We start from the raw sequence: 56429 nt of genomic DNA on the forward strand, positions 1-56429 counted from the left end.
TGCCCGCTACGCCGTCGGCGACCACCCCGGCGCCCGCACCGCCGCCGCCGGTGGTAAAGCCCGCGCCGCCGCCGCCGGTCGTCAAGCCCGCGCCGCCGGTCGTCAAGCCCGCGCCACCTGTGGTGGCTCCGCCGCCTCCGCCGCCGGCGCCCACCGCGGAACCTGCACCGCCCGCGCCCACCGTGACCGCTGAACCGTCGGCGACCACGGACCCGTCACCGAGCCCTGGCCTGTAGACGGCACCAATCCAGACCTCCACGCGTTGGTATCGAATGACAGTCGTGACCACTTCCGGAACACCGCTCCGGACACGAACTGCCTGACCCACGTCGCGAGGAACCTTCCAATGACCGCTCCCCACAGCATTCCGCTCACCCTCATCGACGGCACTGACACCGATTTTGGCCGCTTCAAGGGGGAGGTGGTGCTGGTCGTGAACGTTGCTTCACAGTGCGGATTCACGCCGCAATACGCCGGCTTGGAGGCGCTGCATAACAAGTTCCGCGGGCAGGGCTTCCAGGTGCTCGGTGTGCCCTGCAACCAGTTCGCAGGCCAGGAACCCGCCGCCGACGACGAGATCGCTGAATTCTGCGAACGGAATTTTGGCGTGACCTTCCCGCTCACCACCAAAGCCGACGTCCGCGGCAAGAACCAGCACCCGCTCTACGCCGAGCTCACCCAATTCAAGAACAGCTTTCTGCCGGGACTGGTGAAATGGAATTTTGAGAAGTTCCTGGTGAACCGCGACGGCGACGTGGTGGCGCGCTTCGCCCCCACCGTGGAGCCGGACTCGCCAGAGATTATTGAAGCGGTACAGTCCGCCCTTAGCTGAGAGCCGGCTCCCAGAGCACAAGGGGACAACGGCCCCTATCCCTAAGTATGCTTACCGCCTAGACTGGCCGGACCTTCCAAAAACCGGGCACACGCACGGCGCAGACGCGCGTGTGTGAGCTGGCGGTACTGCCGTCACATGCCCGGGGACGGTGCATCAGCACGCTTCGTGAATCACAACTGGACGCTCATATTGGGGGTCCGTGAAACCAGGAGGAAAGTGATGACAGGGAACAAAGCCGTTGCCTACAAGGGGCCGGGCAAGGTCGAACTGATCGACATTGACTACCCCACCTTCGAACTCAAAGACGGCCCCGGGGTCAACCCCGCCAACGTGGGCCGTCCGGTGCGCCACGGCGTAATCCTGAAAACCGTTGCCACGAACATTTGCGGCTCCGACCAGCACATGGTCCGGGGCCGCACCACAGCCCCCTCGGACCTGGTGCTGGGCCACGAAATCACCGGCGAAGTCGTGGAAGTTGGACCGGACGTCGAATTCATCAAGGTGGGAGACATCTGCTCGGTCCCCTTCAACATCGCCTGCGGCCGCTGCCGCAACTGCAAGGAGCGGAAGACGGGCATCTGCCTCAACGTCAACCCCGCCCGCCCGGGTGCCGCCTACGGGTACGTGGACATGGGAGGCTGGGTCGGCGGCCAGGCCAACTATGTCCTGGTGCCGTACGCGGACTGGAACCTGCTGAAGTTCCCGGACAAGGATCAGGCCCTCGAGAAGATGATGGACCTGACGATGCTGTCAGATATTTTCCCGACCGGCTTCCACGGCGCCGTCACCGCCGGCGTGGGCGTTGGCTCGACGGTCTACATCGCGGGGGCCGGTCCTGTCGGGCTGGCCGCGGCCACCAGCGCGCAGCTGCTGGGCGCCGCCGTCGTGATTGTCGGCGACCTGAACGCCGGGCGGCTGGCGCAGGCGCGCAGCTTCGGCTGCGAGACCGTTGACTTGTCCGAGGGCGGGCCCGCCGAGCAGATCGAGCAGATCCTCGGCGTACCCGAAGTCGACTGCGGTGTCGACGCCGTCGGGTTCGAAGCCCGGGGGCACGGCCACGACGCCAAGGAAGCTCCGGCAACGGTACTCAACTCACTGATGGAGATCACGGCCGCCGGCGGTGCGCTGGGTATTCCGGGACTCTACGTCACCGGGGACCCGGGCGGCATCGACGAGGCTGCCAAGAAGGGCGCTCTCTCGCTCAGCCTCGGTACCGGCTGGGCCAAGTCGCTGAGCTTCACCACCGGCCAGTGTCCGGTGATGAAGTACAACCGCCAGCTGATGATGGCGATCCTGCATGACAAGGTCCACATCGCCAAGAACGTCAACGCGAAGGCGATCTCGCTGGAGGAGGCACCAAAGGGCTACGCGGAGTTCGACGCCGGCGCCGCCACGAAGTACGTGCTGAATCCGAACGGATACCTGAGCTAACCGTACGGAAGCCGAGTAGTGATAATCCGGCGGGCACAGCCGGCCCTGACCAGGGCAGGTATGTGTCCGCCGGATTACTCGGTTATTGCCTCTTTTCGAACATGCCTACTGGAGTTTGCACATTGTTGGCCGAATGTCTGGTTGGATAGATATTACTGAGAGGGACGCTGGAGGCAACCGCTTCCACCCAACCAGGAAGGTAGCAATGGAGCTCATCGAGGCCGAGCACCCCCGGCCACGTCATTTTTTACTCCATCTGAGTGACCCCCACCTGCTGGGAGGTTCGGCACCATTGCATGGTGTGGTCGACAGCGACGCCCTTCTTCAACAACTCTTCGACGAAGTCCGGGCTTCCGGTGCCCGCCCCGAAGCCGTGATTTTCACCGGCGACCTCGCCGACCGGGGAGAACCCGAGGCCTATGCCAAGTTGCGGGCCATCGTGGAGCCGGCCTGCAGGGCCATGGGCGCAAAAGTCATCTGGGCGATGGGCAACCACGACAACCGTGCCCACTTCCGCACCGGCCTGCTGGACCTGCCGGCCGACGACGCCCCCGTGGACCACACGTACTACATCAACGGGCTGCGGATCATCACCCTCGACACCTCAGTCCCCGGCTTCCACCACGGTGAGCTGAGCCCCGACCAGCTGGAGTGGCTCGCGGCCGAGCTCGCCACTCCCGCCCCGGACGGAACCATCCTTGCCCTGCACCATCCGCCGGTGCCCTCGGTCCTGGATCTCGCCGTCCTCGTGGAGCTTCGGAACCAGACGGCACTGGCCGGGGTTCTGCGGAACTCCGACGTCCGGTCGATTTTGGGCGGCCACCTGCACTATTCGACGACGGCGACCTTCGCGGGGATCCCGGTCTCCGTGGCGTCGGCAACCTGCTACACGCAGGACCTCAACGTTCCGGTCGGCGGAACCCGCGGACGCGATGGCGGACAGGCCTTCAACCTGGTCCACGTCTACGAGCACACGATCGTGCACTCCGTGGTCCTCCTCGGCGACACCCCGGCAGTCGGCGAACTCGTCTCGGCCGCGGAAGCCCAGCGGCGGATCGCCGCGGCTGGGATCCGCATCCCGGTCAAGGCGAAGCTCGAAGACCCGGCCAGGACGCCCGGCAACCGCCGGCTGACCGCCAGCAACTAACCCCTACTTCTCCCAGGGAGCCTTGATGGGGTAGTACTTCTCCAGGAAGTCCGTCACGAGTTCGGCCCGTTCCTCGGCCGGGACCTCCGGGAAGCTGCCGTCGTTGAGGCAGAAGAAGTCCATGTTCCGCTTGGCGAGCAGCTTGGGCAGGTAGTTGAGCCCTGCCCGTGCGGTGGTGTCCACGTAGCGCACCTTGGCCGCCGTCTGGGTGACGGCTCGGCCGGTGAGCAGCGCGTAGTAGTGGTAGAACGAGTTGGTCACCGAGATGTTGTCCGCGGCGCGGAACGTACTGGCCGCCGTCTTGGCGAATTCCGCCGGAAACTCCTGCTCCATCCGGGCGACAACGCTGCGCCGGAGCGGCGCGGCCGTGTGCTCCAGGTGCCGGGTGGTGATCCGGCCGAAGCGGTCCCAGAGCAGCTTCCGGTTCACCCGGGCTGCGTTCTCGAACCCGCTGCGCTCCGTGTCGTTGTCCCCGAGCCCGATCCGGGTTTCCGCCTCGATGAACTTGGTGATGCCGCCGGGTGTGAAGAACAGGTCCGGTCCGACGGCGCGGCCGAAGAACATATCGTCATTTGAGTACAGGAAGTGCTCGGACAGGCCGTCGATGTGGTGGAGCTGGCACTCCACTGCCTGCGAGTTGTGCGTGGGCAGCACGGCGGGGTCCGCGAAGAACTCCTCGCTGCGGACGATCGTGACACTCGGGTGGTCCGCCAGCCAGGCGGGCGCAGAGGAGTCCGTGGCGATGAAGATGCGGCGGATCCAGGGTGCGAACATGTAAACCGAGCGCAGTGCATACTTGAGTTCGTCAATCTGGCGGAAGCGGGCCTCGTGGTCGTCGCCTTCGCCCACGACAACGCCGGCCATCCGTGCGCGCCGTGCCGCAATGTACTCCGGGGAGCTGCCGTCGACCCAGGAAAACACGAGATCGATGTCGAAGCTGATGTCACTGGCGTGGTCCGCGAACATGTTCTCGATGGTGGGCCAGGTGTGGCCGTACCGCTCCACCGTGCCGCGGACGGCGTCCTGGGCCAGCATCGTCCTGCGGGTCAGCGAGTTCTCGATCGGGAGGATCAGCTCGTCCTCTTCGAAGCTCCACAGTTCCAGCTGCACCCCGGCCGAGGCGCCGAACTCGAAGCCGCCTTCCGGTTCGACCCGGGGACGGTACAGCCGGAAGATCCGCGACTGCCGGTTCGGGGAAAGCTCGCCGTCGGCGACCAGCACCGAGGACTTCTTCTTGGCGTCGACGCTCATCGAGTAGAAGGGCTCATCGTGGCAGGCCTCCACAAGCGCGTCCCGGAGTTCCTTGCGGTCCTTCCAGTCCACGGCGATGACGGGCCGGTGGTTGTTGCCGCGGACCAGAAGGTAGTCAAGGCCGGCGCCGTCCAGCACCGAGCGGATAAACATCAGGTCCTCGACCATGGCCTGGTACGGCGTGCGGTTCTCGTTGATCAGTCCGTACCGGCCCCGGCGGCGCACCACGTCCTGGCGCGCCCGGAATCTCGCGACGGCAGCCGCGGAGGTGACCTCATCATGGGCGTCTACCGATGCCTGGCTGCCGTAATAGATCTCGTCCTGGACCAATGCGTCTGTAATTTCGGTTCTCCGTGATTGTTTGCGTGAATGTGTCCCTACTTGCATGATAACGTCCGCCCCAAAATCGACCCGAATTTCCGCGGCTGAAACGCCGCCAGTGTGGGCCACAACAGCCCCGTCCGCCCCCGGAACCCTGGGTCCGGGGGTGCCGCAGTCCGCCGGTTCAGCCCAGCAGGGCCCGGCGCCAGCTGCGCAGGAAAGCCGCCCCGGCGGCGTCGTGGATTACGTCCTCGCCAAGCCCCAGATCCGCCGCGGTGAGCACGTCGTACGGTTTCACCGGGACGCCGTCGGCGGGCCGGACGTCGACGTGTTTCACCGGGTGGTCGTTGTGGTGCAGCCAGTCGGCCATGGCGTAGTCGGTGCGCGAATCGCCCACCGTGCGCCAGGCCTGCGGGGTGACGCCCTGCGCCGCCAGCAGTTCCACGGCCCGGCTTGCGCCGAGGTCCTTGCCGAGCCGGACCGACTCGATGTCGGTGGAGATGATGGTCGGATCCACCCGGTAATCGATCCGGTCATCGGAATCCGGGGCATGGTGGTCCAGCCGCACCACGCCGAGACCGTGCCGGCCCATCAGCTCCATGGCATCGGCGTCGAACAGTTGCTGCTCGGCGCGGTAGTCGGAGTTCTCGACGGCGATGTGCTGCTCCACGGAGACCATGGCCAGTTTGGTCTCGTCGAAGAACATGTGACTGGCATAATCCTCGACCACCAGACGCCGGACGTCGTCGCCAAAGGTCCGCGGGATGGCCAGATCGTGATCGACGTGGACCGGCCCGGGCCCTGCGGAGGTATAGCTGAACCAGACGGCGCCCTTCTCGCACACGGCATGAATGAGGGTGTCGGCCGGCATTCCGGCGGCGATCATCGGTTCCATCACCTGTTCGCGGATAAACGCAGCCGATCGGCCGGTGTTGAAGACTATCGGGATCCCCGCCGCGGCCAGCGCCAGCAGGTCCGCGATGATCACGGGCTGTACCGCACGGGTTACGGGGCTCGCCACGGGACCGTCGACGTCGAGCAACAGCGCCAGCGGAGGAGCCGACGGCGAGAGGGAAGCTGAGGTCTCGAGGATTGTCATGGCCCCATTCTCCCAGCAGCCGGGCGTCTTTGCATGTGTTGTGGACCGTAACGCCGCAAAGGTGTTGACTGTGACAGCCAGGGGCGGACGGTGTGACAAATGGTTACTGTTTGGCCACAACCTCCCGGCACCGGGCGTCGTGGATTCCTTTGGCCGTCCAAGTTCCTTAGTCTTGCAAGGTGATATTCAAAGCCGTGGGCGAGGGACGCCCGTACCCCGACCATGGTTACAGCACGCCCAAAGAGTGGGCGGCGCTGCCGCCGCGGCCCGTCCGGCTCGATGAGCTGGTGACCACCAAGCGCACGCTCGACCTCGAGGCGCTGCTGGCAGAGGACTCGACGTTCTTCGGCGATCTGTTCCCGCACGTGGTGGAGTACCGCGGCGTCCTGTACCTTGAGGACGGCCTGCACCGCGCCGTCCGGACCGCGCTGCACCAGCGCACAGCGATCCACGCCCGTGTGCTGGTGATAAGTGGCTAGAAAGCCGAAGGACGTCAGAGCCCTGAACGGACATCAGGTCGTTACCGGCTCGGATCTGCGGGCCACCTTCGTGAAGGATGAGGAACTGCACAAGAATCCCGTCAGGATGCGACGACGCGTCCTGCACGGGGTCGTGCTCGTGCTGCTCGTCGGGCTGGTGGCCGCCGCGATTGTGGTTGCGCTGGCGATCATGAACGGCCAGATCAAGATTCCGACGGCGGAGCGCAGCCAGGCCGCCGCGTCCGTCTGCCCGGAAGCGCGCTTCGACTACATGCCGCCGGAGACGATCAACCTCAACGTCTTCAACTCGACCTCCCGCCCGGGCCTGGCCCGCTCCGTGGCCGACGAGTTCGCGGCGCGCAAGTTCATTGTCGGGACCGTTGCCAATACGACGTCGAGCTACCGCGGCGTGGCGTTGGTCGTTTCGGGCGCCGCGGGCCAGTCCGCGGCGTTCAGTGTGCAGCGGAACCTGCCGGGTTCGGACTACTTCCAGGACGGCCGGACGGACCCGAGCGTGGACGTCATCCTCACCGGAGACTATAAGGAACTGGCGAAGCCGGAACTGGTCGACCAGACGCCGGGGCAACTCAGCTGCCCGCGCGAGGACCGGCGGATCGTGGACGAATCCGGGTCGCCCGTGACGCCGACGCCGCCGGCCGGGTAGCGCGGGGAACCGGGCCGGACCTCAGGAGGAAACGCGGAGGGGCCGGCCGTCGTCGTCGAACCGGGCCCCGGCGCCGAGCTGGACGAACCGCACGGTCCGGGCAACCCGGGCTTCCCCCTCGGCGTCCTGGCCGGCGCCGTCACCGCGGGCGGCGCTGGAGGACAGGGTGCCGTGGATGAGCTGCGCGAGCTGGGTGATGTCCGAGTCCGGCAGGTAGCCCTGGGCGACGCCGTCCCGGAGGATGCCCTGCAGGAGCACGCTGAGCTCCCCGACGTGGTCAGCCAGCTTCGCGAACGACGCCGGCGAGAGCACAGCTCCCATCGCGGGGCCCGGCGGCAGGTGCCGACGGCTGAGGTCCTCGACCTGGGTGCGGACGTACAGGGCGAGGCGGTCCACCGGGTTCTCCAGCGCAGCCAGGGATCCGCGCAGGTCGATCAGGAAACGCTCGGTTTCGTCCAGCGCATAAGCGATCAGAAGCTCTTCGATGTCCGCGTAGTAGTTGTACACGGCGGTCCGGCCGATCCGGGCGTGGCGTGCGACGTCGGTCATGGTCAGTCCCGGGAGGCCATGCGTGAAGAGGAGCTCGCCGAAGGCAGTCAGGATGCGGTGCTGGGTTTCGGCTCGTTGGGCGGCGTTGCTCGCGGCCGAAATCCTAGGCATACGGACACTTTAGCGCGATCTGTCAGTAAACCGGCGCTCATTGCCTGAAGGGCTGGGGCGACGGACTCAGGAGGCGTCCAAGTGGGTTGCCTCCGCCTATGCGATGCGGTGCTCCGTGAATACACCGGGGCGAAGGCGGGAGGGATCACCAGCGCGCCCAGCCCTCCCGGCGCAGCACAGCGGCAGGGATGGCCCGCGCATGCGAAGGCCCTGCGGAGCGCTGGCGTGCGGGGTCCCTGGGTCAGGGTTTGGCGTAGTCGGCGAATCCCTGCCAGTCGATCACGACACAGGGTTCGTCTCCCAATACCCAGGCATCGTGTCCGGGGGCCATCGTGGCGAAGTCACCCGGCCCGTACTCCATTTCTTCGCCGTCGTTCATGACCACCTTCATTCGACCGGAGATGAAATACGCCATGTGCGAGGCCTGACAGCTCTCCGTTTTGGCGATCGGTTTGACGTGCTCGGACCAGCGCCATCCAGGCAGGAACGTGGCGCGGCCCACGCCGCCCTGTTCCAGGTTGACGAGTTGAAGTTGGCCCTTACCACCTTCGAAGGGGCGCGTCTCCTCGGGCGAATCGAGGCTTTTACGGACTAAACCTGGCATCTTGACCTCCTAGGGTCGGTACCGCTTGTTGTTGTGGTTACGCTCCGGCAACTACACGCTGGCAGTGTCGGCCCGCTCGGATTGCGGGCGGATTACAGCTGCCGGCGCCCGTCCAGAAGGGCTGGCAAACACACTGACCTGCCGTGATGATATATAGACCCCCAGAGCCCCTTTTGCCTAGAGCACACTGGTTGCCGATTCGGCTGCGCTTGCGGTTGGCCGCGACACATTCCCGAAAGCTCACCAGCCACTGGCGCAGATGCCTACTCGCCGTTGCCGGGCCTGGCCTCATGGGGCGAAAAATCCATGGCTAGATGCGGAAAGAATAGGCCCGCGATCAGTCAACTCCGGTCCTAGGTGGCGCAGCCCTCCGGGCCGCAGGCGTCCGCGGTTCCCCGGGCGTCCGGGCCGCCGTCGGCGCCGACCATTTCCAGCGGGCGGCTGTCCCGCCACGCCTGCTCGAGGGCGGCGGTGAAGGTCTCGGCGGGCTGGGCGCCGGAGAGCCCGAATTTCCGGTCGATCACGAAGAACGGGACGCCGGTGACGCCCAGGGCGCGGCCTTCCTCGAAATCCAGCCGGACGTCGTCGGCGTATTTGTCGGTGGTGAACAGTTCCTCCAGCTCGGCAGCCGCGATCCCCAGGTCCAGCCCCAACGAGGTCAGGTAGCCCCGGCTGCCGATGTCCAGACCCCGCTCGAAGTGGTCGCTGAGCAGGCGTTCCTTGGCGGCGTCCTGCTGCCCGTGCGCGGCGGCGAGGTGGATCAGCCGGTGGGCCGTGAAGCTGTTGGCGACCACGACATCGTCGAATCGGTAGTTGAGGCCCTCGCCTCTGGCCTGCTCCGCCACGTGCGCGAACATCCCGGCGACCTGGGCCGGGGCCAGGCCCTTGCGGGTGCTCAGGTAGTCCAGTTCGGTGCCGTCGTAGTGGTCTGGCAGCGACGGGTCCAGCTGGTAGCTGCGCCACGTCACCTTCACAGCCTCGCGGTGCGGGAAGGCCGCCAGTGCGGTTTCAAAGCGGCGTTTGCCGATGTAGCACCAGGGGCAGGCGACGTCGGACCAGATCTCAATCTTCATGCTCGCCACAACCCCGGCGCGGGCGGCTCCATTCCCCGGCGGACTGTCGGCTTGGTCACGGGCGCGTCAGGCCTGGGGGCGGCCCCGAACTGCGAGCACAGGCCCGCTCTCCCTAGGTGACCCGGCGTTCCATGACGAAGTCGTGCTCTACGGTGTTCCCGAGCGTGAAGGACTTGGTGCCGACTTGGCGGAAGCCGGACTTCTCGTAGAACCGGACGGCCCGGGCGTTCTGGCTGTTCACGCCGAGCCAGAGCCCGCGGGCGCCGGCACCCGCGGCGGCGGCGATGCTGGCGTGCATCAGTTCGGCCGCGGCGCCCAGCCCGTGATGGTCGGGGTGGACGTAGCACTTGCTGAGTTCGGTGCACGGCAGTTCGCTCAGGACCGCGGCCACGTCCGGGTCGCTGGCGGGGCGCGCCACCAGGAGGCTGTAGCCGCGAAGATCGCCGTCGGCGTCGATTACCAGGACGGTGACGTCCGGGTCGGCCAGATAGGCGAGGAAGTGGGTCTCGCTGAGCGTGTTGGCCAGGTGTGCCGCGATGTCCTCCGGCCGGGACTCTGGCGGACACGCGAGCGGGAAGGTCACGGCCGCCAGCGCGGCCAGCCTGCCGGCGTCGTCCGCGGTTGCTTGTCGGATCACGTGAGTCACAGTGGAATCTCCCGGGACAGGCTGCGCAGGAAAGCCAGACCGCTTTCAGCCAGGTCGTCTTGGCTCGGGGCCAGTGGCCGCCAGATCGACGCAGCGACGGCAATGGCGGCATTTTCGCCGGTGAAACTCTCAATGTCGAGCGGTCCCGCGTAGCCGACTTCATCCAGGACCTGCAGGAAGCCCGTCCAGTCGGTTTGGTCCCCGCCGGGAGCTCCCCGGTCGTTGCCGCAGACCTGCACATGCACCAAATGCTCTCCGGCGGCCCGGACCGCGGCAGCCACCGAACGCTCCTCGATGTGGAGGTGGTAACTGTCCAGCGCGAGGCCGACGCCATTCCCGAGCAGCGGACCAAGCGCCTCAAGTGCCTGTTCCACCGTGTTAATCAGCGATGTTTCATACCTGTTCAGGGGTTCGATGCCCAGCACCACTCCCGCCTCCTCGGCCCGGGCGGCGACCGGCCGGAGGTTTCGGCGCAGCTCCGCGTAGGCGTCCCGTCGTTCTTCCCGCGACATCCGCCACACCCGTCCGGTCCGGGCGTAGAAGGGTCCACAGACAGTCGGCGAACCGATGCTGCCGGCCATGGTGATGCAGGCGGTCAGGTAGGCCTGGGTCCTTTCTACGGAAGCCGGATCCGCAGCCACCAGGTCCCGCCCCGGCGCCATGGCCCCCACGACGAAAGGCTTCAGCCCGGTTCCCGCGAGGGCTTCCAGCACCGTTCCGGAAGAGAAGTCGCCCGCGTTTTCCAGCGGGAGTTCGACGGCGTCAAACCCCAGGGCGGCGATTTTCGCCAACAATCCGGGGAGGCTGGAATCGGTCAGGGGGGATTCCCAGACCCAGGTGCTGATTCCGATCAGACGCGCCAAGCTGCCTTCTTCCTTCTGTTAGTCCTGCCACCGGATCCGGACGAGGCGGTCCCGCGGGGTGAGGGAACTCCGGGGGACCGCCGCGCCGCGTCAGGGAATCTGCCGCTGCTGCCACACCTCCGGGTAGCCGTCCAGATTCTCGCCGCCGAACTTGGCGTAGTGCCCGCCCGGCATGCCCTCGTTACGCTGCAGCCACTCGTCCAGTTCGTCTACCAGGATGGGCTCCTGCGGCAGAACCCATTCGGCCGGAATCTGTTCGCCCTTGAAGATCTTTTCCAGGGCCAGCAGCGGGGTCCGCCACTGGAAGTTGGAATAGACCGGCGCCATCGCGTCGATCCCGGTCTGCTTCCACTTGGACAGGAAGCTCATTTCATCCTCGCCCGTCATCACGGGCAGGGGCTTGCCGGCATCCTCGAAGGCCTCGAGGGCAGCCACCGCACCGTCGCCGGCGTCCATCCAGACGCCCTTGACGTCACCTGTGGCCAGTTCATCGGAGATGATCTTCTTGATCTCGGTGGGATCAGCGCCGGTGAAATAGTCCTTGGCCTGGATTCCCTTTTCCTCGAAGATCTTCTTGGCCGCCGCCCAGCGGTGCTCCAGCACATCGACACCCGGGAGGATGCGAAGGGCCACCACCTTGTCCCCGGACTGAAGCTTCTCACTCAGGAACGTTGCAGTGTCGATACCCCAGGCGAACCCGCCGATCGGGTGGATGAACGTGGTGGCGCATTTAGTCTCCACCCCGCGGTCAAACACCACCACGGGCTTGCCTGTCTGGCAGGCACGTTCGACGGCCTGGGTGAGGGCTGCGGTGGAGTTGGGCGAAATGACGAACGCACCGCAGTTGCCCTCGGCGATGAAGTAGTCAATGTCCGCAATTTGGGTGTTGTCGTTGTCCTTGGCATCCCGGGTTTCCATTTCGGAAATGACCCCGGCGCCCTGCAGTGCCTTGAGCTGCTGGTTCATGGTGATCCAGCCGGTCTGCCGCCAGGGGTTGGAGATGGAGGCGTTGGCGAAGCAGACCTTTTGCGGTCCCTGGGCCGCGAACTTGGACGTGTCCGTCATCGCGCCGGCGATGTACTGGAGGTAGGGCTGCTCCGGGTCGCCTTCGAACGTTGCGGAGCGCTGCTGGTTTTGGGTGTCGTAGAGCGCCTGGTCGAACCATTCCTGGCTTGCCGGGCTGCTGGCCGCCGCCGAACCGGTGCCGGCTGCCGTCGTTTGGGTGACGGACGGATCGGTGGTGGTGCATGCGGTCAGGGCCACCAGCGGCAATGCTGCGGCAAGGGCGATCGCGCGGACAGAGTTATTGCGCATCAGACTCTTTCTCCTCCTTGTTCGGTGCCCTCGGCGGGCGGTGGTGCTGCGGCCAACTGGTGCTGTTCGTCATGGGCAGCGGAACTCGCTCCTTTGCGCTTGCGCTGCCAGGACTGGGATGCTGCGGCCACAGCGATGATGATGATGGCCCCTTGGACCGTGTCCCGCCACGTCGCCGGGACACCCATGAAGTTCAGGAGGGTGAATAACGACTCGAGGGCGAACGCGCCGGCCGCGGCGGACAGGACCCAGCCGCGTCCGCCGCCCAGCACAACACCACCGAGAACAACGGCGGTGATTGCCGTGAACTCGTACCCGCGTCCCACCGACGGATGCACGCCCGCATAGCCCACGAGCAGGATGCCAGCCACAGTGGCCGACAGCGATGAAATCATAAAGGCGCGCGTGCGGACCCACCAGACCCGCGAGCCGGCCAGTGCGGCCGCCGCAGGATTGTCCCCGACCGCGATGAGCATGCGGCCGAAGGGGCGGCGCATCAGTATGAACGCCGCGACCGCCATAGCGGTCAGGATCATGACCGGGTAGGGAATGATGTCCAGGACCGGAACGTCCTGGATGCCCCCGCGTCCGATCTGCCGGAAGCTGTCCGCAGGGTTGCCCTGGGCCGCGCCGCCGGTCCAGTAGAGGACCAGTCCGAGCAGCGCCAGCATCATGCCCAGCGTGACAATGAAACTCGGGACCTGCAGCAGGGTGGTGATCAGGCCGTTTACCAGCCCGATGAACGCGCCCAGCACAAGCATCAGGACGAGCACGGGGATCACCTTGGAATCGTCCTTCCCGATCAGGTTGCCGGCAACGATGACCTGCATCGTCACGACGGAGCCCATCGACAGGTCGAATTCCCCGCCGACAATGACGAAGTACTGGCCGATGGCGGCGATGGCAATGGGGGCAGTCCTGCCTACGAACCGGATGAAGGAGCTCGGTTCCCCGAAGGACGGGTTCAATACAATGATGGCCGCCAGGAGCCCGATCAGCAGGATGAAGACGGCGCCACCGGGGGTGCGCAGCGCGCGCAGGAGCCGCTCGGAACGGCTGGCGCGGTTTTGCCTGAGAATCGCGCTGCGCTCGGAGTTCAGTGCTGTACTCATGGCCCCTCCACCGGCACGGGCTGGGCAGCGGGCGTTTCCGCGGAACCTTTCGCCGGGAACCGTTCCGGTCTGCTGACGATCCGGCGCCGGGCATAGACGGCGACGGCGGCGACGATGACCACGCCCCTGACCACGTCCTTCAGGAACGGGTTGACCTGCATGACGGACATGATGTTGTCCAGCATGGCAAAGATCAGCACACCGCCAAGGGTGCCGGTGATGGTCCCCTTGCCGCCGGAGAGCAACGTCCCGCCGAGCACAACAGCTGCGATGGAAAGCAGATCGTAGCCGCCCTGGGAACCCACGGTGGGGCTGCCCACGCCCAGCCGGCTGGCCAGGAGCAGCCCTGCCATCCCTGCCAGTACTGAACAGATGACGTGCGCCGTGATGACCGGCACGTCAACGCGGATTCCGGAGGTACGGGCCACGGCGATGTCGCCGCCGACCGCGTACAGATGGTGCCCGACGCGTGTGCGGTGCAGGAGCAGCATCGCCAGGCCCGCGCAAGCCAGCATGATGATCGTGGAGATCGGAACGGGGCCGAGCCCAGTGGCTCCGACGAGGCGGAACTCCAGCGGTGTCTGCCCGAAGCTGCCCTTGAAGCTGGTGGCGAGGTAGCCGCTGATAATCAGGCCGACGCCCAGTGTGGCGATGAATCCGTGCACGTTCAGGCGGGAAACGATAAGCCCGTTCGCGAGCCCAATGACGGCAGCCGCCCCCAGCGTCAGCAGGACTGCGGACAGGACGTTGTTTGGGTTGTTGGCCATCACCCCGGCGGCGATGAGGCTGGCCAGGCTGGTGACGTAGGGAACTGACAGATCCAGGCTGCCTGCCAGGATGACCAGTGTCTGGCCGATCGCGATGAAGCCCAGGACGCTGGTTCCGGTCAGGATGCTGGAGATGTTGCCCGGGCTGAAAAAACTCCGCCCGACGGAGTTCACCAGCAGCGCACCCAGAATGAGTGTCACTAGCGCCACGAGGTACACGATCTGGGTGGAGGACAGTCTCTGGAAAAATCCTTCTCGCTGTTTCATGCCTCTCCTTCGGGTGCCGTCCTGGCGCCGGTTCCCAGCTGGAGGATGGCCTCTTCTGACGTTCCGGCGGGCAGTTCACCGACGAGCCGGCCATCGCGCATCACCAGAATCCGGTCGGACATGCCGATCACTTCCGGGAGCTCGCTGGACACCATCAGGATGGCCTTCCCCTCCGCTGCTAGCTGGCGCATCAGCCGGTACACGGCCACCTTGGCTCCCACGTCGATGCCACGGGTGGGTTCGTCCAGCAGGACCAGCCGGGGGCGGATAGCCAGCCACTTGGCGAGGACCACTTTTTGTTGGTTGCCGCCCGACAGGTATTGCACCTCCTGGTCGAGGTCACGGGCTATGACTTCCAGGGAGGAGAACACGCCCGGGATTTCGGTCCTGACGGCTCCTGTCCGGCGCGGGAAAACGGACCGGATCACGCTGAGAGCGTTGTCCAGGATGGACTGGTTAAGACTCAGTCCCTCGGCCTTGCGGTCCTCTGTGATCAGCGCCATCCGCGCCCGGACGCCCTGCCGCGGTGATTTGGGCAGCAACTCGGCGCCGGCCATTTTCATCGTCCCGCGGGTGAAAGGTGCTGCGCCAAAGATGCCATGAAGCAGTTCCGTGCGGCCGGACCCTTGAAGCCCGGCCAGGCCGACAATCTCGCCGGGCCGAATGCTGAGGCTAATCCCGTCCAGCTGGCCGTTTCCGGCGCCCTGCAGCTCCAGGATCGGCTCCTCTTCGACGCCGTCAGCCTCCTCGTTCTCCCGGGGTAGCTTGTCCGGGAAGAACGCCGAGATGGGCCGGCCCACCATCAACCGGACCAGCCGGGCGTCGTCGAGTTCCGAGGCCGGTTGCGTGCTGACCACCTTGCCGTCCTTCAGGACGGTGATGACGTCGCAGAGGTCGAACACTTCGCGGAGGCGGTGGGAGACATAGAGTATGGCCGTTCCCCGTTCACGCAGGCGCGCCACGATCGCGTAGAGAAGCTCAACTTCGGCGCCGGCCAGAGCTGCGGTGGGCTCGTCCATGGAGATGATCCGGGCGTCGTAGCTGACCGCTTTTGCGATCTCCACGACCTGCTGCTCGGCCACCGTCAGGCTCCGGACCTGTGCGGTGGGTCGGATTTCGGTGATCCCCAGGGACTCAAGAAGCTCCCCTGTTTTGGAGTTCATCAGGGCTTTGTTCACCAGCAGTCCGCGGCGCGGCTCCCGGCCAAGGTAGATGTTCTCGGCCACCGTCCGGTCCGGCAGGAGGTTGAATTCCTGGAACACGGAGGACAGCCCGGCTTCGTGGGCCTTGGTGGGGTGGCTGAAGTGGACTTCCTGGCCCTCCAGGAGGACCGTTCCGGCGTCGGGCTGGTACACCCCGGCCAGGACTTTCATCAGCGTGGACTTGCCGGCGCCGTTTTCCCCCATGAGTCCGTGCACCTGCCCGCGGTGCAGGCTGAGATGGGCGTTTTCCAGCACGGGGATCCCAAAAAAACTCTTGGTCAGTCCGCGGACTTCCAGGATTGGCGCGGGTGCCGGGGCGCCGGAATCGAGCGTCTCGGAAGCAGACACGGCATCAGTTTCGTTGTGGTTCTCCATCGATGCGTCCTCCACGAGCTAACTGTTACAGGGCTGGTTCTGATCCGTCAAGGAATAGACGAGCGCTCACTATTGCGGGTTTTCCGCCCGGTCCTTGGCGCTGAAGGCGGCGTCGAAGGCGGTGTTCGACGCCGGGAAGTCGTACGTCTTGAGCGCGGCGAGGGCTTCCGGAGCGCCGTGAAGCCGGTCCATGCCTGCGTCCTCCCATTCGACGGAGATCGGGCCGGTGTAACCGATCGCGGCCAGGGCCCGGAAGGACGATTCCCAGGGCACGTCGCCGCGGCCGGCGGAGACGAAGTCCCAGCCCCGGCGCGGGTCGCCCCACGGCAGGTGCGAGCCCAGCACGGTGTTCCGGCCGGTGGGGCGCAGCTTCGTATCCTTGCAGTCCACGTGGTAGATCCGGTCCTTGAAATCCCAGATGAAGGAGACCGGGTCGATGCCCTGCCACATGAAGTGGGACGGGTCCCAGTTCAGGCCGAACGCCTCGCGGTGGCCGATCGCCTCGAGCGTGCGGACGGTGGTCCAGTAGTCGTAGGCGATCTCGGAGGGGTGGACCTCGTGGGCGAAGTGGACGCCGCATTCGTCGAAGACGTCCAGGATCGGGTTCCATCGGTCGGCGAAGTCCTGGTAGCCGGCCTCGATCACCGAGGCGGGGACGGGCGGGAACATCGCGACATACTGCCAGATGGACGAGCCGGTGAACCCGACCACGGTGTCGACGCCCAACGCGCGGGCGAGCCGGGCGGTGTGCTGCATTTCCTCGGCGGCGCGCTGGCGGACGCCTTCGGGGTCGCCGTCGCCCCAGACCCTGGTCCCGACGATGGCCTCGTGGCGGAAGTCGATCGGGTCATCGCAGACGGCCTGGCCCTTGAGGTGGTTGGAGATGGCCCAGACCTTGAGGTTGTATGTCTCCAACACGGCGAGTTTGGCCTCGACGTAGCCGGGTTCGTCCCAGCGCCAGGCGTCCAGGTGGTCCCCGGAGACGGCGATTTCCAGGCCGTCGTAGCCCCAGCCGGAGGCCAGCCGCGCGACTTCCTCGAACGGCAGGTCGGCCCACTGGCCGGTAAACAGGGTGTACGGGCGGGCCATGTCAGGCTCCTTCGATGGGGACGGGGACGGGGACAGCGGTTGCCGGGGAGGTGTCCAGCTGGACCGTAGAGCTGCCGGCCGCGGCGCTCTCCGCGACTGCGGCCAGAATGCGCTGGACAGCCAGTCCGTCCTGGAACGACGGCGAAGGCTGGGTTCCGGTGTCGATCGCCACGAGGAAGTCGCGGATCTCGTGCGTGAAGGTGTGTTCCCAGCCGATGATGTGGCCCTGCGGCCACCAGGCGGCCATGTAGGGGTGGTCCGGTTCGTTGACCGGGATGCGCCGGAAACCCTGCTCCCGGGCAGGAACCGTGGCGTCCAGGAAGTCGAGTTCATTCAAGTTCTCAAGGTCGAAGAGGAGGGCGCCTTTGTCGCCGTATATTTCGAGTTTGAGCGAGTTCTTTTGTCCGGTGGCCACCCGCGAGACTTCAATCGAGGCGATGGCCCCGGACGCAAGCGTCAGCGACGCCCAGGCGGCGTCGTCGACCGTCACCTGTTCCAGCCCGCGGGCGCCCGGCCGGTGCGAGGTGAACGTGTGCAGCCGGCCGGAAACGTCGGTGACACGGTCGGCGAGCAGGAACTGCACCTGGTCGATGGCGTGCGAGGCGATGTCGCCCAGCGCCCCGGAACCGGCCGTGTCCTTCCGCAGCCGCCACGTCATGGGAGTATCCGGGTTTGCCAGCCAGTCCTGCAGATAGGCCGCCCGGACCTGCCGGATCGCGCCCAGCCTGCCCTCCAAGATGAGCTCGCGGGCAAGGGCCAGGGCGGGGACCCGCCGGTAGTTGAAACCAACCATTGATTTGACGCCGCGGGACTGCGCATCGCGGGCTGCCGCGGCCATTGCTTCCGCCTCGGCCAGGGTGTTGGCCAACGGCTTTTCCACGAGCACGTGCTTGCCCGCGGCGAGGGCGGCGATGGCGATCTCGGCATGCATAAAGCCCGGGGCGCAGATGTCCACGACGTGGATGTCGTCGCGGGCCATGACCGCCCGCCAGTCCGTGGCGGATTCCGCCCAGCCGTACTTTGTCGCGGCTGCGGCGACTCCCTCCGGATCCCGCCCGACGATGACCCGCTGTTCGAAGGCCGGAACGTCGAAGTAGCTGGCCACATTGCGCCAGGCGTTCGAGTGGGCCTTGCCCATAAAGGCGTAGCCGATCATGGCCACGCCGAGCGGGGGCCGGCCGTGCGTGGATGCCTGCGGATGCATAGTCAGTTCCTAAAGGGTGGAATCCGTGGGATCCCAGTCCTCGGGAAGGGCCGGAATCTGGGTGACAGAGCTTTCGACCTCCACGAATGCGCGGGTATCGATCGACTCGGAAATGGAGGCCATGGTGTCCAGGATGTGGAACGCCAGCCCACCCGGTGCCCGGTGCGGCCGGCCGGCGCGGATGGCTCGAGCCATCTCCAGCACGCCGGCGCCGCGGCTGGCCGTGGAACCGACTGACGGCACAGTGGTCCAGTCATCCGCGCCGAGCGCGCAGATCCGGATATCGCCGTCGAAATTGTTCGGATCCGGCAGCGCGATGGTGGCATCGGAACCGGTGATCTCCACGAAGCCGGCGCGCTTCAACGGGGAATCGAAGCTGAAGATGCTCTGTCCGGACTCGCCGCCTTCGAACTCCAGGATGGAGCTGACGTGCGTCGGGACGGTGACGGCGAATTCCTCGCCGGCTTTGGGCCCGGAGCCAATGACGCGCGTTTCGCGGGATTTGGAGCCGAACGCCGCGACCCGGCGGACGCTGCCGAAGGTCTGGACAAGGGTGGTGAGGTAGTACGGTCCAATGTCGAACAGGGGTCCGGCGCCGTCCTGGAACAGGAAGGCGGGGTTCGGGTGCCAGGATTCCGGACCCGGAGACTGCATCAGGGTCAGGGCGGTCAGCGGTGTGCCGATGTCGCCGCGTTCGATCATCCGGCGTGCAGTTTGCAGCCCCGCACCGAGGAACGTGTCGGGGGCGCAGCCGAGGCGGACGCCGGCGGAATCGGCTGCCTTGAGCAGTCCGCGGCCGCTTTCCCGGTCCAGCGAGAAGGGCTTCTCGCTCCAGACGTGTTTGCCGGCGTTGACGGCTTGCGTGGCCACCTCGACATGCGCCGCCGGGATGGTCAGGTTGATGACGATCTCCACTTCGGGGTTGTCCAGGACAGCGTCGACTCCGCCGTGGGTGTCAATTCCGTACTCGGCGGCGCGGGCGGCCGCGGCGCCCTCGAAGAGATCTCCGATCGCGACGACCCTGACGTCCGGGAAGCTCGTGAGGTTGTCCAGGTACTCCTTGCTGATGACTCCTGCGCCGATGATGCCGACACCGACGGGCCCGGATCCGGAGGGGCCGAAGGCGGCTCCCGCTGCGTGGTTCATGCGGAAGCCCTTCCGGCGCTGAGGTAGTTGTAGCTGTCCCGGACGGCGTCGAACATGTCGCCCTGAAAATCGTCCAGCTCGATTACGCCTGCCTCGAGGGAACCTGCTGCCTCAAGGACATCCCAGATCGGCATCTTGCCGTCGCCCACGGCGAGCTGCCTGGCGGGGTCCGCTGTGACGGGACCATCTTTGATGTGGATGAACTTCACCCGGTCACCCAGTCGGGTGAGGAGTTCAGCAGGATTCTGGCCGCCGACGGCAGCCCAGTAGGTGTCCAGCTCAAGGACAACGGCCGGGTCCAAATAGCCAGCGAGGTGTTCCAGGGCGGTCTTGCCGTCGATCACGGACTCAACTTCCCACCAGTGGTTGTGATAGCCGACCCGGACGCCGTAGGAGGCTCCCTTCAAAGCGGCGGCGTTGAGCTGGGCGGCTGTTTCCTTGATGTCGTCGATGGTGTTCCAGCGCTCGACCGGAACGTGCGGATCGATCACGGTGCCGATGCCCAGCTGCTGGGCGGCGGCGAAAATGGCGTCCTGGTCTTCGCTGAGCAGCGGAGCGTGGCCGGAGGGTGCGGTGAGGTTGTTCTCGGCCATGGCCTGCTTCAGTTCAGCGGCTTTGGCGACGAAACGGTAGGGCTCAACCATGGTGAAGCCGATGCCGGCCAGACGCCGGATGGTTCCAGCGAGGTCCTCTTCCAGGGCCTTCCGGACCGTGTAGAGCTGGATCGAGTACGACACTGTCTCTCCTCGTCATTGGGGTAAGCCGTCAGGCCCGCGGGGCGGTCCGTCATGCTCTACACCCAAGCTAGGACGACTTCTGCCGAGCGTCAAGCAAAAGTTGCAACCCACCTTCCGGATCCTAGGAAAGTGACACGCAGAAGTGCCTCGTGCTATCACTGATTCATGAGCACGCCCGCCGGCACTGATCCCGCCGCCCCCGAGGCCGTCGGCAGCTTGTCCCGTGCCGGGGACCTGTTCCAGCTCCTGCGCGACGGCAAGGCCCGTACCCGCGCCGAACTGGCCCTCACCACCGGCCTGGCCCGTTCCACCGTCGCGTCCCGCATCGACGCGCTGATGCAGGCGGGACTGGTTGGACCGGCGGGGGAGGCCAGCTCCAGCGGTGGCCGGCCGCCGTCGCGCTTTGCCTTCAACCCCGCCGCCCGCGTCGTGCTGGCGGTCGATGTGGGGGCCACCCACGTGATCATCGCCGTCACGGACCTGGGCGGAACGGTGCTGGCCGAGCGCCGGCTGGCCCAGGACGTCGCCGACGGCCCGGAGGCCGTGCTGGACCGGGTGGTGGCGGAGGGCACCAGACTGCTGGGCCAGGCCGGCCGCGGCAAGGACGGCCTCGCCGGCATCGGCATTGGCCTGCCCGGCCCGGTGGAACATGCCACCGGGATGCCGGTGAAACCGCCGATCATGCCCGGCTGGGACGGGTTCGACGTCGTCCGGCACGTCCAGCGCTCGCAGCCGGTCCCGGTGCTGGTGGACAACGACGTGAACATCATGGCCCTGGGGGAGCGGACCGCCTACTGGCCGGAACACGACAATTTCCTCTTCATCAAGGTCGCCACGGGAATCGGCGCCGGAATCATCAGCAGCGGCCAGCTCCAGCGCGGAGCCAACGGCACAGCCGGCGACCTCGGCCACGTCCGGGTGCCGCGCGGCGACGACGTGCTCTGCCGCTGCGGCAACTACGGCTGCCTTGAGGCGCTCGCCTCCGGCCCCGCCGTCGCGCAAGCCCTCACGCTGCAGGGTCTGCAGGCCGACAACGGCGGCGACGTGCTGCGGCTCGTGTCCGAGGGAAACCTGCAGGCGATTCAGGCCCTGCGCCAGGCGGGCCGGGACCTGGGCGACGTGCTGGCCACCGTGGTGAACCTGCTCAATCCGTCCGTCATCGTGATCGGCGGCAGCCTCGGCCAGGCCGGCGAACACCTGATGGCGGGGGTCCGCGAGGTGGTCTACCGGCGCTCGCTGCCCCTGGCCACGACGCATCTGCGGATCGGGCTGTCCATGGCGGGGGACCAGTCCGCGATCCTGGGTGCCAGCCAGATGGTCACCCAGTATGTGCTCTCACCGGCCGTGATCGAGGCGACCCTGCAGGCGACGGGCTGACGCCGGGACTCCGCGCAGGTGTCATAATCGCCGGGTCCGGCGGGGTCCCGTGATAGCAATGGGACTGATGAAAGCATATTTCTGCCCGCCGGCCGAGCCGGGGCACCCATGAGCGCCAACGTCCTGGCGAACGTGCCGCGCAGCTGGATCCTGCTGGCCGCCATCGGGCTCATCGCCCTCAACATGCGCGGCCCGTTCGTGGCCGTGGCGCCGGTGGTCGGCCCGATGCAGGCGGAACTGGGCTTCTCCCCGGTGGAACTTGGACTCCTGACCGGCATCCCGGTGCTGTGCTTCGCCCTTGCCGCGCCGCTCGCCGCACTCACCGGACGCAAGCTCGGCGCGGAAGTCGCCATCACGCTTACCCTGCTGGGTGTCCTGCTGGGCGTGATGGTGCGATCGGCGGGCAATGGCGCCGTCGTTATGCTCGGCACGGTGATCCTCGGCATTGCCATCACTATCGGCAACATCGTTGTGCCGCTGATCATCCGGCGCGACTTCGCCCCCGCCCGGCAGGGTACGGCGATGGGCATCTACACCGCCGCCCTGAATATCGGCTCCTTTGTCACCGCCATGGTGATGGCGCCGCTGGCCGACCTGTTTGGCTGGCGGCTGGCCCTCGCTTCCTGCGGTCTCTTCGCCGTCGCGGCCCTCGTCGTCTGGGTGCTCGCCTTCGGCAGCCGGGCGTTCCGGCCCGAACCGGTTCCCGCCCCGGAGCCGGCCCGTGCCGGGATCAAGCGGGCGTCGCGCTGGATCACGGTCGGGCTGACCGCGGGGTTCGCCGGGCAGGCGTTCTCCTACTACGGTGTGACGGCCTGGCTGCCCAGCATCCTCGCGGACGAACTCGGCATGACGGCCGCGGAGGCAGGCGCCGGTTCATCGCTGTTCCAGATCCTCGCCATCGTGGGCGGCCTGGGCGTCCCGCTCGTGGCCCGTTTCGCCAGCACGACGACGGTGGGACTCACCCTGGGGCTGTTGTGGGTGACTGTTCCGGTGGGCCTGCTGCTGGCGCCGGAGCTGTGGTGGCTGTGGTCCTCGTTGGGCGGCATCGCCCAGGGCGGCGGCATCACGCTCATCTTCATCGCCATCATCAGGCTTGCCCGGGACCAGGCCTCCGCCGGCCGGATGTCCGCCGTCGTGCAGGGTGTGGGCTACTCCTTCGGTGCCCTGGCACCTACCCTACTGGGCTACGTCAACGGGGTCTCGGGATCGTGGACCGGGCCGCTGCTGATGGTGCTCGGCTCGGTCGCGATGTTCATCCTCGGGACCGCGCTTTCCCTCCGCCACGTCCCCAAGGCGCACTGACCCGCGCTGCCTCGCTGCACTGCCGCACTGCCGCGCCGGAGTGACAGTTGAGGCCCATGTTCATGGCGAACATGGGCCTCAACTGTCACCTCGACGCCGTTGTCGAGTCCCCGAGGGGGTCTTCCGTCGCTGGGCCACCGCCCCGGATCTCGGGGGTGCCTGTTGCGAAGGGCATGGCAGCCCAGCAGACGGAAATCTGTACCAACAGGCGCGCTCCTGTAGCGGCCTTAGGCGGGGACGAGGGCGGGATCCTCCGTGGGGAGGTCTTCGCCGTCGCGCGCTTCATGCAGGAACCGGTCGTAGGCCGGAAGGGTCAGGAAGGCCGGGAACGCCGGGGTGAGCGTGACCTCCTCGAAGATGTCCCGCGAATCGGCGAAGCGGTCGCCTTCGAAGCGTTCGAGCTTGGCGAACTCCTCGTCCAGCATGTCCTCGACCCATTCGCGGGTGATGACGTCGCCCTGGTCCGTGATGGCCCGGGAGAAGATCCACTGCCACAGCTGCGAGCGGGAGATCTCCGCGGTGGCGGCGTCCTCCATCAGGTTGTGGATGGCCACGGCGCCGTTGCCGCGGAGCCAGGACTCGATGTAGCGGATGCCGACCTCGATGTTGTTCCGGATGCCCTGTTCGGTGATGGTGCCGGTGGTGGAGGCGATGTCGAGCAGCGCGCGGTCGTCCGGGGTGACGTCCTCGCGGAGCCGGTCCAGCTGGTTCGGGCGGCCGCCGAGGACGCCGTCGAACACTTCGCGGCAGACCGGAACGAGGTCCGGGTGGGCCACCCAGGAGCCGTCGAAGCCGTCGGCGGCCTCGCGGGTCTTGTCAGCGCGGACCTTCTCGATGGCGATCGCGTTGGCGTCGGCGTCCTTGCGGTTGGGGACGGCTGCGGCCATTCCGCCGATCGCCATGGCGCCGCGCTTGTGGCAGGCCCGGACCAGCTGTTCGGTGTAGGCGCGCATGAACGGCTGGGTCATGGTCACCTGGCTGCGGTCCGGCAGGACGAAGCGCGGGCCGCGGGTGCGGAAGTTCTTGATCAGCGAGAAGATGTAGTCCCAGCGGCCGGCGTTCAGGCCCGCGGCGTGGTCGCGCAGTTCGTAGAGGATCTCCTCCATTTCGAACGCGGCCGTGATGGTTTCGATCAGCACGGTGGCGCGGATGGTGCCCTGCGGGATGCCGAGCAGGTCCTGGGCGAGGACGAAGATGTCGTTCCACAGGCGGGCCTCGAGGTGGTTCTCGATCTTCGGCAGGTAGAAATACGGGCCCTTGCCCTGGGCGATGAGCCGGCGGGCGTTGTGGAAGAAGTACAGGCCGAAGTCGACGATGCCGCCGGCGATCGGGGCGCCGTCAATGAGCATGTGCTTTTCCGGCAGGTGCCAGCCGCGGGGGCGGACCACGATTGTGGGCAGCTCCTCGGCGGAGCGGAGCTTGTATTCCTTGCCCTCGGGGGAGGTGAAGTCGATGCGGCGTTCCAGGGCATCGGTGAGGTTGAGCTGGCCCTGGATGACATTGCGCCACGACGGGGTGGAGGAGTCCTCCATGTCCGCGAGCCACACCTTGGCGCCGGAGTTCAGCGCGTTGATGGTCATCTTCTTGTCCACCGGGCCGGTGATCTCGACGCGGCGGTCCGTCAGGCCGGGCGCCGGGGGAGCGACGCGCCAGTTCGGATCGTTCCGGACGGACTCGGTCTCGCGGAGGAACCGCGGGTCCTGGCCCTTGCCGATCTGCTGGCGGCGGTCCCGGCGGGCCTGCAACAGCTCCAGCCGCCGTCCCTTGGTCGCCTTGTGCAGCTTGGCAACAAATGCCAAGGCATCAGGAGTCAGGACCTCGCTCTGCCGGCAAATCGGCTGTGCGGTCAACGTAACCCCGTTGATGGTGAAGTTGTCAGTGAAGCTGTTCATGGGAGTTGCTCCTTGAATGTCCGCCGTTGCCCTATCACTTTTGGTCTCCAAAGGAGGTCGATGAGGACCAAAAGTGATAGGGCAACTGGCGGGAAAAGCCGGGGATTAGTGGAACTGGCCTTCTTCGGTGGATCCCACCAGAGCCAGAGTGGATGCGTTCGGGTTGAGCGCGGTAGCGATGTCGTCGAAGTAGCCGGTGCCGACTTCGCGCTGGTGCTTGGTCGCGGTGTAGCCGCGGGATTCGGAGGCGAATTCCTTCTCCTGCAGCTCGACGTAGGCGCTCATGCCTTCACGGGCGTAACCGTGGGCGAGGTCGAACATCGAGTAGTTCAGGGCGTGGAAGCCGGCCAGGGTGATGAACTGGAAGGTGAAGCCCATGGCGCCGAGTTCGCGCTGGAACTTGGCGATCGTGGCGTCGTCGAGGTGCTTCTTCCAGTTGAACGAGGGGGAGCAGTTGTAGGAGAGCATCTGGTCCGGGAAATCGGCCTTGACGGCTTCGGCGAACTTGCGGGCCAGCTCCAGGTCGGGGGTGCCCGTCTCCATCCAGATGAGGTCGGAGTACGGGGCGTAGGCCTTGGCGCGGGCGATGCAAGGTTCGATGCCGTTGCGGACCTTGTAGAAGCCCTCCGCGGTACGCTCGCCGGTGACGAATTCCTGGTCGCGCTCGTCGACGTCGGAGGTGATCAGGGTGGCTGCCTCGGCGTCGGTGCGGGCGATGATGACGGACGGGGTGCCCGCGACGTCGGCCGCCAGGCGGGCGGCGTTCAGGGTGCGGACGTGCTGCTGGCTGGGGATCAGGACCTTGCCGCCGAGGTGGCCGCACTTCTTTTCCGAGGCGAGCTGGTCTTCCCAGTGCACGCCCGAGGCTCCGGCCTGGATCATCGACTTCATCAGCTCGTAGGCGTTGAGCGGGCCGCCGAAACCGGCCTCGGCGTCGGCGATGATCGGGACCATCCAGTCCTCGACGGTCTGAACGCCCTCGGAGAACTCAATCTGGTCGGCGCGGAGCAGGGCGTTGTTGATGCGGCGGACCACGGTCGGAACCGAGTTGGCCGGGTACAGGGACTGGTCCGGGTAGGTGTGGCCGGAGTTGTTGGCATCGGCGGCGACCTGCCAGCCCGAGAGGTAGATGGCGCGGAGGCCGGCCTTGACCTGCTGCACGGCCTGGTTGCCGGTCAGGGCACCCAGGGCGTTGGTGTACTTGCCTTCCTTCTTCTCTTCGGTCAGCTGCTTCCACAGCTTCTCGGAACCGCGGCGGGCCAGGGTGTGTTCCTCGGAGACGCGGCCGCGGAGGCGGACGACGTCGGAAGCCTTGTAGTCCCGAGTGACACCTTCCCAACGCGGGTCGGCAGCCCACTCGAGCTCCAGTGCGGTGGCCTGCTGTTCGGGCGTCTGGGTGGGCTCAAATGCTGCAGTCATCTTTGTCTCCTTAGTGGGGCCCCGGGCCGGTCTTACTGCTTCCTCGCAGTGCGACTGGATGATCCGGTGCGGTGTAACTTTTCCGTAAGACCTACTTTTCTGTACTTTCAACCGGCTTTCTAGATGAAAAGAGTGGAAAGAAATGCACTTCTTCACGTATTCTCAATAAATGCACCCCACCAGTTGGAATCGTCCCGCCTCCGCCGCCTCGCCCGCCGTCCCGGAGGTGGACGTCATCAGCATGGGCCGCCGCGTCCGCCACCTCCGCAAGGCCGCCGGACTCACGCTCGATGACCTAAGCGCCACGGTGGGAACGGCCCCCAGCCAGCTGAGCCTGATCGAGAACGGCAAACGCGAGCCCAAGCTCGGACTGCTTCAGCAACTTGCGGCGGCGCTGGGCGTCAGCATCGACGAGCTGCTGGGCGCGGAGCCGCCCAACCGGCGCGCCGCGCTGGAGATCGAGCTGGAGCGCTACCAGCGCAGCCCCATCTACGAGTCCCTCAAGCTGCCCAAGATCCGCATCAGTTCGCGGCTCCCGATGGATGTGCTGGAGTCCATGGTCGGGCTGCAGCACGAGCTGGAACGCAGGCTCAACGAGCAGGTCGCGACGCCGGAAGAGGCCCGCCGCGCGAACGGGGAACTGCGCGCCATGATGCGCGAGCGGAACAACTACTTCCCGGAGTACGAAGCTGAAGCGCAGAAGGTCCTGGCCTCCGTCGGGCACACGAGCGGCCCGTTGTCCCATCACGTCATCGCCGACATCGCCGGGCACCTCGGGTTCACCCTCCACCACGTGGGCGATCTGCCGCACTCCACCCGTTCGGTGACCGACCTTAAGAACCGCAGGATTTATCTCACGCAGAACGGGCGCAGCGACCACGACCCGCGTTCGGTGCTGCTGCAGGCGCTGGGCCACTACGTGCTGGGGCACCAGACCCCCACCAACTATGGTGACTTCCTGATGCAGCGGGTGGCCACGAACTACTTCGCAGCCGCGCTCCTGCTGCCGGAGCAGGCCACGGTGGCGTTCCTGCAGAAAGCCAAGCAGGCCAAGGAGATCGCGGTGGAGGACATCCGTGACGCCTTCGCTGTGTCCTATGAGACCGCCGCGCACCGCTTCACCAACCTCGCCACCCAGCACCTGGACCTGCGGACGCACTTCCAGAAGACCCACAAGAGCGGCATCATCTACAAGGCCTACGAGAACGACGGCGTGACGTTTCCGCAGGACCACACCGGCGCCATCGAGGGCCAGCCGTCCTGCAAGAACTGGACTTCCCGGGTGGTCTTCGACGTGCCGGACAAGTTCTCCGCGTACAACCAGTACACCGACACCCCGGCCGGGACCTTCTGGTGCACGGCGCGGACCGAGCGCTCCGCCAACGGCGAGTTTTCGCTTTCGGTCGGTGTCCCGTACGCCCAGGTGAAGTGGTTCCGCGGCCGGGACACCACGGAGCGGTCCAAGTCGACCTGCCCGGACGAAAGCTGCTGCCGGCGCCCGCCGGCGGCCCTGACCTCGGAGTGGGCAGGCAACGCCTGGCCGTCGGCGCGGGCGCATTCGCACTTGCTCGCCGCGATGCCGCCGGGCGCGTTCCCCGGCGTGGACGAGACCGAGGTCTACAGCTTCCTGCAGGCGCACTCGGGCAGCTAAGGCGGCCGTTCCCGCGGCCCAGGACCGAAGTCGCCGGAAACTCTCCAGTTAGCCGGAAATACGAATATCCCGCGAAGTGGAGAGTTCCGGCGAACTCGCTGGTAGGGCTTGCGGCGAGCCTGGCGGGTGCGCAGGGGACAACTACCTATCGCGGCGACTTCATTTCCCGCTTACGATGACGGCGGGCCGGTCGGCCCGTTTCTGGGGGAAAAGGACCTGTCACATGCGGTGAGCAGCGGGTCTGGAAAGCGTTCCAAGGTCGGCGGACTATATTGGCCCTGTCAGCCCATCAACCTGATTGCGGGAGTGCCCACCCATGCCTGAGGAACTTGCAACCCAGCTCATCGAACAACTTCAAGGCGCCGGTGTGCAGCGCATCTACGGGATCGTCGGCGACAGCCTCAACCCGATCGTCGACGCGGTCCGGAAAACGGGCGGTACCGCAAAAGGCGGGATCGACTGGATCCACGTCCGGCACGAGGAGGCCGCCGCGTTCGCGGCTGCGGCAGAGGCGCAGCTGACCGGCCGTCTGGCGGTCTGCGCCGGCTCCTGCGGGCCGGGAAACCTGCATCTGATCAACGGTCTTTATGACGCCAACCGCTCCGGAGCGCCGGTGCTGGCCATCGCCTCGCACATCCCCAGCAAACAAATTGGCAGCAGCTTCTTCCAGGAGACGCATCCCGACCGGTTGTTCAACGAGTGCTCGGTGTATTCCGAGCTCGTCAGCACCGCCGAACAGGCCCCCCGGGTCATGCACAGCGCCATCCAGCACGCCGTCGCCCTCCGCGGCGTCGCCGTCGTCACCCTTCCTGGTGACATTGCGGGACTGGAAGCAGCCGCTGACGCTCCCTTGCCGGCGACGTTTGTGCCTGCCATCCTGACGCCGGCAGCTCAGAGTGTCCGGGAGCTGGCCGAAGCGATCAACGCTGCGGACAAAGTGGCGATCTTCGCCGGCGCCGGCGTCCAGGGCGCCCACGACGAAGTCATTGCGCTGGCGGAAGCCATCAACGCGCCGATCGGGCATTCGCTCCGCGGCAAAGATTTCATGCAGTATGACAACCCCTACGACATCGGCATGACCGGGCTGTTGGGCTACGGCGCCGCGGCCGAGGGGATCGAGGACGCCGATCTGCTGATTCTGCTCGGCACCGACTTCCCGTACGACCAGTTCCTCCCCGCGACCCGCACCGCGCAGGTGGACCGGGCCGCGCAGAATCTGGGCCGCCGGACCGGCGTCGACGTCGCGGTCCACGGCGACGTGCTGCCCACCCTGGCAGCCCTGATGCCGCTGGTGACGCCGAAGAAGAGCCGCCGCTTCCTCGATGCGATGCTCAAGAAGCATGACCGGCTGATGAACAAAGCCGTCGGCGCGTACACCCGGAAGGTGGAAAGCAAAGAGCCGATCCACCCCGAATATGCGGCATCGGTGCTGGACCAAGTTGCGGCGAAGGACGCGATTTTCACCGCCGATACGGGCATGTGCAACGTCTGGACCGCCCGGTACATCAACCCGCTCGGCACCCGCCGCCTGATCGGCTCGTACCTGCACGGCTCCATGGCGAACGCGCTTCCGCACGCGATCGGCGCCCAGTTGGCCTTCCCCGGGCGCCAGGTGGTGTCGGTCTCGGGCGACGGTGGGCTGTCGATGCTGCTCGGTGAGCTGATCACCGTTGCCGCGCACCGGCTCCCGGTCAACGTGGTGGTGTTCAACAACTCGACCCTGGGCATGGTCAAGCTGGAGATGCTGGTGGACGGGCTCCAGGACTTCGGCGTCGACGTGCCCGACGCCAACTATGCCGCGGTGGCCCGGGCCCTGGGATTCCATGCCGTCCGCGTAACTGACCCGTCCCGCATCGAGGCCGCGTACCGGGAAGCCTTCGCCCATTCGGGGCCCTCCCTGGTGGAGCTGATCACCGATCCCCAGGCACTCTCCCTCCCGCCGAAGATCAAGGGCGCCCAGATTCTCGGGTTCGCCACGGCGATGTCCAAGGTGGTCCTTAACCGGGGAGCCGGTGAGGCCGTCAGCATGGCCCGGAGCAACCTGCGCAACATCCCGCGGCGCTGACCACCCTCCACCTCGCCGGAAGCCGTCGGGTTCGCCGGAAGTTTCCGGCGAACCCGGTGTCTTCCGGCGAACTCGGCGTCGCGCCGCGCGAAAAGCCCTAGCGAGGGCCGCCCTGCCAGAGAGCGTCGAACGGCGCTCCCGAGGCCACCCGGTTTCGGATCCCGGCGGTCACAAAAGCCTTGGCTGTCCGGGCTGCCTCCAGCGGCGTCGCACCCTTGGCCAGTTCCGCCGTCACGGCGGCGGCCAGCGAGCAGCCGGCACCGGAGACTGCCACTTCGCCCACCTTCGGAGCGGACAGGACTTCCAGCGTCTCGCCGTCGTAGTAGACGTCGACGGCGTCGGGTCCGGCCAGGCGCACACCGCCCTTGGCGAGCACGGCGGCGCCGCTGAGCTCGTGGATCCGGACGGCGGCGGCCTTGAGCGATTCGAGGTCGGTAATTTTCAGGCCGGAGAGGGACTCGGCCTCGAAGTGGTTCGGCGTGACAAACGTGGCCAGCGGCAGGATCTGCGCCTTGAGGGCCTGGTCCGTATCCAGCGCGTGGCCCGGCTCTTGGCCCTTGCAGATCAGCACCGGATCCAGCACCACGTTCTTGAACGAAGCGCCGGCCAGTGCCGTGGCGACCGTCGAAATCGTCGCCGGACTGCCCAGCATGCCGATCTTTACGGTATCCAGCACGGACGGCGCCCCGGACGCGGCACCGTAGGCCGCCGTCGTCGCCTCAAGCTGGTCGGCGATGACCTGCTGGTCGATCGGAACGAAGCGGTGGTTCCAGTTGTCCTGCGGATCGAAGGACACGATGCACGTCAGGTTGGCGATGCCGAAGACGCCGAGTTCCTGGAAGGTCTTCAGGTCAGCCTGCGCGCCGGCGCCGCCGGTCGCCTCGGAGCCTGCGATGGTCAGGGCAACGGCGGGGGTGGCCGCGGCGGCGTCGGAGGCGGTGTCGGAAACAGCCGCGGTGGCGGAGTCAAAGGCGGTGGAAGTCATGGACCTATCCTGCCATTCCAGGAAAACCCGCCGCATTGTGCGAATGACCAATATGAACACAACCCACGTGGTCCGGATCACTAGGAATAGGCTGTCGGACGGTGTTGCCTCTTGCGGCGCCGGATCCAGGAAGGTTCATTGATGAGCACCCAGCTGTCCGAATCGGCACAGACGAGAAGAGCCGTCAGCAATATTCTCAAAGGCTCTGCCGGCAACCTCGTCGAGTGGTTCGATGTCTATATCTACACGGCATTCTCCGCCTATTTTGCCGTCCACTTTTTCAGCTCCAAGGACCCGCTGCAGAGCAACCTCGAAGCAATGGCGGTGTTCGCCGTCACGTTCCTGATGCGCCCGATCGGCGCTTGGTTCTTTGGCCGCTACGCGGACCGCAACGGCCGCAAAGCCGCGCTGACCCTGAGTGTGACCATGATGTCCGCCGGTTCCTTCGCCATCGCGTTGCTGCCCACCAAAGAGGTCATCGGTATCTGGGCGCTGGTTCTCCTGGTCCTCATCCGGCTGCTGCAGGGCTTCTCCGTAGGCGGCGAGTACGGAACCAGCGCCACGTACATGTCCGAGGCCGCCACCGCCAAGCGGCGCGGCTTCTTCTCCAGCTTCCAGTACGTCACACTCATCGGCGGGCAGATGCTGGCGCTTTTGGTGCTCGTCATCCTGGAACGCACCCTCGGCAAGGACGTCCTGGGGGAGTGGGGCTGGCGGATTCCGTTCGCAATCGGCGGCGTTGCCGCGCTCGTGGTTTTCTGGATACGCCGTTCCATGGAGGAAACCATCTCAGCGGAGCAGACTGCCGCCGCCAAGGCCGGGGCGACCGGCGGTGAAGCCCAGCCCGGAACGATGAAGCTGCTGTTCACCCAGCACTGGAAGTCCTTGCTGATCTGCATCGGTGTCACCTTGGGCGGCACGATGGCGTTCTACACCTACACCAACTTCACGCTGTCCTTCATGCAGAACACCAGCGGCATCGCCAAGGAAACCACGTCCGTCATCAGCTTCTGGGCACTGTTCATCTTCATGCTCCTGCAGCCGGTCTACGGAATGATTTCGGACCGCGTCGGCCGGAGGCCGCTGCTGCTCTGGTTCGGCATCTCCGGCGTGTTGCTGACTTGGCCGCTGCTCTCCGCGCTGGCCGGCACGAAGGATCCGTTCACCGCGTTCCTGCTGATGATGGGTGGGCTGCTGATTGTCGGCGGCTACACCTCGATCAACGCCCTCGTGAAGGCCGAGCTGTTCCCGGCCTCCATCCGGGCCCTCGGCGTCGGTCTTGGCTACGCGATTGCCAACTCGCTCTTCGGCGGCACCACCCCGCTGGTGGGTGCGGCGTTCCAGAAGGCCGGTCAGGTCGAAATCTTCTTCACCTACATCACCGTGGGCATCGGCATCTCGCTGTTGGTCTACATCTTCGCGCTGAAGAACAAGAACTCCACACACCTGGACCATGAACAGGGCCACGCGTGGGAGCCCGCTGCGGCCCCGGCTGTTCCGGTCGACGGCCGTGAGGACGACGACAAGGACCTCGTCGACGCCTCGCGCCGCTAGCTTTTGGGCCCCCGAACGGGCGGCCAGTACGACGACGGCGGGTTGATTGCTCCGGGACTTTGGTCCTGTAGCCGGCAGCCCGCCGTCGTCGTTCTGGCCCGCCGTCGTCGTTCAGGGGCCGGTGGCCGGTTCGATCTCCAGAAGGGGACGGTCGGCGACGCGGAACGTCGTCGACCGGTCAGCCATATGACGGTAGGCGATGAGGTGGGCCAGCGCGGCGACACCCAGCGCGATCCCGGTCATTTCCAGGGTTTCTTCAACGAGCGTGAGCAGGAAGAACTGCCAGGGCAGGGTGTCGCCCTGGATGAAAAGTCCGGACAGGGTTTCGACCCCGACTCCACCTGCCACAAAAATGATTCCGGCGGCCAGAAGGCCTGCCTGGGAGGTCCTCGGCAGGCCGAGGACCATCCGCAACAGAGCGAGGCAGATCAGGCCGGCAATGAGAACGCCAGGGATGACCCAGGTGAAGCCCAGCTGCAGGGGAAAGTACCTGGCCAGCTCGTTTCCAATCGCATCGAGGCGCTCGTGCAGTTCCAGGGTCTCGTCGATGGAGAAGACCATGCAGACAGCGCAGAACAGCGCCCAGGAGCCACGGTGCCGGGAGGCGCGGCGTGCGAAGTATCCGGCTAGGATTCCTGCGGCTATCCAGAGCCCGGCGCTGAACCAGGTCGGCAGATTGATTTCGCGCCCGACGTCGAAAAAGTAGAACCAGAACCGGACGGTTTCGACGGACTCCGGGGGTGACCATTGCGTGGCCAACGCCAGCGAGCCGCTGATTAGGGCCAAAATGACCACCGGAATCATGAGATAGGTGAAAGACCGCCACAGGCTGATTCTCCGCCAGGCCTTGGCTTCCCACGGACCTGCCGCTCCGTCGGCGCTGCCCTCGGAGGTGACGGTCGTGACCAGGCCGTCGCCGTGCCGGGCCAAGCCGCTGTCGTTTGGCGAATCGGAAGCCATGCCGAAATTCTAGCGGGGCGGCGTGCCTGCAGCCGGGAGGCGGCCCCCGCGGTCCGCAACTCCAGCAACAACCCCGGGCAGCGGGTGAGAGAATGATAGACGGTTCCGGCGGCTAGTTCTCCGGACCCGTCCAGTGCTAATACAGCCGGCTGCCCAGTGTGGTCCTCCCCGAGGATCCGGCGCCGAGCGAACCACTATGAATGGAATACCCATGACTACCGCCCAGACGTTCCCGGCCCCAGCGCCGCCAAAGTTCGCCTCAATCGGTTCCTCCTACTTCGGCATCCTGCTGGCCGTCATGGCCGTGGTGCTGATCTTGTCCAACATCGGGGCGTCGAAAGGTGTGGCGATCGGCCCGGTCATCACCGACGGCGGCTTCTTCCTCTTCCCGCTGGCCTACATCCTCGGGGACGTCATCAGCGAGGTCTACGGCTTCAAGGTGGCTCGCAAGGCCATCATCACCGCCTTCGCGCTGTCGGTCTTTGCATCGCTCTGCTACTGGATCATCATCGCCTTGCCGGGCTTCGACGACGACTTCGGTGTTGCCAAGCAGGCTGCGCTGGAAGGCGCGCTGGGCCCGGTTCCGCAAATTGTGCTGGCCTCCCTGCTGGCGTTCCTGGCCGGACAGACCATCAACGCGTGGATCCTCGTGAAGATGAAGGCGCGTACGGGGGAGAAGTCCCTCTGGGCGCGCATCATGGGGTCCTCGGTCGCCGGGGAGTTCGTGGACACCCTGATCTTCTGCAGCATCGCCGCCTCCGTGATCGGGATTACCGACGTCGGTACGTTCGTGAATTACGTCGTCGTGGGTTTCCTTTACAAGACCCTGGTGGAGTTCCTCTTCGTCCCGGTCACCGCGGCCGCGATCGGCTGGATCAAGAAGCGCGAACCGAGCTACGGGGCGTAGGGCTCCCGCCAGCGGTTCGGCCGGCGCGGCGCTCCCTTGGCGACATGGCCGGTCCCAGCTGGCGGGTTAGGCCGCGGGGTCCTGAACTCCAGGTCGCCGGTTAGCTGCGGGGCCCTGAGGCCCAGGTCGCCGGTTAGCTGCGGCGTCGCCGTTGCCGTCCGGCGACACCGCAGCGTATCGGCGAGTTCGCGGCTCAGGGCCTTGGACGGCCAGCCAGCGCGCGAAGAATGCGGTTCTTGAATTCCTGCTCCCGGAAGAGGTCCTTCCACTCAACGCGAAGAAACCGCCAGCCTTCCTCCTCCAGGGCCTTCTCCCGGCGCCGTTCCTCAAAGAGCACCTCGGGTGTCGGTCTGTAGTCGAAGTACTTGGTCCTGCCTCGAACTCGAGAGCGACCTTCTCCTCCTTCCACGCTAAGTCCAGGCGATGCCGCCCGGCGCGGCTTGACACCTCAAACTGCGGCACCGGGGGCCTGATCCGTAGCCGGAGAATCAGCTCTCGACTCAGGCTTTCGCCGGGGATTCGGACCGCGGATCGGCCGTGGCCAGGACGCGGCGGAACGTCCGGATCCCCCGACGGCCGTCCAGCGCGTCTGCCATGGTCTGCAGGGCGGATGGGTCCGCGCCCAGCCGGAGCGCATGGTCCGTGAGGATCAATGCCTGTCTGTAGCGCAGCATCATGGCGCAGTCAGCAACGGTGCGCTCCAGGGACGTGGTTCGCAGTCCGTTGACAACAGCGACGTCGTGATCGGCGAAGGGACGGGTGTGGCAGCGGACGTCCCTGCCGTGGCGCTCGTTCGACGGGCGCACCTTCTGGAGGATATGGATGGCGTCATCCACGTCCCACAGGTGAAGCCGGCGGAGGCGCGCTGCCGACGTGTGGCTATAGAGGAATTGGCCAGTCGACGTCGTCCGCGTACCGTGGGCATGCGCATAAATGAGCTGCCTGCTCCAACCCTCGGGGACTGAGCGAGCCACCCGCTGGCCCGAATGTAGCAGCCGTGTCGGAGCCGGACGAGGTTGCCCGACTCCTGGAGCGAGCGGATGGCACGCGAGCCATAACCGAGGTCCAGCAGTTGCTCGGTGCGCCAGAGGTTGCCCGTCGTCGGCAATTCAAGAAGGCGGATCGTCATACGACCAGCTTCAGTTGCCCAAATGCTCGGATGACAGGCTCCGACGTCGCTATGTGGAAAACGCGGGATCGCCGAAGGGTCGCCCGTTCGCCGCAAGTTTTCGGCGACTCCGGGTGCATCCGGCGATTTCAGCGGAGCGGAGACGGCCCGTCAGCGGGAAACGCGGGTTGTGGTGCCGCGGACGATGAGGGCCGGCTCGATCAGCTTGCGCTCGGGTTCGAGGGTCGGGTCCTGGATCCGTGCCAGCAGCGTGTTGGCGACATCGACGCCGACAAGGTCGCTGCGGTTGTCCACGGACGACATGTCCAGGTACCGCGACTTGGCCAGCTGGGAGTTGTCGTAGCCGATCACGGAGAGGTCCGCCGGGACGGACAGGCCGCGTGCCCTGGCGGCGGCGAGGGCACCCAGGGCCATGGTGTCATTGGCCGCGAATAGGGCTGTTGTGTCTGGATGGTGGTCGAGAATCCAGCCGGCGGCCGCGTAGCCGTCCTCCTCGGACGTCCCCTGGGATTCGCCGGCAATCCGGGCCTCGACGCCGGCCTCCACGATGCGGCTGGCGAACCCGTCGCGCCGGTGGGCGGCGGCGCCGCCGGAGCCCGAGAGGTGTCCGATCCGCGTGTGGCCAAGCTCCAGCAGGTGGCCAGCGGCCACGCGGCCGCCCTCGTCGTCGTCATTCGTGATGAGACTTGCCCCGGCGGGGACCCCGTCCCGCCAGCCCGCGACGACGGCGGGAACCCAGGTTCCGGCCATCATCGACTCACTAGGCTCGGCGGCGATCACGAGGCCCGCCACGTGCATGGACAGCAGGCCCTCCGTGGCCTCGGTGATGCGGTTCTCGCCCGGGCGAGAATCCGCGAGGGTGACCTGGTAGCCGTGGGGGGAGAGCGCCGATTCCAGCCCGCGCAGCAGGTCCACGAACCAGAGGTTCCGGAAGTCTTCAATCACCAGCCCGATGCTCTTGGTCTGGCTGCTGGCGAGCGTCGTGGCCGCACGGCTGGGCCGGTAGCCCAGCTCCGACATGGCCACCAGGACTGCCGCCCGGCGCTTCTCGCTGACCTTCGACGGGTTTTGCAGCACGAGTGACACCAGCGACGGGGAGACACCGGCCCTTTTGGCGACGTCATAGATCGTCGGGCGCCGGATTCGGGCGGGGTTCAGCGTCATCTGCAGAGCCTTTCATGTCTCTCCGAGGGTAACCGATCAACCATTGACAGGACATATTCACATAGCTACGCTTTTGTTCAGCGCGAGTTTTTGTAGCGCTCCAATTTTAGCGGACCGGGCCGGTGGCCTGGCCGAATTTCAAAGGAGAAATCGATGGCTGACAGTCTAGGAGTCGCCGTAATCGGCGCCGGCATGGCAGGCAAGGCCCACGCGGCCGCGTACCGCACGGCATCGGCACTCTACAGCCCGGTCCTTCCGCCCATCCGGCTGGTATCCATCGGTGATGTCAACGCCGAGTTCGGCTCCCTGGCTGCGAAGCGTTTTGGCTACGAACGCAACGACACCTCGTGGCAGGCGATCGCCGAGGCCGATGACATTGATGTCGTCAGCGTCGTGATCGCGAACTCCCTCCACCGGGAGGTTGTGGAAGGTCTGCTGGCCGCCGGGAAGCACGTGCTGTGCGAAAAGCCGCTCAGCGACTCAATTGAGGACGCCCGTGCCATGGCTGAGGCCGTCAACAACGCCGGCTCTATCGCCCGGATCGGGTTCACCTTCCGTCGCACGCCGGGCATCGCGTACATCCGCGACCTCATCCGGTCCGGTGTCCTGGGCAACGTTCTGCACTTCAGCGGACGCTACTGGACCGACTACGGTTTCAGTCCCTCGGCCCCCATGAGCTGGCGCTACAAGGGCGGCCCCGGCTCGGGCGCGCTGGCCGACGTCGGAAGCCACCTGACATATGTCGCCGAATTCCTCTGCGGCGATATCAAGTCCATCAGCGGAGGCCGCCTCAGCACAGTGATCGGCAAGCGCCCGCTGCCGCTCGGCGCCGTCATGGGCCATGACCACGCTGCCGTCAGCGACACCTTCGAGCCCGTCGAAAACGACGACTACGCCGTGTTCTCCGCCGAATTCGAGAACGGTGCCGGCGGCTTCGAGGTCTCGCGCGTCGCGGCGGGGCACGCCAACAGCCTCATCTTCGAGGTCTTCTGCGAGAACGGCGCCGCCAGGTTCGACCAGCGCAGGCCCGCGGAGATCGAACTGTTCCTCAACGACGGACCGGCCAACGAGAACGGCTACCGCCAGGTCATCCTCGGCCCCGGCCACCCCTACATCGCCGGCGGCCTGGCCATGGACGCGCCCAGCGTCGGCTTCGGCCAGAACGACGCCTTCGGCTACCAGGCCAGGGCGTTCCTCGAGGAAGTCGCGGGCCTCAGCGAGGAATCCTCGCTGCCGCGCTGCGCCACGTTTGACGAGGGCGTGCGCAACATGGAAGTGCTCGGCGCGGTCACCGAATCCGCCCTCAACAACGGAAAGAAAGTCACGATATGAAACTCGGTGTCTACAACGCCATCCTGCATGACCGGCCCCTTCCCGAAGCGCTCAAGGTCATCGCCGGCCTGGGGCTGACCGGCATCGAAATCAACACGGGTGGATTCCTGCCGGCCGTCCACGTCCCCACCATGGACCAGATCCTGGAAAGCGACGCGGCCCGAGACGACTACCTCGCCATCTTCGAGGGGACCGGTGTCTCGATCGCCGGCCTGAACTGCAACGGCAACCCGCTGCACCCCAAGCGTGAGATCGGCGAGAAGCATGCCGAGGACATTCGCCGTTCCATCCGTCTGGCCCACCGGCTGGGGCAGGACCGCGTGGTCACCATGTCCGGCCTGCCCGGCGGGGAACCCGGGGCCACCACGGTCAACTGGGTCGTCAACGCCTGGAACTCAGCGGCCCTGGACGTGCTCGACTACCAGTGGGGCATCGCGGCCGACTTCTGGAAGGAATCCGACCGGCTCGCGGCCGACCACGGTGTGAAGGTCGCCCTCGAACTGCACCCGCAGAACATCGTGTTCAACACCGCCGACGTCCACAAGCTCATCGAGCTCACCGGCGCGACCCATGTCGGCGTCGAGCTGGACGCGTCGCACCTCTTCTGGCAGCAGATGGATCCGGTCGCGGTGGTCCGCGAACTCGGCCCGCTGGTCTTCCAGGCCGCAGCGAAGGACGTCCGCATCAACACCGGCAACGCTGCGCTCTACGGTGTCCTCGACAACAGCTTCCGCCGGGTCTCCCCGGAGGAAAACCGCACCAATCTCGGCGGCGACGAGTGGGCGAACGAATGGCCCAAGGACTCGGCGTGGGACTTCGTGGCCCTGGGGCGCGGGCACGACACCGCCTACTGGACCGAGTTCCTGCGCGCGCTGTATGAGGTGGACCCGGACATGCTCGTCAACATCGAGCACGAGGACGTGTCCCTGGGCCGGATCGAGGGCCTGCAGGTGGCGGCCAAGGTCCTGCGCGACGCCGACTCGGCGCTCTCGGCGTCGCTGCACCTCACGAACTGACGGCCCGGCACAGCACGAGGTTGCCGGAGGCTGCGGGGTCGCCGGAAACTTCCGGCGACCCCGCAGCCTCCGGCAACTTCGACGGCGGGCACCCCGAACAGATAGGACGACCACGCGTGCGAATCGGAATTGTCGGCTACGGAGCCGGCGGCAGGTACTTTCACGCCCCTTTCATCGAGGCGGCCGACGGCGTCGAACTCGCCGGAGTCGTGGCGCGTTCGCCGGACAAACGCGCGGAGGTCGCCGCGGATTATCCCGGCCTTCCGGTTTACGGGAGCCTGGCGGAGATGCTCGAGGCCGGGGTGGACGCCGTCACCATCACAACGCCCCCGCACACGCGCCGTGAACTGGTGCTCGAGGCCGTCGCGGCAGGCGTCCACGTCGTGGCGGACAAACCGTTCGCTCCCGATGCCGCCACTGCGCGGGAGTTTGCCGAGGCCGCCCAACGGGCGGGCGTGGTCCTGAACGTCTACCACAACCGCCGCCGCGACGCGGATATCCTCACCCCGGCCGGGGTCGTTGCCTCGGGCGAGCTCGGGGAGGTGTGGCGGGTGCATTCGATCATGGACCAGGACGGTGCCGCCACCCTCGAGGCCGGTGCCGCGGGCGGACTCCTGCGCGACCTGGGCAGCCACCTCGTGGACCAGATGCTGTGGCTGTTGGGCCCGGCAACCCACGTCTACGGCACCCTCGACTGGACCGACCGCTTCGGCGAAACCACCGACTGCGGCTTTTTCGTGACCCTGACCCACGCGTCCGGAGCCGTCTCGACGGTTTCGGCCAGCAAACTCAACCACTCCACCACGCGTGAACTGCGCGCCTACGGCAGCAATGGCAGCTACATTGCCTCGGGCGCCGACGTCCAGGCCGAGGCCCTGGCCGCAGGCCGCCGCCCGGCCCTGGAGCCGGCCACATGGGGGATCGATGTTCCGGAAAACCGGGGAACCCTGGCGGTAGCCGGCGGCCGCTCACTGGTGGCCTCGGAACAGGGCAATTATGCCGCGTTCTACACCGGGTTCGCCCGCGCGGTCCGGGACGGCGGACCCGGACCGGTGCCGGCCGCCGAAGGGGTTCGGACCCTCGAGGTCCTCGACGCCGCCCGGCGCAGCGCGCTGGCGAACGTGGTAGTAGAGCTGGGTTGACCGGCGCCCGGCTGTAGCGGGCCGCCGTCGTCCGGGCAGAACACGCGAGGTCGCCGGAACGATGCGGGGTCGCCGTAGCGTTCCGGCGATCGGGCATGTCTCCGGCGAGTTCGACGGCGGGCGGCCCCTAGGAGTAGTACTGCCCCAGCGTCTCGGCCTTGAACTCGAAGAAGTTGCCGGCCTCGATGGCGAGACGGGCATCGTCGACCATCTTCACCACGAAGCGCTCGTTGTGGATCGAGATCAGCGTGGCGGAGACCATTTCCTTGGCCTTGAACAGGTGATGGATGTAGGCCCGGGAGTAGTTCAGGCAGGCGTAGCAGTCGCAGCCTTCCTGCAGCGGGCCGAAGTCGCGCTTGTACATGGCGCCGGAGAGGTTGTACCGGCCGGTGGGGTGGTAGAACGCCGAATTCCGGGCCACCCGGGTCGGGGAGACACAGTCGAAGGTGTCCGCACCGTTTTCGATCGCGGTGAAGATGTCGTCCGGCTCGGAGATGCCAAGGAGGTGCCGGGGCTTGTTTTCCGGCAGTTCCTCGTTGCACCAGCGCACGATCGTGCCCAGGTTCTCCTTCTCCAGGGCACCGCCGATGCCGAAGCCGTCGAAGTTCATCGCGCCGAGGTCGCGGCAGGCCTTGCGGCGCAGGTCCTCGTACTGGGCGCCCTGGATGACCCCGAAGAGCGCCTGGTAGGGCTTGCCGGCACGTTCGGACGTGAGCCGGAAGTGCTCGGTGAGGCAGCGCTCGGCCCAGCGCCGGGTGCGCTCGAGGGATTCCTCCTGGTAGCTGCGGGAGTTCTGCAGGGTGGTGAGCTCGTCGAACGCGAACATGATGTCCGCGCCGATCTGGTGCTGCACGTTCATGGAGATTTCGGGGCTGAAGCGGTGCCGGTCGCCGTTGAGGTGGCTCTTGAACCACACGCCTTCCTCGTCCACATGGGCCAGGCGTTCCTTGCCGGGGGCGACGGCGTCGTCGGGTCCTGAATTGTCCACCGATTTCATGTCGATGACCTTCTTGAACCCCGAGCCCAGGCTCATCACCTGGAACCCGCCGGAGTCCGTGAAGGTGGGCCCGCGCCAGTTCATGAAGGTACCCAGCCCGCCGGCCTCGTCCAGAATGTCCGCGCCCGGCTGCAGGTACAGGTGGTAGGCGTTGGCCAGCACGGCCTGTGCGCCCAGCTCGGCGACGGACTCCGGGAGGACCGACTTGACCGTGGCCTTGGTGCCGACCGCGATGAACGCCGGGGTCTGGATCTCCCCGTGCGGGGTGGCGATGGTGCCGGTCCGGCCCAGGAACTCACCGCCGTTGGCGCTGACCTGCGCATCCGACGGCGAGCAACTTTCGCTCAGGCGCTTGCCAACGCGGAAGGAAAACTCGGACTGCTGGGCCGGCAGGAGCGATGACACGGGTGTTTCAGGATTGGCTGGCACCGTTCAAGTGTGCCAGCTAACAGCCTCCAACCCTTAGTGCAGCGGATCGGATGTGGGGTAGTTCTCAGCCCGCCACTTGTCCCAGTAGTTGCGGATGGACTCCAACTGGTGCGCCCCGAGGTCATAGGTGGAGACGATGGCCAGGGCTCCGCCCTCGGGCCGGAGGTCCTTGACGACCGGCTGGTCCGCCACAATGACCAGGCCATCGCCGTGTTCCGCGTAGTGGTGGACCGTGAGCCCCACCTGGTGGTTGCTGCGGAACCAGACCTTGCCGGAGGCTTTCTCGCCCGTGGCCAGGGTGAGCGAGTACGGTTCGCCCGGCTTGGGGACGTCGGACAGGCCCAGCTTTTCGATCGCGGACCCTTCGTTCCCGGGGACGGAGAAAAAGAAGGTCCGGCGTTTGCCGTGCGGATGCCGTTCGAGGGCGAAGCGGAGCTGCTGGAGGAAGGTCAGCCAGCCCTGGGTGATGTCCTCGTCCCAGGCGGCCCACTCGGAATTGTGGTCCACCGCGGCCCGCGTGACACTGACTTCCGTGCCGCCCGGGACCGGTTTCAAGGTGAACACGTCCCCGCCGTCGACCACCAGAGACGTATGGTCGGCGCCTTCGATGACATTGGGGCTGAAGTAGATCTCATTGATCTCGGCCGCCTGGTCGTCGGCTTCCCACCCGTGCCACTGGGCTACCTTGGCGGGCTCGCGCAGCATTGTCCAAACCTGCTGCGCGTCAGAGTTGATCACAAGGCTCAGATTGTTCGTCATGGGGTGAATCTACAACGCCCGGCCGGAAGGGGGTAGGGGTCAAATGCGTCAGGAACGGACGGACTCGAGTTCGTTGCCGATCCGGCGGTCCAGCTCCGGGGCGCCGATGGTTTCCGAGCCGCCGTGGGCGCGCAGGAAGAGCAGGGCCTCGAGCCGCAGGAGCCGCCACTCGCGTTCCGCCTCCGGATTCGAGTTGTCCATCGAGCGGAAGATTTCCTTGTCGTACAGGTTCGGTTCGTTGAGCGAGCGCTGGCGGACCTTGGCGTTGATCCGGGCCTTGAACGGGTCCGTCTCCATGGCATCGGGGGCGCGCAGGAACTTCTCATAGACCGCGGCACGCTCCTCCTGGCCGAGCTGTCGGCAGATGTAGCTCGACAAGGCGAGGGAGGCCTCCACCGATGCCCAGCGGCCGCGGTTGCCGTCGAAGGGCAGCACATTGAGCAGGTCCGCGACGGCGAGGGCGCTTTCGGCGTCCTTATGGATGATGAACAGCTCCTGCGCGAGGTCGCTGAGGTCCTTGAGGCAGCTGCCGGACTTCGTGTTGATGCCCTTGGCCAGCCGTTCGCTGAGCAGCAGCACCCCCGCCGAGCTCGGGTGGGCCTCGGCAACAGTCTGCACCACGGACTCCGGCGTGCCCTCCAGGGCGGGGATCAGCGCCAGGTCCTCTTCGCTGGGGCCGCTCACCGCCGGCGGAACGGGCGGCAGCGGAGGGATGACGACGGCGGGAGCGGCGGCTTCCTCGGCCACCTCGGCCCTTTCACGCCCGCCCGCGCCGCCCTGGGCGCCGGCCGCACCGGTCGCATTGGCGGCCGGTTCGAGGGGCTGCGCAGGGGAGCCGGCATCCTCCTCGGCCGGCTCGCCAGTCCCGGCGGCCGCCCCGACGATCCGGACGGTGGAGGCCGCCGCGATCCGCAGTCCGCCGCCTCCCGTGAGGGTCGCCAGGACCATGGCGGGGGTGCCGAAATCGTCGGTTTCGACGTCAATGCGCTGGATTTCGGCGGAGCGGTTGCCATCGGGCAAGAGCAGATGATCGCCGCTCTGCAGAAATCCAGCCTGCTGTTCGATGTAGTTCGGGGCGGCCGGGGGGTGGGTCATTGCAGTCCTTAAATTCTTTTGCGGTCCGCCCAACAGTCTACAAAGGCGCGCGCGGGAAGTTGGGGACGCAGCCGCCGCCGGTCAGTTCCCGACGCCGGCGAAGGCCAGCGCCTGGCGGATCAGGGCACCGCGGCCGCCGCTGAATTCCAGCTGGACATCCGAGCTCATGACTTCCTGCGGGGTCATCCAGGTCAGTTCCAGCGCGTCCTGCCGCGGCGAGCAGTCGCCGGTGACGGGGATGATGTACGCCAGGGCGACGGCGTGCTGGCGGTCATCCGTAAACCCGGTGTGGGACGGGGACGGGAAGTACTCGGCCACCGTGAACGGCACGGGGCTGATGGGCAACTGGGGGAACGCCAGGGGGCCGAGGTCTTTCTCCATATGGCGCAGCAGGGCGGCGCGGATGGTTTCGCGGTACAGCACCCGGCCGGAGACCAGCGAGCGGATCATGTTGCCGTCCTCGTCGGCCTGCAGCAGGGTGCCGACCTCGTTCACGAACCCGAGGGGATCCAGCCTGACCGGGACGGCCTCGACGTAGACCATGGGCAGCCGGCCGCGCGCCTCGAACAAATCTTCGTCGGAGAGCCAGCCGGGGTTCGGGTCAGGAGTGCGAACGTTCATGGTTAAGTTCTACCCCATCCCTGACCCGTTCCCCGCGCCGTCGTTCAGATCGCCAGCAATGCCGGGGCAGCTACGACGGACCTAAGGCCGCGTACTGCGCCGAGATCCACATTGAGCAGGGCCGGAGCATGGAGCGCGAGGGCGTCGCCGGGCTGGCCATGCTCACCGAAGTCGTCAACCGGCTCTGCAATGGCGTGCTGGCGGACTGACGCCGGGAATACCGCTCACCCGGCGGCCGGTGCCGTGGAAATCCAGAGCGGCGGGTGGGCGGCGGTGCCGTCGGCATCGGGGCTGGCCACGTGCAGGGTGGGGATGACGGCGTCCTCGATGACCGCGGACTCGTTTCCTGCATCGTTCAGACGCTCACGGAGGGCGGTCAGGTCGCCGGCGTATTCGAAGCCCAGGCCGGCACGCCCGGATCCGGTGCCGGTGCCCACCATCAGGATCCCGCCGTTCTTCGCCGTGAAGGTTTCCGATTCGGCGGTGTCGGCGTCGGCTCCGGAGCCCGGGAGCGGGCGGGGCCGGGCGCCGATGTCCCGCAGGGTCCGGGCCGCCGCCACCGCGTCCTCCGAGAACCAGACCCCGACGACGGCGATGCCCGGGTCCGCTTCCGTCGACCCGCCCCAACTGCCGTCCGTGGCGCTCCTGGCCGGGTCGGCGAGGAAACTGAAGCCGTCCGCGGCCGTGACGCGGCAGGACGGGCCGTGGTCCGCGTCGACGAGTTCCGCGGTGGTGCCCCCTTCGGCCGCCCCGGACTCCTTGGTCCGCCGGGCGAATTCCTTCAGGTCGCCGACCTCGACGCCGAGGGAGGTGGTGCCGTCCTCGGCCGAGCCCTGCTCGACAAAATGGAGGGCGAGCCGGCCGGAGCCGGCGTCGAACTCCCGCCACGTGGGCTCGTCAACGGTCTTGACCATGCCAAGTCCGGTGAGCAGCCGCTCCCATTCATCAAGGCTGGAGGTGAAGTGGATCGGGCGGACACGCAGCATCGTTGCTCCTCAAGGTGGTGACGGGTTTTCGGCTCTCAGGGATATAGTCCCACCAAATCGGTGTCCGTGGTCAGAGCGGAGCACAATGGTGCCATGGCTGGTGAACTTGACGAACTGCTGGTGAAGGATGCCGCCGAGTGGCGGGCGTGGCTGGAGCGCCACCACGCGGAGAGCCCCGGCGTGTGGTTGGTGCTGCACAAGAAAGGCGGCTCGGTGACGGAGCTGGACTACGAAGCCGCCCTGCAGGAGGCCCTGTGCTTCGGCTGGATCGACGGCCAGGGCCGGCGGCGCGATGCGGAGAGTTCGTTCCAGCGGATGACCCGCCGGGGCCCGAAAAGCATGTGGTCCGCCCGGAATGTGGAGCGGATCGGGCGCCTCGAGGTCGCCGGCAGGATGGCTCCCGCCGGCCGCGCCGCCGTCGACAGCGCCAAGGCGGACGGCCGCTGGGAAGCCGCCTACTCCGGCGCGGCAACGGCCGAAGTGCCCGAGGACCTGGCCGCGGCCATCGCTGCCGAACCGCGGGCGCAGGCGATGTTCGACGTCCTGACCTCGGTGAACCGGTACGCCCTGATCTACCGGACCAACGCCGTCAAGCAGGCCGCCACGAGGGCGAAGAAGATCGCGGGATTCGTGGAGATGCTCGCCCGGCACGAAACGCCCTACCCGCAGACCAAACGGCCGGCCCCGTGACCGGCACGGTCCCTTCCCGGCCCCGGCCAAGGCCCCGGTCCCGAGACAGCCCCTGGTCTGCCCCCTAGAACCCGACGCCCATGGCCTGGGCGATCACCACCGCAGAGGCTGAGGACCACGCCTGCGGATGGCATGACGCCGGATAGGGCACCGCGTGGCCGGACTCCCCGGCGGTGGTGCCGGCGAACAGTTCCGGCAGGCGGTGCCCGAAGGAGCCGGACGCGGCCAGCAGGCCCTCGGCGATGGTCCGGGCTTCGGCGAGGAATCCCTCGGCGAGCAGCCCCCGGACCGCGATCGCGGTGTCGTGGCTCCAGACCGAACCGCAGTGGTAGCTGAACGGCCAGAAACCGGCCGCGCGCCGGGAAATCGTGTGCACCCCGTAGCCGGAGAACAGCTCAGGGCTAAGCAACCGGTCCGCCACGAGCCGGGCCTCCGAGGCGTCCAGGATTCCGGTGCCGAGCAGGTGCCCCATGTTGGAGCCCGGGATGTCCAGCGGCTCGCCGTGCCCGTCGAGGGCCATCGCGGGGAAGGGGCCGTCGTCGTCCTCGACCCAGAAGCGCTCGCGGAAGTTCTGTTGCAGCACCTCGGCGAAGTCCCGCAGAGCCTGGGCGCCCGGCTCGCCATAGGCTTCAAAGAGATCGGCAGTGTCCACGGCGGCCTGGTAGGCGTAGCCCTGCACCTCGGCGAGCGCGATCGGGCCGTCGGCCTGCCGGCCGTCGCGGAACTGCATGGCGTCCCTGGAGTCTTTCCAGCCCTGGTTGCTGAGCCCGTGGCCGGTCGGGTCCTGGTAGCTGAGGAACCCGCCGTTCGTGCTTCCGGGCGCGCCCGCGGCGGCCAGCAGCCATTCCACCGCCCGGGCCGCGTTCGGCAGCAGCGAACGGACGACGGCGTCGTCCAGGCCGGCCTGGCCGAGCTCGGCCAGCAGGCAGAGCCACAGGGGGGTGGAATCCACGGCGCCGTAGTACACCGGGGGCAGCCGCAGGCCCTGGCTCTCCAGGACGAGTTCCTTGGCCCGGAGCTCGTGCAGGATCTTGCCGGGTTCCTCGGCGGCACCCGGGTCGTTCTTCGTGCCCTGGAACGCCGCGAGGGTACGCAGCGTGCCGGCGGCGAGCCCGGGATCGAGCGGCAGGAGCAGCCGTGCGGCCCAGAGCGAATCGCGGCCGAACAGGGTGAAATACCAGGGCGCCCCGGCGGCAGCGAACGGCGCGTCAGGCAGCGCCCGGGTGGCCAGGCGGAGGCCGGCGAGCTCGTCGAGCGCGTTGTCCAGCAGCAGGCCCAGGGCGCCGGAGGGTTGGGCGCGGACCCGGCGCGAGGACGGCGGCGGGGCTGCCACCACGGCGTCCTCGCTGTCGGCCAGGACCGCCTGCCACTCCACGTCCAGCGGGCGGCCGCGTCCTGCCGTGCCGCGCCAGAGGAGCCGGGCGCCGGATACGACGCTGCCGGGCGCGGCGACGGTCAGGGTCCGTGCGCCGTCGCGCCAGCGCAGCGTGGAATCGTCTGCGGAGAACGGCTCGGAGGGCTCGCGGAAGCGGCTGAGCCGGATCGCGGCCATGTCGGTGAAGTCCGCGGCGAGCTGGATTTCAATTTCCACGTCGAGCGCCTCGAGGGATGTGCTCAGCCGCAGGGAGTGCCGGACGACACCGGGTGTGACCGTCCAGGTCTGGAGGAGTTCGACGGCGGGGTCCTCGGTGGGGCCCGGGATGCCGCGGACCAGCCCCCGCACGCGCAGCACACCGCCGGCCTCGGCCTCCACCGTGGCGGGCTCCGGCTCCAGGCCGTTCACCCGCACCTCGGCCCGGGACAGCATCCGGGTGTCCCCGTGCAGCAGACCGGTGAACCAGCCGCCGCCCGCGGCGCCGGAGGAGCCCGCGGCGTTGGTGGCACCGTGGCCGCTGGCGAGCCGCCCCTCGGCGTCGAGCCACAACTGGGTGGGGGCGGCTACGGAGCAGTGCTGGCGGTGGAGCGCTGGCTGAACAGTCATGCGCCCCACCCTATGCCGGGAGCCGGACCGGCTCAACGGGCCCCGTCGGGGCACTCCTCGACAGAGGGGAAGACGGAGGGGGAAGCGGACTGGGAACAGCGGGCCGGCCGGGGCCGCCCCGCCGCGGCTACGCCGGGGGCAGGTCTTCCATCGGGAAGGCCACTGCTTCGCCGACGACGCGGAGGCACAGTTCGGTGCCCGGGCGAGCGATCGAGGCGTTCCAGTGCCGGATGGTGATGATTTCGCCGCCGCCGGGATAGCGGTGGTCCGCCACGGCCCCTTCCGCGAGGACGGGAGGGACGGCGAGCTTGAGCCGCACGGTCGTTTCGGGGCCGAAGTAATCGGTGTCCACCACGACGCCGCGGATGGGGCCGTCCTCGGCGATCCGGATCTGTTCCGGCCGCAGCATGAGCTGGACCCGCCCCTGCGCCGGGGGCCGGCGCACGGGGATGCCGCCCAGGGAACAGGTGGCGAGGGAGCCTTCCATCCAGGCGTCCAGGATGACGGCGTCGCCGAGGAATTCCGCGGTGGCGCGGTCCGCGGGGCGCGTGTACACGATGAACGGGTTGCCGATCTGCGCGAGCCGTCCGCCGCGCATCACCGCGACCTGGTCCGCAAATGACAGCGCCTCGCCCTGGTCGTGGGTGACCAGGATGGTGGTGACACCGGCGTCCTGGAGCACCTTGCCCACTGCGCGGCGGGTGGCCACGCGGAGGCCCGCGTCCAGCGCCGAGAACGGCTCGTCCAGCAGCATCAGTTCCGGCTCGCGGGCAAGGGCGCGGGCCAGGGCGACCCGCTGCTGCTGCCCGCCGGAGAGCTCGTGCGGGCGCCGCTTGGCCATGGCGGCGTCCAGGGACACCATGTCCAGCAGCTCGGCGACCCGGGCCTTCACGCCGCCGTGCCCGCCGGGGAGCCTGCCGGCGTCGAGGCCGAAGGAGATGTTCCGCCCGACGCTCAGGTGCGGGAAGAGCGCACCGTCCTGCGCCACATAGCCCACGTGGCGTTTGTGCGCCGGCACCCAGACGCCGTCGCCGGCCACTTTGGCGCCGTTCAGCGAGATGCTGCCGGTGTCCGGGTGCTCAAATCCGGCGATCAGCCGCAGCAGGGTGGTCTTGCCGGAGCCGGAGGGCCCCACGATCGCCGTCGTGCCGCCCTTGGCCACCGACAGGTTGACGCCCATGAGGACGGCCTGGGGTCCGAAGTTCTTGGTGACGGCGTCGATTTCCAGGTGGTTGTTCGTGCTGGTGGCCACGGAGGCGGCGACCCGCGGTTCCGGGAGCCGGGAAGGGCTGTACTGGGTCACTGTCCCGCTGCTTTCTTGGACTGCTGGAAGAGGAGGTAGGTCATCGGCGCGGAAATCAGGATCATCAGCAGGGCGTACGGGGCGGCGCCGGCGTAGTCGATTTCGCTGCTCTTGCTCCAGAACTCGGTGGCGAGCGTCCGGGTGCCGTTGGGGGAGAGCAGCAGCGTCGCGGTCAGCTCGTTGACGATTGCCAGGAACACCAGGGCGGCGCCACCCGCGGCGGCCGGGGCGGTGAGCCGCAGGGTGACCCGGAGGAAGGCCAGCAGCGGCGGCTTGCCGAGCGCCTGGGCTGCCTCGTCGAGTTCCTTCGGTGCCTGGGCCAGGCCGGAACGGATGTTGACCAGGGCACGTGGCAGGAACAGTAAAACGTAGGCCGCGATCAGCAATGCGGAGGTCTGGTAGAGGCTCGGCGCCGCCTTGATGCTGACCGTCACGAAGGCCAGTCCCACCACGATGCCGGGCATGGAGCTCGTGATGTAGTTGGACAGCTCCAGGGCCTTGCTGAACCAGCTGGGGTGCCGCACGGCCAGATACGCCATGGGGAACGCCACGACGGTGGTGGCCAGGGCGCCGGCGAGGCCGTACATCAGGGTCTGCAGCAGGGCCGGCAGGAACTCCTCGGCGGCCCAGATGTCCGGGCCGCCGGCGATGATCCAGCGCAGCACGAAGGTCAGCGGCAGCCCGAAGGCCAGCGCGGTGAGCGCGGTGAGGAACAGCTGGGCCGGGAGCTGGTAGGCGTGCAGCGGAAGGCGCAGGGTGCGTGACTGGGCGCCGGAGCCGATCTTGGCGTACCGGGCGCTGCCGCGGCTGCGCACTTCAACCAGCAGCAGGATCAGGCACAGGAACACGAGGACGCTGGCGAGCATGTTCCCGGCGGTGCCGTTGAAGGTGGACTGGTACTGCACCATGATCGCGGTGGTGAAGGTGTCGAACCGGATCATCGCGAAGGCGCCGTACTCGGCCAGCAGGTGCAGGGAAACGAGCAGCGCCCCGCCGGTCATCGCGATGCGCAGCTGCGGCAGCACCACGCGGAAGAAGGTGCGCCACGCGCCCAGGCCCAGGGACGCGGCGGACTGTTCGATGGCCGGGTCCAGCCGGCTGAGCGTGGCGGCGGCCGGGATGTAGACGAGCGGGAAATAGGACAGCGTCGCGATCAGCACGCCGGACCACAGGCCCTCAAGCGACGGCACCGCGGAGACCCAGGCGTAGCTGTTGACGAAGGCCGGGATGGCCAGCGGGGCCGCGAGCAGCACGGCCCACCACTTGTGCCCCCTGAGCTGGGTGCGTTCCACCAGCCAGGCGCCGCCCACACCGAGGACCAGGCACAGCGGCACGGTGATCAGCATCAGCAGCACGGTGTTGAGCAGCAGCTCGCCGACGCGTGCCCGGAAGATCAGGTCCACGGCCGTGTCCCAGCCGGTGGCGGCCGTCATGACGATGACGTAGCCCAGCGGAATCAGCGCAAAAAGGGCGATCAGGACCGCCAGCACGGAAACCATGGAAACGCCGAAAGGCGGGCGGGGGCGCTTGCCCCTGCCCGCCGTCGTCGTGCCCCCGGGTGTTCCGGGAGCCGCCAGCTTGGTTGTCACGTGGTTAGAGCAGTCCCGCCTGAGTCATCAGCTCGGTGACCTTGGCGGAATTCAGCTTGGCCGGATCCACGGTGGGTGCCTGCAGTTCCGTCAGCGGGACGAGCTTCTCGTTGGCCGGGACGTCAGAGGCGATGGCGTACTCGAAGGAAGTGCCCTTCTGCAGGACTTCCTGGCCCTTCTTGCCGGTGATGAACTTGACGAAGGCCTGGGCCGCCGCCGCGTTCTTCGAGGAATTCAGCACGCCGCCGCCGGAGACGGACACAAACGCGCCCGGGTCCTGGTTCTTGAAGTAGTACGGGGTGACGTTCTTGGAGTTCTCGCCGGTCTTGGCCTGGTCGCCGTAGTAGTAGTAGTGGTAGATCAGGGCGGCGTCGACCTCACCGGCGTTGACTGCCTTCATAGCCGTGCTGTTGCCCTTGTAGGCCTTGGAGTTCGCCTTCATGCCCTGAAGCCATTCCTCGGTGGCGGCTTCGCCCTTGAGCTCCAGCAGGGCGGAGACGATCGCCTGGAAGTCGGCACCGGACGGCGAGGCCGCCCACTTGCCCTGCCACTCCGGCTTGGCCAGGTCCAGCATGGACGTGGGCAGCTGGTCATCGCTCAGCTTGGCCTTGTCGTACACCAGCACGGTGGAACGGGCTGCGATGCCGGTCCACTTGCTGGTGGAGGGACGGAACTCGGCGGGCACCTGGTCGATGGTGGCCTTGTCGACGTCGGCGAAGAGGCCGGCGTTTTCCACCTGGGCCATGGCCGGGGAGTTTTCGGTGAGGAAGACGTCGGCCGGGGAGGCCTGGCCTTCCTGGATGATCTGGTTGGACATCTCGGTGTCCGAGCCCTGCCGCATGGTGACCTTGACGCCGGTTTCCGCGGTGAACGCGTCCACCCATTCCTTGGTCAGGGACTCGTGCTGGGCGTTGTAGACGGTGATTTCTCCGGAGATCGTCCCGTCAGCGGCGGCGCTGCTGCTGGGGGCGGTGGAGGCGCCGGAGCCGCAGGCGGCCAGGCCGAGAGTGGCGGTGGCGGCAAGTGCGATACCTGCCAGCGCGTTCTTGCGGATCTTCATGGGGCTGCTTTCTGGGGGAAGGTCGTAGGAACCCTAGCCCCCTGTGAGCGGGGAAGTTAGGGCATGCTCACTACGAAAAACTGTAGGTTAGCCAAACCTAAGCGACCAAGCCGAGGGCACTTTAAGTGATGAGGATCACATCAATTACAAAACTAATGCGTGACTTAATGCGCGGCGGCGATGGCGGCGGCCGCTTCCAGTATCATCCAGGCCTGCAGCTGCGTGGAGAGTTCGACGGCGGCGCCCGCCGGGTAGGTGTCCCGCGCCGGCCGGTCGGGGCGGGTCGAAAACACGATCCGGCTGCCCTTCCGGGCGAGCGGGTCCTGGGCCGACAGCAGGCGCCGGCCCTCCCAGAAGGCCTCGGCCGTGTCATTGACCAGTGCCGCGGCCGTCGCCCGGGTTGCGGTGGGAAGCCGCGCGTCGACCGCCGCGATGGCCAGATGCCGGGCGAGGATGCCGGTGAACAGTCCTCCGTCGCCGGTGCCCTCGCAGCGCAGCACCGTGGCGTTGCGCCCCGCCAGGGGCGCGGGGAGGGTGAGGCTGCGTGCCACCGACGCCACGAGGGATGCGGCGCGGGCCAGGTTGGCGCCGCCGCCGAGCTCCAGCAGCGCGCCGAGGACCGGGCCCTGGTTGTAGGTGTAGATGGCGCTTTCCAGCACCACGTCGCCGCCCGGGGCAATCCGCAGGCCGTCCCGGTACAGGCCCTGTTCGGGGTCGAAGAGCCGGGCCTGGAGCCAGTCCAGCAGGGCCTGTGCCTTGGCCGCCTGGCCGGTGCGAGCGTAATAGAGGGCCACCGGTGCCGTGGCCGGGGTGTTCTTGAAGTCCCGTTTCTTGCTCCAGAACGTCCCGCCCCCGAGGTCGTCCGTGGAGGCGGAATCGAACTGCAGCGTGAGGCTCTTCAGGACGCGAGTGTTGCGGCGGCGCCCGGCCTCCGTGCGGCTGTCCCTGGCGAGGTGCTCCAGCCGCAGCGTGGACAGCGCCAGCCAGGCCATGTCGTCGTAATAGTTGTTGACGACGGTGAGGAAGTTGCGGAGCCGGATCCCGGTGACCAGCCGGGAGGCGAGCCGGCCGGCGCTGGGCCGGTCCGCGCCGTCGAACCGCGCCCCGGTCCGGCCGGCAGTGCCGAGTTCGCGCCGCCCCGTGTCCACCAGGCAGTCCACGTAGTGCGCCTGCCACCAGTAGTGCCAGGGCCGGGCCAGGTTCTTGAGCCGGCCCGAGGGCCGGACGATCGCGGCGATGTGGGTTCCCGGCAGGAAGAAGAGCCGCTGCCCGAACAGCCTGGTCACCGAGCGGGCAGCTTCATCCGCCCGGAAAGACCAGTCGGGGCAGGGGGAAATGTCGGCCGGGGTCATGGGCCCAGCCTAGTAGCGGCAGGGTGAAGGTGCGGAACGCCCGCATTCCAGTTAACATTCACTAACTAATGTTCGCGGTAAGTGCGTGACGCTGCCCACAGTGTCGCGGCGGGCTCGGGTTCCACATCAAGGAGGATGCATGGACATCAAAGGTACTGTTGCGCTGATTACGGGCGGAGCCTCCGGTCTGGGGGCCGCGACGGCGCGTCGCCTGTTCGACGCCGGCGCCTCGGTGGTCCTGGTGGACCTGCCAGGCTCCGCCGGCGCGGCTTTCGCCGCCGAGCTGAACGCCGGGCGCAACGTCCAGGCGGCGTCCCCTGAAGCCGGCAGCCCGATGCAGCCCGTGAACCGGGCGCTCTTCGTTCCCGCCGATGTCACCAGCGAGGACGAGATTCAGGCCGCCGTCGACGCCGCCGTCGCCCTCGGTCCGCTGCGGATCGTGGTTAACTGCGCCGGGATCGCCACCCCCGGCAAGGTGCTGGGCCGGGAGGGCGCGCTGCCGCTGGCGAGCTTCAACCGCGTCATCCAGATCAACCTCGTGGGCACCTTCAACGTCATCCGCCTGGCGGCGGCCGCCATGGCGGCGACCGAGCCGGCCGTGACCGAGCTCGGCGGGCCCGAGCGCGGCGTCATCATCAACACCGCCTCCGTCGCCGCGTTCGACGGCCAGATCGGCCAGCCGGCCTACGCCGCCTCCAAGGGCGCGGTGCACGCGATGACACTGCCGATTGCCCGTGAACTGGCGCGCTCGCTGGTCCGGGTGGTCACCATTGCGCCGGGCATCTTCGAGACGCCCATGATGGCCGGACTGCCGCAGGAAGCCCAGAACTCCCTGGGCCAGCAGGTGCCGCACCCCTCCAGGCTGGGCCGGCCGGCCGAGTACGCGAACCTCGCCGCGCACATCGTGGAGAACGCCATGCTCAATGGCGAGACCATCCGCCTCGACGGCGCCATCCGGATGGGGCCGAAATGATGCCGGCCGGGCTCGCCGATCCCCCCGCTCCCGCGGAATCCGTCGCGGGGCTGCCGACCGCCGATTTCTTCGACTTCGAGTCGCTGCTCAATCCCGGTGAACAGGCAAAGCTGGCCGAACTGCGGGTGTTCCTGGCCCGCGAGGTGGCACCGTTTGCCGGCGAGTGGTGGAACAAGGCCGAGTTCCCCGCGCACATCCTGCCCAAGCTCGCGGCCCTGGAGCTCAGCGCCCCGGCCCAGCGCGGTTACAGCAACCTGTTTGCCGGACTGGTTATTGCCGAGATGACCCGGGTGGACACCTCGCTGGCGACGTTCTTCCTGGTCCACCACGACCTCTTCGTCGAATCGCTCTACGGCTTCGGCTCCGAGGAGCAAAAGGCGCGCCTGCTCGAGGACGCCGCCAGCCTCCGGATCACCGGCGCGTTCGCGCTGACCGAACCAGAGCATGGCTCCGACGTGGCCGGCGGCATGGAGACCGTCGCCCGGCGTGTCCCGGGCGGGGCGCCCGACGGCGGCGACAGCTGGGTGCTCAACGGCGCCAAGCGCTGGATCGGCAACGGGACGTTCTGCGACTACATGCTGGTGTGGGCCCGTGACGGGGCCGACGGCGGCATCCGCGGCTTCATCGTGGACGCCACTCTGCCGGGGGTGAGCCGGAGCCGGATCGAGAACAAGATCGCGCTGCGCACGGTGCAGAACGCGGACATCGTCTTCAAGGACGTGCAGGTGGCCGAATCAGACCGTTTCGCCGGGATCAACAGCTTCGAGGACACCAATGAACTGCTGCGCGGCTCGCGGATCATGGTCGCCTGGCAGGGTGTTGGCCAGCAGCTGGCAGCCTTCGACGTCGCCCGGCAGTACGCCGTCGAACGCCAGCAGTTCGGCCGGCCGCTGGCGAAGTTCCAGCTGGTCCAGCAGCAGCTGGTCACGATGCTTGGCAATGCCGTGGCGAGCATGGGCATGATGGTCCGGATCGCGCAGCTGCAGGACCAGGGCACCGCAGACATGCCTCAGGTGGCGCTGGCGAAGTCCTATGTGAGCGCCCGGATGCGGGAGACCGTGGGGATGGGCCGGTCCCTGCTGGGCGGCAACGGCATCGTCACCGACTACCGGATGGCCAAGATCTTCGCCGACGCCGAGGCGATCTACACCTACGAGGGCTCGTTCGAGATCAACACGCTGATCGTGGGCCGGGCCGTGACCGGGGTGTCCGCGATCGTCTAGAACAGCGCGGGCTCCTTCTCGCCCGCCTCGATCCGGTAGTCCAGGCTGTTGTTTTTCACCGGCATGGGGCAGGTGCCGTACGGGGTGAAAGCGCTCGGGTAGTTGATTGCCCGGTTGAAGTCCAAAATCACGGTGCGGTTTCCCCGCGAGTCGACGCGCGGCCGGGCCGTGGAAACCTTCCGCCATTCATCGGTTGATTCTCCGTTGGTCTCATCGTGGAACGTGACCGTCAGCGCCCCGAGCTTTTCCTCTTCGGCCTGCAGGTGGAACTCGTGGTCCTTGCCGGGGAGCAGGAACACCAGTTCGCCGACGGACCGGTGGACCCCGTCGACCAGGGGGTTGGCGGTGCCGATCGGGACCTCAACCGGCTCCGGATAGGGGTGGAAGCTGGCCTCGACCACCAGGTCCGGCCGGTAGTCGAAGGTGGGGACGCCGTCGAACCCGGTGAACACCGGCGATTTCGAATCCCGGGTGCGCACCGCGTACTTGTCGGCGCGCCGGACGAGTTCCACGACGACCTGCCGGCCGTCCGCGCCGCCATACTGGACCCAGAGCAGCGATTCCTCATGGGCCAGCGCCGCGCTGATCGTGCCGTCCACGGACTCGCCGGTCTCCACGAGCGTCAGTCCCTCGGCCGCCGCGGCGGTGAAGAACGCCGTCGTGCCGTCCGTGGACCAGAGGCCGGGGACGAGTTCGACCTCCGCCGGCTGGTCCTCCAGCCATTGGAACGACGTCAGGGTCAGCCAGCCGTACTCGCTGGCCAGGGCCGTGTTGCGGCTGTTCCGGAAGCGCTGCCAGCGGGCGAGCTGGGCGTCGGGGCCGGGTTGTGAAGTGTTCACGGGTTCCTCCCGAGGTTTGCGGACACAAGTTGTGCTGCGGTGCGGCGGGCGGCGGTGGCCGCCGCCGGGTCGGCGTCGAGCACGCCGCTGGCCAGGCCGCCGTCGAGGACCAGGGTCAGGCTGCGGGCGAGCTGGTCCGGATCCGGGGCGCCGGCCTGGGCGGACAGGTTCCGGATCCAGGCCCGGATGTGCTCCTTGTGCGCCACCGTCCGCGCGTGGACGCGGGTTCCGGAAGCGGACTCGGCGGCGGCGTTGATGAAGGCGCAGCCGCGGTAGCCGTCGCGGCGGCAGGCGCTGGCCAGGGCGTCGAACAGCCCCACGAGCTGGGCTGCAGGATCAGGTCCGGCGGCT

General features: G+C 67.3%; 50 protein-coding genes and 1 pseudogene (1 of these 51 running past the window's edge). 18 read left to right on the top strand and 33 right to left on the bottom strand.

The features are described from left to right. The 4 genes from ACZYZ5_RS12370 to ACZYZ5_RS12385 form a co-directional block, all read left to right on the top strand. Window positions 1–193, top strand: a 193-nt coding sequence (locus ACZYZ5_RS12370) for a hypothetical protein (protein ID WP_463902032.1), incomplete at its 5' end; no start/stop codon positions are given. A gap of 153 nt (window positions 194–346) precedes the next feature. Continuing rightward, window positions 347–832 carry a glutathione peroxidase gene (locus ACZYZ5_RS12375; protein ID WP_463902033.1) on the top strand — a complete coding sequence of 162 codons (486 nt, stop codon included), beginning with the start codon at window positions 347–349 and terminating at the stop codon, window positions 830–832. A gap of 222 nt (window positions 833–1054) precedes the next feature. Further along, window positions 1055–2266, top strand: a complete 1212-nt coding sequence (gene fdhA, locus ACZYZ5_RS12380) for a formaldehyde dehydrogenase, glutathione-independent (protein WP_463902034.1) — start codon at window positions 1055–1057, stop codon at window positions 2264–2266. Between the two features lie 205 nt (window positions 2267–2471). After that, the gene (locus tag ACZYZ5_RS12385; RefSeq protein ID WP_463902035.1) at window positions 2472–3413 is read left to right on the top strand and encodes a phosphodiesterase; all 942 of its coding nucleotides are present in this window, start codon (window positions 2472–2474) and stop codon (window positions 3411–3413) included. A gap of 3 nt (window positions 3414–3416) precedes the next feature. Here the strand turns inward: ACZYZ5_RS12385 and ACZYZ5_RS12390 are convergent, their stop codons facing one another. Both ACZYZ5_RS12390 and ACZYZ5_RS12395 read right to left on the bottom strand, forming a co-directional pair. After that, on the bottom strand, window positions 3417–5051 hold the full coding sequence (locus tag ACZYZ5_RS12390) for a stealth family protein (protein WP_463902036.1): 1635 nt from the start codon (window positions 5049–5051) through the stop codon (window positions 3417–3419). A gap of 118 nt (window positions 5052–5169) precedes the next feature. Continuing rightward, window positions 5170–6084, bottom strand: a complete 915-nt coding sequence (locus tag ACZYZ5_RS12395; RefSeq protein WP_463902037.1) for a hypothetical protein — start codon at window positions 6082–6084, stop codon at window positions 5170–5172. Between the two features lie 179 nt (window positions 6085–6263). Here ACZYZ5_RS12395 and ACZYZ5_RS12400 point away from each other — a divergent pair, with 179 nt between their 5' ends. Then, complete coding sequence (locus ACZYZ5_RS12400) at window positions 6264–6563, top strand: type II toxin-antitoxin system VapB family antitoxin (RefSeq protein WP_463902038.1); 300 nt, start codon at window positions 6264–6266, stop codon at window positions 6561–6563. After that, window positions 6556–7227 carry a LytR C-terminal domain-containing protein gene (locus ACZYZ5_RS12405; RefSeq protein ID WP_463902039.1) on the top strand — a complete coding sequence of 224 codons (672 nt, stop codon included), beginning with the start codon at window positions 6556–6558 and terminating at the stop codon, window positions 7225–7227. Before ACZYZ5_RS12400 ends, ACZYZ5_RS12405 begins: the two co-directional genes overlap by 8 nt. Before the next feature lie 21 nt (window positions 7228–7248). On the opposite strand, the gene ACZYZ5_RS12410 is transcribed toward ACZYZ5_RS12405, so the two are convergent. The 13 genes from ACZYZ5_RS12410 to ACZYZ5_RS12470 form a co-directional block, all read right to left on the bottom strand. Then, complete coding sequence (locus tag ACZYZ5_RS12410) at window positions 7249–7887, bottom strand: TetR/AcrR family transcriptional regulator (RefSeq protein ID WP_463902040.1); 639 nt, start codon at window positions 7885–7887, stop codon at window positions 7249–7251. Window positions 7888–8128: 241 nt separating this feature from the next. Then, the gene (locus ACZYZ5_RS12415) at window positions 8129–8491 is read right to left on the bottom strand and encodes a cupin domain-containing protein (protein ID WP_463902041.1); all 363 of its coding nucleotides are present in this window, start codon (window positions 8489–8491) and stop codon (window positions 8129–8131) included. Between the two features lie 353 nt (window positions 8492–8844). Continuing rightward, window positions 8845–9564 carry a DsbA family oxidoreductase gene (locus tag ACZYZ5_RS12420; protein ID WP_463902042.1) on the bottom strand — a complete coding sequence of 240 codons (720 nt, stop codon included), beginning with the start codon at window positions 9562–9564 and terminating at the stop codon, window positions 8845–8847. Between the two features lie 112 nt (window positions 9565–9676). Continuing rightward, entirely contained in the window at window positions 9677–10210 is a 534-nt protein-coding gene (locus ACZYZ5_RS12425) for a GNAT family N-acetyltransferase (protein ID WP_463902043.1), read from the bottom strand. Then, complete coding sequence (locus ACZYZ5_RS12430; protein WP_463902044.1) at window positions 10207–11073, bottom strand: sugar phosphate isomerase/epimerase family protein; 867 nt, start codon at window positions 11071–11073, stop codon at window positions 10207–10209. Before ACZYZ5_RS12430 ends, ACZYZ5_RS12425 begins: the two co-directional genes overlap by 4 nt. A 90-nt stretch (window positions 11074–11163) precedes the next feature. Further along, a complete protein-coding gene (locus ACZYZ5_RS12435) occupies window positions 11164–12387 on the bottom strand; it encodes a substrate-binding domain-containing protein (RefSeq protein ID WP_463902045.1) in 1224 nt (407 codons plus the stop codon). Then, on the bottom strand, window positions 12387–13499 hold the full coding sequence (locus tag ACZYZ5_RS12440; protein ID WP_463902046.1) for an ABC transporter permease: 1113 nt from the start codon (window positions 13497–13499) through the stop codon (window positions 12387–12389). Before ACZYZ5_RS12440 ends, ACZYZ5_RS12435 begins: the two co-directional genes overlap by 1 nt. After that, window positions 13496–14533, bottom strand: coding sequence for an ABC transporter permease (locus tag ACZYZ5_RS12445; protein WP_353917774.1), 1038 nt, complete (start codon window positions 14531–14533; stop codon window positions 13496–13498). Before ACZYZ5_RS12445 ends, ACZYZ5_RS12440 begins: the two co-directional genes overlap by 4 nt. After that, window positions 14530–16110 carry a sugar ABC transporter ATP-binding protein gene (locus tag ACZYZ5_RS12450; protein WP_463902135.1) on the bottom strand — a complete coding sequence of 527 codons (1581 nt, stop codon included), beginning with the start codon at window positions 16108–16110 and terminating at the stop codon, window positions 14530–14532. Before ACZYZ5_RS12450 ends, ACZYZ5_RS12445 begins: the two co-directional genes overlap by 4 nt. A 69-nt stretch (window positions 16111–16179) precedes the next feature. Continuing rightward, complete coding sequence (locus ACZYZ5_RS12455) at window positions 16180–17199, bottom strand: sugar phosphate isomerase/epimerase family protein (RefSeq protein WP_463902047.1); 1020 nt, start codon at window positions 17197–17199, stop codon at window positions 16180–16182. 1 nt (window position 17200) lies between these two features. Then, window positions 17201–18403: a Gfo/Idh/MocA family protein gene (locus ACZYZ5_RS12460; RefSeq protein ID WP_463902048.1), complete on the bottom strand. Its 1203-nt coding sequence runs from the start codon at window positions 18401–18403 to the stop codon at window positions 17201–17203. A gap of 9 nt (window positions 18404–18412) precedes the next feature. Further along, window positions 18413–19549: a Gfo/Idh/MocA family protein gene (locus tag ACZYZ5_RS12465; protein WP_463902049.1), complete on the bottom strand. Its 1137-nt coding sequence runs from the start codon at window positions 19547–19549 to the stop codon at window positions 18413–18415. Beyond that, window positions 19546–20286, bottom strand: a complete 741-nt coding sequence (locus ACZYZ5_RS12470) for a sugar phosphate isomerase/epimerase family protein (RefSeq protein ID WP_463902050.1) — start codon at window positions 20284–20286, stop codon at window positions 19546–19548. Before ACZYZ5_RS12470 ends, ACZYZ5_RS12465 begins: the two co-directional genes overlap by 4 nt. Before the next feature lie 165 nt (window positions 20287–20451). Between ACZYZ5_RS12470 and ACZYZ5_RS12475 the strand changes: the two genes are divergently transcribed. Together ACZYZ5_RS12475 and ACZYZ5_RS12480 are read left to right on the top strand one after the other, a co-directional pair. After that, window positions 20452–21663, top strand: coding sequence for an ROK family transcriptional regulator (locus ACZYZ5_RS12475; protein ID WP_463902052.1), 1212 nt, complete (start codon window positions 20452–20454; stop codon window positions 21661–21663). A gap of 108 nt (window positions 21664–21771) precedes the next feature. Next, window positions 21772–22965, top strand: coding sequence for an MFS transporter (locus ACZYZ5_RS12480; RefSeq protein WP_463902054.1), 1194 nt, complete (start codon window positions 21772–21774; stop codon window positions 22963–22965). A gap of 227 nt (window positions 22966–23192) precedes the next feature. On the opposite strand, the gene aceB is transcribed toward ACZYZ5_RS12480, so the two are convergent. Further along, the gene (gene aceB, locus ACZYZ5_RS12485; RefSeq protein ID WP_463902055.1) at window positions 23193–24857 is read right to left on the bottom strand and encodes a malate synthase A; all 1665 of its coding nucleotides are present in this window, start codon (window positions 24855–24857) and stop codon (window positions 23193–23195) included. 105 nt (window positions 24858–24962) lie between these two features. Next, window positions 24963–26276 carry an isocitrate lyase gene (gene aceA / locus ACZYZ5_RS12490; RefSeq protein ID WP_463902056.1) on the bottom strand — a complete coding sequence of 438 codons (1314 nt, stop codon included), beginning with the start codon at window positions 26274–26276 and terminating at the stop codon, window positions 24963–24965. Between the two features lie 169 nt (window positions 26277–26445). Here aceA and ACZYZ5_RS12495 point away from each other — a divergent pair, with 169 nt between their 5' ends. Both ACZYZ5_RS12495 and ACZYZ5_RS12500 read left to right on the top strand, forming a co-directional pair. Beyond that, the gene (locus tag ACZYZ5_RS12495; RefSeq protein WP_463902057.1) at window positions 26446–27927 is read left to right on the top strand and encodes a helix-turn-helix domain-containing protein; all 1482 of its coding nucleotides are present in this window, start codon (window positions 26446–26448) and stop codon (window positions 27925–27927) included. Window positions 27928–28243: 316 nt separating this feature from the next. Further along, a complete protein-coding gene (locus ACZYZ5_RS12500; RefSeq protein ID WP_463902058.1) occupies window positions 28244–29992 on the top strand; it encodes a pyruvate dehydrogenase in 1749 nt (582 codons plus the stop codon). A gap of 97 nt (window positions 29993–30089) precedes the next feature. On the opposite strand, the gene ACZYZ5_RS12505 is transcribed toward ACZYZ5_RS12500, so the two are convergent. Beyond that, on the bottom strand, window positions 30090–30977 hold the full coding sequence (locus tag ACZYZ5_RS12505; protein WP_463902059.1) for a hydroxymethylpyrimidine/phosphomethylpyrimidine kinase: 888 nt from the start codon (window positions 30975–30977) through the stop codon (window positions 30090–30092). Between the two features lie 141 nt (window positions 30978–31118). Between ACZYZ5_RS12505 and ACZYZ5_RS12510 the strand changes: the two genes are divergently transcribed. Then, a complete protein-coding gene (locus tag ACZYZ5_RS12510; protein ID WP_463902060.1) occupies window positions 31119–32531 on the top strand; it encodes an MFS transporter in 1413 nt (470 codons plus the stop codon). A gap of 111 nt (window positions 32532–32642) precedes the next feature. Here ACZYZ5_RS12510 and ACZYZ5_RS12515 read toward each other — a convergent pair whose 3' ends face one another. Beyond that, window positions 32643–33491 (bottom strand): DUF8692 domain-containing protein, encoded by an 849-nt coding sequence (locus ACZYZ5_RS12515; protein WP_463902061.1) that lies wholly within the window; start codon window positions 33489–33491, stop codon window positions 32643–32645. Window positions 33492–33702: 211 nt separating this feature from the next. Here ACZYZ5_RS12515 and ACZYZ5_RS12520 point away from each other — a divergent pair, with 211 nt between their 5' ends. Next, window positions 33703–34398: a queuosine precursor transporter gene (locus ACZYZ5_RS12520; RefSeq protein ID WP_463902062.1), complete on the top strand. Its 696-nt coding sequence runs from the start codon at window positions 33703–33705 to the stop codon at window positions 34396–34398. 193 nt (window positions 34399–34591) lie between these two features. Here ACZYZ5_RS12520 and ACZYZ5_RS12525 read toward each other — a convergent pair. Both ACZYZ5_RS12525 and ACZYZ5_RS12530 read right to left on the bottom strand, forming a co-directional pair. Beyond that, window positions 34592–35527 (bottom strand): annotated as a pseudogene (locus tag ACZYZ5_RS12525) (type IV toxin-antitoxin system AbiEi family antitoxin domain-containing protein). Window positions 35528–35677: 150 nt separating this feature from the next. Continuing rightward, window positions 35678–36691, bottom strand: coding sequence for a LacI family DNA-binding transcriptional regulator (locus ACZYZ5_RS12530; protein WP_463902064.1), 1014 nt, complete (start codon window positions 36689–36691; stop codon window positions 35678–35680). Between the two features lie 153 nt (window positions 36692–36844). On the opposite strand from ACZYZ5_RS12530, the gene ACZYZ5_RS12535 reads away from it, so the two are divergent. The 3 genes from ACZYZ5_RS12535 (at window position 36845) to ACZYZ5_RS12545 (ending at window position 40181) form a co-directional block, all read left to right on the top strand. Then, window positions 36845–38023 carry a Gfo/Idh/MocA family protein gene (locus ACZYZ5_RS12535; protein ID WP_463902065.1) on the top strand — a complete coding sequence of 393 codons (1179 nt, stop codon included), beginning with the start codon at window positions 36845–36847 and terminating at the stop codon, window positions 38021–38023. After that, window positions 38020–39039, top strand: a complete 1020-nt coding sequence (locus ACZYZ5_RS12540) for a sugar phosphate isomerase/epimerase family protein (protein WP_463902066.1) — start codon at window positions 38020–38022, stop codon at window positions 39037–39039. The genes ACZYZ5_RS12535 and ACZYZ5_RS12540 overlap by 4 nt, the downstream gene beginning before the upstream one ends. A 116-nt stretch (window positions 39040–39155) precedes the next feature. Beyond that, a complete protein-coding gene (locus ACZYZ5_RS12545) occupies window positions 39156–40181 on the top strand; it encodes a Gfo/Idh/MocA family protein (protein ID WP_463902067.1) in 1026 nt (341 codons plus the stop codon). Window positions 40182–40308: 127 nt separating this feature from the next. Here the strand turns inward: ACZYZ5_RS12545 and tgt are convergent, their stop codons facing one another. The 5 genes from tgt to ACZYZ5_RS12570 form a co-directional block, all read right to left on the bottom strand. Next, window positions 40309–41607, bottom strand: a complete 1299-nt coding sequence (gene tgt / locus ACZYZ5_RS12550) for a tRNA guanosine(34) transglycosylase Tgt (RefSeq protein ID WP_463902068.1) — start codon at window positions 41605–41607, stop codon at window positions 40309–40311. 33 nt (window positions 41608–41640) lie between these two features. Beyond that, complete coding sequence (locus ACZYZ5_RS12555; RefSeq protein ID WP_463902069.1) at window positions 41641–42366, bottom strand: SRPBCC family protein; 726 nt, start codon at window positions 42364–42366, stop codon at window positions 41641–41643. A gap of 48 nt (window positions 42367–42414) precedes the next feature. Continuing rightward, complete coding sequence (locus tag ACZYZ5_RS12560; RefSeq protein ID WP_463902070.1) at window positions 42415–43461, bottom strand: DUF6707 family protein; 1047 nt, start codon at window positions 43459–43461, stop codon at window positions 42415–42417. 81 nt (window positions 43462–43542) lie between these two features. Next, window positions 43543–44082 (bottom strand): NUDIX hydrolase family protein, encoded by a 540-nt coding sequence (locus ACZYZ5_RS12565; protein WP_463902071.1) that lies wholly within the window; start codon window positions 44080–44082, stop codon window positions 43543–43545. A 224-nt stretch (window positions 44083–44306) separates the two neighbouring features. Further along, window positions 44307–45068, bottom strand: a complete 762-nt coding sequence (locus ACZYZ5_RS12570) for a VOC family protein (RefSeq protein ID WP_463902072.1) — start codon at window positions 45066–45068, stop codon at window positions 44307–44309. Between the two features lie 93 nt (window positions 45069–45161). On the opposite strand from ACZYZ5_RS12570, the gene ACZYZ5_RS12575 reads away from it, so the two are divergent. Continuing rightward, window positions 45162–45758: a YdeI/OmpD-associated family protein gene (locus ACZYZ5_RS12575; protein ID WP_463902073.1), complete on the top strand. Its 597-nt coding sequence runs from the start codon at window positions 45162–45164 to the stop codon at window positions 45756–45758. A 64-nt stretch (window positions 45759–45822) separates the two neighbouring features. On the opposite strand, the gene ACZYZ5_RS12580 is transcribed toward ACZYZ5_RS12575, so the two are convergent. From ACZYZ5_RS12580 to ACZYZ5_RS12600, 5 genes are all read right to left on the bottom strand, one after another. Further along, window positions 45823–47739 carry a glycogen debranching N-terminal domain-containing protein gene (locus tag ACZYZ5_RS12580; RefSeq protein WP_463902074.1) on the bottom strand — a complete coding sequence of 639 codons (1917 nt, stop codon included), beginning with the start codon at window positions 47737–47739 and terminating at the stop codon, window positions 45823–45825. Window positions 47740–47866: 127 nt separating this feature from the next. After that, entirely contained in the window at window positions 47867–49042 is a 1176-nt protein-coding gene (locus ACZYZ5_RS12585) for an ABC transporter ATP-binding protein (protein WP_463902075.1), read from the bottom strand. Beyond that, the gene (locus tag ACZYZ5_RS12590; RefSeq protein ID WP_463902076.1) at window positions 49039–50631 is read right to left on the bottom strand and encodes an ABC transporter permease; all 1593 of its coding nucleotides are present in this window, start codon (window positions 50629–50631) and stop codon (window positions 49039–49041) included. The genes ACZYZ5_RS12585 and ACZYZ5_RS12590 overlap by 4 nt, the downstream gene beginning before the upstream one ends. 4 nt (window positions 50632–50635) lie before the next feature. Further along, window positions 50636–51691: an iron ABC transporter substrate-binding protein gene (locus tag ACZYZ5_RS12595; protein WP_463902077.1), complete on the bottom strand. Its 1056-nt coding sequence runs from the start codon at window positions 51689–51691 to the stop codon at window positions 50636–50638. Window positions 51692–51855: 164 nt separating this feature from the next. Then, a complete protein-coding gene (locus ACZYZ5_RS12600) occupies window positions 51856–53043 on the bottom strand; it encodes a glycoside hydrolase family 76 protein (RefSeq protein ID WP_463902078.1) in 1188 nt (395 codons plus the stop codon). 139 nt (window positions 53044–53182) lie between these two features. Here ACZYZ5_RS12600 and ACZYZ5_RS12605 point away from each other — a divergent pair, with 139 nt between their 5' ends. Both ACZYZ5_RS12605 and ACZYZ5_RS12610 read left to right on the top strand, forming a co-directional pair. Further along, complete coding sequence (locus tag ACZYZ5_RS12605) at window positions 53183–54016, top strand: SDR family NAD(P)-dependent oxidoreductase (RefSeq protein ID WP_463902079.1); 834 nt, start codon at window positions 53183–53185, stop codon at window positions 54014–54016. Further along, entirely contained in the window at window positions 54013–55239 is a 1227-nt protein-coding gene (locus ACZYZ5_RS12610; protein WP_463902080.1) for an acyl-CoA dehydrogenase family protein, read from the top strand. Before ACZYZ5_RS12605 ends, ACZYZ5_RS12610 begins: the two co-directional genes overlap by 4 nt. Here the strand turns inward: ACZYZ5_RS12610 and ACZYZ5_RS12615 are convergent. Together ACZYZ5_RS12615 and ACZYZ5_RS12620 are read right to left on the bottom strand one after the other, a co-directional pair. Next, window positions 55236–56078: a DUF1684 domain-containing protein gene (locus tag ACZYZ5_RS12615; protein ID WP_463902081.1), complete on the bottom strand. Its 843-nt coding sequence runs from the start codon at window positions 56076–56078 to the stop codon at window positions 55236–55238. The two genes, ACZYZ5_RS12610 and ACZYZ5_RS12615, sit on opposite strands and share 4 nt — an antisense overlap. Further along, window positions 56075–56429: the 3' portion of a TetR/AcrR family transcriptional regulator gene (locus ACZYZ5_RS12620; RefSeq protein ID WP_463902082.1), read on the bottom strand. Its footprint extends 257 nt past the window's final position; the window shows 355 of its 612 coding nt (coding positions 258–612); its start codon lies off the right edge, out of view; its stop codon occupies window positions 56075–56077. The genes ACZYZ5_RS12615 and ACZYZ5_RS12620 overlap by 4 nt, the downstream gene beginning before the upstream one ends.

Source organism: Pseudarthrobacter ribosi, assembly GCF_055412865.1.

Excerpts from the sequence above, each read along its gene's own strand:
- ACZYZ5_RS12375 (WP_463902033.1), top strand. The coding sequence starts at position 347 with ATGACCGCTCCCCACAGCATTCCGCTCACCCTCATCGACGGCACTGAC.
- fdhA (WP_463902034.1), top strand. The coding sequence starts at position 1,055 with ATGACAGGGAACAAAGCCGTTGCCTACAAGGGGCCGGGCAAGGTCGAA.
- ACZYZ5_RS12385 (WP_463902035.1), top strand. The coding sequence starts at position 2,472 with ATGGAGCTCATCGAGGCCGAGCACCCCCGGCCACGTCATTTTTTACTC.
- ACZYZ5_RS12390 (WP_463902036.1), bottom strand. The coding sequence starts at position 5,051 with ATGCAAGTAGGGACACATTCACGCAAACAATCACGGAGAACCGAAATT.
- ACZYZ5_RS12395 (WP_463902037.1), bottom strand. The coding sequence starts at position 6,084 with ATGACAATCCTCGAGACCTCAGCTTCCCTCTCGCCGTCGGCTCCTCCG.
- ACZYZ5_RS12410 (WP_463902040.1), bottom strand. The coding sequence starts at position 7,887 with ATGCCTAGGATTTCGGCCGCGAGCAACGCCGCCCAACGAGCCGAAACC.
- ACZYZ5_RS12415 (WP_463902041.1), bottom strand. The coding sequence starts at position 8,491 with ATGCCAGGTTTAGTCCGTAAAAGCCTCGATTCGCCCGAGGAGACGCGC.
- ACZYZ5_RS12420 (WP_463902042.1), bottom strand. The coding sequence starts at position 9,564 with ATGAAGATTGAGATCTGGTCCGACGTCGCCTGCCCCTGGTGCTACATC.
- ACZYZ5_RS12435 (WP_463902045.1), bottom strand. The coding sequence starts at position 12,387 with ATGCGCAATAACTCTGTCCGCGCGATCGCCCTTGCCGCAGCATTGCCG.
- ACZYZ5_RS12440 (WP_463902046.1), bottom strand. The coding sequence starts at position 13,499 with ATGAGTACAGCACTGAACTCCGAGCGCAGCGCGATTCTCAGGCAAAAC.
- ACZYZ5_RS12445 (WP_353917774.1), bottom strand. The coding sequence starts at position 14,533 with ATGAAACAGCGAGAAGGATTTTTCCAGAGACTGTCCTCCACCCAGATC.
- ACZYZ5_RS12450 (WP_463902135.1), bottom strand. The coding sequence starts at position 16,110 with ATGGAGAACCACAACGAAACTGATGCCGTGTCTGCTTCCGAGACGCTC.
- ACZYZ5_RS12455 (WP_463902047.1), bottom strand. The coding sequence starts at position 17,199 with ATGGCCCGCCCGTACACCCTGTTTACCGGCCAGTGGGCCGACCTGCCG.
- ACZYZ5_RS12460 (WP_463902048.1), bottom strand. The coding sequence starts at position 18,403 with ATGCATCCGCAGGCATCCACGCACGGCCGGCCCCCGCTCGGCGTGGCC.
- ACZYZ5_RS12465 (WP_463902049.1), bottom strand. The coding sequence starts at position 19,549 with ATGAACCACGCAGCGGGAGCCGCCTTCGGCCCCTCCGGATCCGGGCCC.
- ACZYZ5_RS12475 (WP_463902052.1), top strand. The coding sequence starts at position 20,452 with ATGAGCACGCCCGCCGGCACTGATCCCGCCGCCCCCGAGGCCGTCGGC.
- ACZYZ5_RS12480 (WP_463902054.1), top strand. The coding sequence starts at position 21,772 with ATGAGCGCCAACGTCCTGGCGAACGTGCCGCGCAGCTGGATCCTGCTG.
- aceB (WP_463902055.1), bottom strand. The coding sequence starts at position 24,857 with ATGAACAGCTTCACTGACAACTTCACCATCAACGGGGTTACGTTGACC.
- aceA (WP_463902056.1), bottom strand. The coding sequence starts at position 26,276 with ATGACTGCAGCATTTGAGCCCACCCAGACGCCCGAACAGCAGGCCACC.
- ACZYZ5_RS12495 (WP_463902057.1), top strand. The coding sequence starts at position 26,446 with ATGCACCCCACCAGTTGGAATCGTCCCGCCTCCGCCGCCTCGCCCGCC.
- ACZYZ5_RS12500 (WP_463902058.1), top strand. The coding sequence starts at position 28,244 with ATGCCTGAGGAACTTGCAACCCAGCTCATCGAACAACTTCAAGGCGCC.
- ACZYZ5_RS12505 (WP_463902059.1), bottom strand. The coding sequence starts at position 30,977 with ATGACTTCCACCGCCTTTGACTCCGCCACCGCGGCTGTTTCCGACACC.
- ACZYZ5_RS12510 (WP_463902060.1), top strand. The coding sequence starts at position 31,119 with ATGAGCACCCAGCTGTCCGAATCGGCACAGACGAGAAGAGCCGTCAGC.
- ACZYZ5_RS12515 (WP_463902061.1), bottom strand. The coding sequence starts at position 33,491 with ATGGCTTCCGATTCGCCAAACGACAGCGGCTTGGCCCGGCACGGCGAC.
- ACZYZ5_RS12520 (WP_463902062.1), top strand. The coding sequence starts at position 33,703 with ATGACTACCGCCCAGACGTTCCCGGCCCCAGCGCCGCCAAAGTTCGCC.
- ACZYZ5_RS12530 (WP_463902064.1), bottom strand. The coding sequence starts at position 36,691 with ATGACGCTGAACCCCGCCCGAATCCGGCGCCCGACGATCTATGACGTC.
- ACZYZ5_RS12535 (WP_463902065.1), top strand. The coding sequence starts at position 36,845 with ATGGCTGACAGTCTAGGAGTCGCCGTAATCGGCGCCGGCATGGCAGGC.
- ACZYZ5_RS12540 (WP_463902066.1), top strand. The coding sequence starts at position 38,020 with ATGAAACTCGGTGTCTACAACGCCATCCTGCATGACCGGCCCCTTCCC.
- ACZYZ5_RS12555 (WP_463902069.1), bottom strand. The coding sequence starts at position 42,366 with ATGACGAACAATCTGAGCCTTGTGATCAACTCTGACGCGCAGCAGGTT.
- ACZYZ5_RS12560 (WP_463902070.1), bottom strand. The coding sequence starts at position 43,461 with ATGACCCACCCCCCGGCCGCCCCGAACTACATCGAACAGCAGGCTGGA.
- ACZYZ5_RS12565 (WP_463902071.1), bottom strand. The coding sequence starts at position 44,082 with ATGAACGTTCGCACTCCTGACCCGAACCCCGGCTGGCTCTCCGACGAA.
- ACZYZ5_RS12570 (WP_463902072.1), bottom strand. The coding sequence starts at position 45,068 with ATGCTGCGTGTCCGCCCGATCCACTTCACCTCCAGCCTTGATGAATGG.
- ACZYZ5_RS12575 (WP_463902073.1), top strand. The coding sequence starts at position 45,162 with ATGGCTGGTGAACTTGACGAACTGCTGGTGAAGGATGCCGCCGAGTGG.
- ACZYZ5_RS12580 (WP_463902074.1), bottom strand. The coding sequence starts at position 47,739 with ATGACTGTTCAGCCAGCGCTCCACCGCCAGCACTGCTCCGTAGCCGCC.
- ACZYZ5_RS12595 (WP_463902077.1), bottom strand. The coding sequence starts at position 51,691 with ATGAAGATCCGCAAGAACGCGCTGGCAGGTATCGCACTTGCCGCCACC.
- ACZYZ5_RS12600 (WP_463902078.1), bottom strand. The coding sequence starts at position 53,043 with ATGACCCCGGCCGACATTTCCCCCTGCCCCGACTGGTCTTTCCGGGCG.
- ACZYZ5_RS12605 (WP_463902079.1), top strand. The coding sequence starts at position 53,183 with ATGGACATCAAAGGTACTGTTGCGCTGATTACGGGCGGAGCCTCCGGT.
- ACZYZ5_RS12610 (WP_463902080.1), top strand. The coding sequence starts at position 54,013 with ATGATGCCGGCCGGGCTCGCCGATCCCCCCGCTCCCGCGGAATCCGTC.